At 39.2% G+C, this 43,066-nt stretch carries 30 protein-coding genes and 2 pseudogenes; 14 read left to right on the top strand and 18 right to left on the bottom strand.

Annotated features, from left to right (window positions below):
- Window positions 1–92 precede the first annotated feature (92 nt).
- Complete coding sequence (locus tag VB797_RS22655) at window positions 93–560, top strand: DUF1772 domain-containing protein (RefSeq protein WP_323240000.1); 468 nt, start codon at window positions 93–95, stop codon at window positions 558–560.
- Here the strand turns inward: VB797_RS22655 and VB797_RS22650 are convergent.
- From VB797_RS22650 to tnpA, 4 genes are all read right to left on the bottom strand, one after another.
- Entirely contained in the window at window positions 557–706 is a 150-nt protein-coding gene (locus VB797_RS22650) for a hypothetical protein (protein ID WP_323240001.1), read from the bottom strand. The two genes, VB797_RS22655 and VB797_RS22650, sit on opposite strands and share 4 nt — an antisense overlap.
- 118 nt (window positions 707–824) lie before the next feature.
- A complete protein-coding gene (locus VB797_RS22645; RefSeq protein ID WP_323239999.1) occupies window positions 825–1,220 on the bottom strand; it encodes a transposase family protein in 396 nt (131 codons plus the stop codon).
- Between the two features lie 276 nt (window positions 1,221–1,496).
- Window positions 1,497–1,937 (bottom strand): class I SAM-dependent methyltransferase, encoded by a 441-nt coding sequence (locus VB797_RS22640; RefSeq protein WP_323239998.1) that lies wholly within the window; start codon window positions 1,935–1,937, stop codon window positions 1,497–1,499.
- 243 nt (window positions 1,938–2,180) lie between these two features.
- Window positions 2,181–2,582, bottom strand: coding sequence for an IS200/IS605 family transposase (gene tnpA / locus VB797_RS22635; protein WP_323239997.1), 402 nt, complete (start codon window positions 2,580–2,582; stop codon window positions 2,181–2,183).
- A 61-nt stretch (window positions 2,583–2,643) separates the two neighbouring features.
- Here tnpA and VB797_RS22630 point away from each other — a divergent pair, with 61 nt between their 5' ends.
- The 3 genes from VB797_RS22630 to VB797_RS22620 all read left to right on the top strand — a co-directional run bounded on the left by VB797_RS22630 (window position 2,644) and on the right by VB797_RS22620 (window position 6,303).
- On the top strand, window positions 2,644–3,789 hold the full coding sequence (locus tag VB797_RS22630; RefSeq protein WP_323239996.1) for a transposase: 1,146 nt from the start codon (window positions 2,644–2,646) through the stop codon (window positions 3,787–3,789).
- 800 nt (window positions 3,790–4,589) lie between these two features.
- A complete protein-coding gene (locus tag VB797_RS22625) occupies window positions 4,590–5,561 on the top strand; it encodes a reverse transcriptase domain-containing protein (protein ID WP_323239995.1) in 972 nt (323 codons plus the stop codon).
- 22 nt (window positions 5,562–5,583) lie between these two features.
- Window positions 5,584–6,303 carry a group II intron maturase-specific domain-containing protein gene (locus VB797_RS22620; RefSeq protein WP_323239994.1) on the top strand — a complete coding sequence of 240 codons (720 nt, stop codon included), beginning with the start codon at window positions 5,584–5,586 and terminating at the stop codon, window positions 6,301–6,303.
- A 273-nt stretch (window positions 6,304–6,576) separates the two neighbouring features.
- Here VB797_RS22620 and VB797_RS22615 read toward each other — a convergent pair whose 3' ends face one another.
- On the bottom strand, window positions 6,577–6,984 hold the full coding sequence (locus VB797_RS22615; RefSeq protein WP_323239993.1) for a hypothetical protein: 408 nt from the start codon (window positions 6,982–6,984) through the stop codon (window positions 6,577–6,579).
- A 58-nt stretch (window positions 6,985–7,042) separates the two neighbouring features.
- Window positions 7,043–8,104, bottom strand: a complete 1,062-nt coding sequence (gene rsgA / locus VB797_RS22610) for a ribosome small subunit-dependent GTPase A (protein ID WP_323239992.1) — start codon at window positions 8,102–8,104, stop codon at window positions 7,043–7,045.
- Between the two features lie 28 nt (window positions 8,105–8,132).
- Between rsgA and VB797_RS22605 the strand changes: the two genes are divergently transcribed.
- Window positions 8,133–8,300, top strand: a complete 168-nt coding sequence (locus VB797_RS22605; RefSeq protein ID WP_323239991.1) for a hypothetical protein — start codon at window positions 8,133–8,135, stop codon at window positions 8,298–8,300.
- 211 nt (window positions 8,301–8,511) lie between these two features.
- Here VB797_RS22605 and VB797_RS22600 read toward each other — a convergent pair whose 3' ends face one another.
- From VB797_RS22600 to VB797_RS22580, 5 genes are all read right to left on the bottom strand, one after another.
- Window positions 8,512–9,282, bottom strand: coding sequence for a hypothetical protein (locus tag VB797_RS22600; protein WP_323239990.1), 771 nt, complete (start codon window positions 9,280–9,282; stop codon window positions 8,512–8,514).
- A gap of 84 nt (window positions 9,283–9,366) precedes the next feature.
- Window positions 9,367–10,143 carry a GNAT family N-acetyltransferase gene (locus VB797_RS22595; RefSeq protein ID WP_323239989.1) on the bottom strand — a complete coding sequence of 259 codons (777 nt, stop codon included), beginning with the start codon at window positions 10,141–10,143 and terminating at the stop codon, window positions 9,367–9,369.
- Window positions 10,144–10,155: 12 nt separating this feature from the next.
- Window positions 10,156–10,722 carry an isoprenylcysteine carboxylmethyltransferase family protein gene (locus VB797_RS22590; RefSeq protein WP_323239988.1) on the bottom strand — a complete coding sequence of 189 codons (567 nt, stop codon included), beginning with the start codon at window positions 10,720–10,722 and terminating at the stop codon, window positions 10,156–10,158.
- A gap of 58 nt (window positions 10,723–10,780) precedes the next feature.
- Window positions 10,781–11,998: an RNA polymerase sigma factor gene (locus tag VB797_RS22585; protein ID WP_323239987.1), complete on the bottom strand. Its 1,218-nt coding sequence runs from the start codon at window positions 11,996–11,998 to the stop codon at window positions 10,781–10,783.
- Between the two features lie 154 nt (window positions 11,999–12,152).
- Window positions 12,153–12,512, bottom strand: coding sequence for a YciI family protein (locus VB797_RS22580; RefSeq protein ID WP_323239986.1), 360 nt, complete (start codon window positions 12,510–12,512; stop codon window positions 12,153–12,155).
- Window positions 12,513–12,867: 355 nt separating this feature from the next.
- Between VB797_RS22580 and VB797_RS22575 the strand changes: the two genes are divergently transcribed.
- Window positions 12,868–13,347 (top strand): universal stress protein, encoded by a 480-nt coding sequence (locus VB797_RS22575; RefSeq protein ID WP_323239985.1) that lies wholly within the window; start codon window positions 12,868–12,870, stop codon window positions 13,345–13,347.
- Window positions 13,348–13,701: 354 nt separating this feature from the next.
- Here the strand turns inward: VB797_RS22575 and VB797_RS22570 are convergent, their stop codons facing one another.
- Window positions 13,702–13,887, bottom strand: a complete 186-nt coding sequence (locus tag VB797_RS22570; protein ID WP_323239984.1) for a cation transporting ATPase C-terminal domain-containing protein — start codon at window positions 13,885–13,887, stop codon at window positions 13,702–13,704.
- Window positions 13,884–14,615 carry an HAD-IC family P-type ATPase gene (locus VB797_RS22565; RefSeq protein WP_323239983.1) on the bottom strand — a complete coding sequence of 244 codons (732 nt, stop codon included), beginning with the start codon at window positions 14,613–14,615 and terminating at the stop codon, window positions 13,884–13,886. The genes VB797_RS22570 and VB797_RS22565 overlap by 4 nt, the downstream gene beginning before the upstream one ends.
- A gap of 1,145 nt (window positions 14,616–15,760) precedes the next feature.
- Here VB797_RS22565 and VB797_RS22560 point away from each other — a divergent pair.
- Window positions 15,761–15,937: a hypothetical protein gene (locus VB797_RS22560; protein ID WP_323239982.1), complete on the top strand. Its 177-nt coding sequence runs from the start codon at window positions 15,761–15,763 to the stop codon at window positions 15,935–15,937.
- Window positions 15,938–15,986: 49 nt separating this feature from the next.
- Window positions 15,987–16,346, top strand: a complete 360-nt coding sequence (locus VB797_RS22555) for a hypothetical protein (protein WP_323239981.1) — start codon at window positions 15,987–15,989, stop codon at window positions 16,344–16,346.
- A 214-nt stretch (window positions 16,347–16,560) separates the two neighbouring features.
- Here VB797_RS22555 and VB797_RS22550 read toward each other — a convergent pair.
- Window positions 16,561–18,088: pseudogene (locus VB797_RS22550) on the bottom strand (ISAs1 family transposase).
- A 126-nt stretch (window positions 18,089–18,214) separates the two neighbouring features.
- On the bottom strand, window positions 18,215–19,909 hold the full coding sequence (locus tag VB797_RS22545; protein ID WP_323239980.1) for a protein kinase domain-containing protein: 1,695 nt from the start codon (window positions 19,907–19,909) through the stop codon (window positions 18,215–18,217).
- Window positions 19,910–21,039: 1,130 nt separating this feature from the next.
- Here VB797_RS22545 and VB797_RS22540 point away from each other — a divergent pair.
- From VB797_RS22540 to VB797_RS22530, 3 genes are all read left to right on the top strand, one after another.
- Complete coding sequence (locus VB797_RS22540) at window positions 21,040–21,711, top strand: DUF4255 domain-containing protein (RefSeq protein WP_323239979.1); 672 nt, start codon at window positions 21,040–21,042, stop codon at window positions 21,709–21,711.
- A 176-nt stretch (window positions 21,712–21,887) separates the two neighbouring features.
- Window positions 21,888–23,888: an ATP-binding protein gene (locus VB797_RS22535; protein ID WP_323239978.1), complete on the top strand. Its 2,001-nt coding sequence runs from the start codon at window positions 21,888–21,890 to the stop codon at window positions 23,886–23,888.
- Between the two features lie 394 nt (window positions 23,889–24,282).
- Window positions 24,283–25,521: a hypothetical protein gene (locus tag VB797_RS22530; protein WP_323239977.1), complete on the top strand. Its 1,239-nt coding sequence runs from the start codon at window positions 24,283–24,285 to the stop codon at window positions 25,519–25,521.
- Between the two features lie 166 nt (window positions 25,522–25,687).
- Here VB797_RS22530 and VB797_RS22525 read toward each other — a convergent pair whose 3' ends face one another.
- Together VB797_RS22525 and VB797_RS22520 are read right to left on the bottom strand one after the other, a co-directional pair.
- Window positions 25,688–27,478 (bottom strand): iron uptake porin, encoded by a 1,791-nt coding sequence (locus tag VB797_RS22525; protein WP_323239976.1) that lies wholly within the window; start codon window positions 27,476–27,478, stop codon window positions 25,688–25,690.
- A gap of 198 nt (window positions 27,479–27,676) precedes the next feature.
- Window positions 27,677–31,993, bottom strand: a complete 4,317-nt coding sequence (locus VB797_RS22520; RefSeq protein WP_323239975.1) for a S8 family serine peptidase — start codon at window positions 31,991–31,993, stop codon at window positions 27,677–27,679.
- Between the two features lie 829 nt (window positions 31,994–32,822).
- On the opposite strand from VB797_RS22520, the gene VB797_RS22515 reads away from it, so the two are divergent.
- The 3 genes from VB797_RS22515 (at window position 32,823) to VB797_RS22505 (ending at window position 42,413) form a co-directional block, all read left to right on the top strand.
- On the top strand, window positions 32,823–38,885 hold the full coding sequence (locus tag VB797_RS22515) for an eCIS core domain-containing protein (RefSeq protein ID WP_323239974.1): 6,063 nt from the start codon (window positions 32,823–32,825) through the stop codon (window positions 38,883–38,885).
- 191 nt (window positions 38,886–39,076) lie between these two features.
- Window positions 39,077–41,146: a hypothetical protein gene (locus tag VB797_RS22510; RefSeq protein ID WP_323239973.1), complete on the top strand. Its 2,070-nt coding sequence runs from the start codon at window positions 39,077–39,079 to the stop codon at window positions 41,144–41,146.
- Between the two features lie 139 nt (window positions 41,147–41,285).
- Complete coding sequence (locus tag VB797_RS22505) at window positions 41,286–42,413, top strand: YbjN domain-containing protein (protein ID WP_323239972.1); 1,128 nt, start codon at window positions 41,286–41,288, stop codon at window positions 42,411–42,413.
- 118 nt (window positions 42,414–42,531) lie between these two features.
- Here the strand turns inward: VB797_RS22505 and VB797_RS22500 are convergent.
- A pseudogene (locus VB797_RS22500) lies at window positions 42,532–43,066 on the bottom strand (hypothetical protein); the annotation flags it as partial.

Raw genomic sequence — 43,066 nt, 5'->3', positions numbered from 1 at the left:
TGCACAGTGCATTAAAAAGAAGGTAGAGGGCAAAATGTACAAAAACATATTATTTTCTCTCTGCTTTTTTTCAGTAATCTCTAGGAGTTTTCATGTTTGCGTTGAAACTTTTCGCTGTACTAGGTTGCGGGTTGATAGCTGGGGTGTTTTTCGCTTTCTCGACTTTTGTAATGAGTGCTTTGGCTCGACTTCAACCAAATGAAGGTATTACTGCGATGCAAGCAATTAATATTACAGTAATTAATCCGCTGTTCATGGGGGTGTTTTTGGGAACAGCTGTAGCTTGCATCTTTCTTTTAATTTCTTTAATTTCAAAATGGCATCAGCCCGGTACGGTATATTTGCTTGTGGGTAGTTTATTGTATTTAATCGGTACATTAGGAGTAACAATTGCCTTCAATGTACCGATGAACGAAGCACTGGCAAAAGTTGAGCCAGGTAGTACTGACCGTGCTTCTTTATGGGCTAATTACCTTGTTAACTGGACGTTTTGGAACCATGTCCGCACGATCGCAGCACTTGCAGCAACAGCATCATTAACAATGGCGATCGCGATTTAACTAAGAGATTGACAGGACACTACCAATATCTTATTTTGTTTTGGTTCAAAATTTTTCTTACTTTCATTGAATATACTTATGTCGCTTTTCGGTCCAGGTTTATTAGAAACCACATCAACAATATCTTTACCGTTTGGTAAGACGATTAATTGATTTTTTCGAGTATGATTTACTTTTTTACCTGAATAATATTTTTTTGCTCTTTGTAGTCGCTAGGTCTTTCTATAGGCTGTTCGTAGCTATCCACGATTAACTCGAATTCGGTTAAAATATCCTTAACAATTTCGCAGTCACTGGAGTTTTTTTTACCTCCTCAAGTAAACTTGGCGGTAGTAATTCTTTTAATAATGGAAACCAATAATTAAACGTATCGTTTGCAGTACTTTCGCTAACTCCAAATTGAACACCAAGAAGTTGAAATGTTGTCAAATGTCTTAAATATGTTAAAGTCAATATAACCTGTTCGCGTGGTGATAATTTTGGTTTTCGACCACCTCCACCTCGAATAATCCTTACTTTTTTAGACTCAGCTAATTTAACTTTATCATTATGTAGTTCTATCACTTTGTCTAAAAGCTGTTTTAACTGCTCATACTTTAAACCAAGTAAACGCTGTGCTTCTTTCGGATTCGTTTCAATATACTCTAATATGCTACTCATAAGACTCTGATAAAACACCCTTTTACATTATTTTACCAGACTTTAATTATTTGTCGGAGATGTCTAATTACTTTATGGAAAAGTTTTGTTAAATGAGATTTTATTCAATGTGAAAACACCAAGATTTGCGGAAGCGATTGAAATAATTGCTTGAGATGTTTACGCTATAGTGGCTTTCGTGCAGCAAGGATGAGGAAGAGCGGGATTCGTTTGCGTCGTTCATAAGTTTCTGTGTCGTGAAAGTGCTTAGATTGTGGATGCGCTTCACGTAAAACTTCAATCCGAAAAGACAAACTTTCCTCCAGGGGTAAGTGTTCGGAAGACGTTGGCAAAAACTGGCAAAAGGTCGGCAATATAGTGAAGCGAAAGCCTTGCCAAAACGAGATCGAACGCTGTGGATGGATAAGCCCAATCTTCAATCGTCTGTAAAATAACTTGACCTGATGTACCATTAAGTGTCTGGATAGCAGTCGCAGCCATCTTGTGCGAACCTTCGACACCAACATAGCTAGCTGCTCCGTGGTTAAGGAATTCTCTTCCAATCGCGGCATCACCACAGCCAAGATCGAGAATACGTTTATTAGCAATGGGGTAAACAAGCTCTAATATTACTGGCTTTTCGAGGGTTTCATTGGGCGTGTCTGTACCTTGGCGATGGCGCATATAAGTAGCAAATACCGTCTCATTATCATAGAAATTTGGACCCGTTTCTTCCATCGTGGGTTTCCTTTTTCACGCTTTGTTGCTTTACCTAATTTAATCAAAAAAGGAGTAAACAGACAATTTTCTTAGTACAAACAAGTAAAGTTGCTGTTGTCGAAGCACTTTCACAAGAAACACGCGGAAAGCGGGAAGCCCAACGTCTTCAGACTTGGGAGGGAAGCGACACGGGTGGCGAAGTCTGCCACCGGGGAGTATCCCCGTGGCGAGCTTCGCGTTTTAACCACCGTGGTCTTCTAATTATCCGTGATGCGGATCTTCAATGTATTTCTTAATTACTTCGCTGCAAACATTACCCGCAGTGCTAATAAAATAGCTATTTGTCCATAACGATGGGAGTTTCTTTAAACCCGGAAACTCCTTTCTTAGTATGTAACTAGAACGACCTTTAAAGGCTTTAACCACTAAATGAGGTGCATCAGTTGGTTTAACACTGACAAATAAATGTATGTGGTCTGGGGCTACTTCTAAAGCTAGAATGTCCCATTCTTTCTCTATAGCTAATTCTGCAAAAACCTGCCTCAACCTTGTTACTATCTCCCCAATTAAAACACGTTTTCTTCTTTTGGGTATCCAAACAAAATGGTAATTAACTAAGAATTTAACGTGGTTGTGAGTCTTGTATTCGTTAACAGCTAACATAATAATTTGTTTTTTGCTTGGTACCTATTGACAAACAAAAGTTTAGTAGATTAATATACAGATGTCAACAGAACACGGCTTTGTCGAACCAGTGTCTAAAGTCAAGAGTAAAATGGGAATACAGCAAGTTTTATTGCATTTGGATAAAGAAACTGAAGCGTTGTTGGAGTATCTCTGTCAACAGTCTGGCAAGCTTTATAATTGCGGTATTTATTTTGCTCGTCAAATTTTCTTTAAAACCGGAAAGTTACTAACAGGAAAGTTTGATTTAGACTTTGAACCAACAGTTTCAAAAACATTGTTAGCTCAGTCAATGCCATCAACGCCTATGCAACAAACTTTAAGGTCAGTGTCCGAAGCTTTCAAGTCTTATAAAAGTTTAAGAGACTTATTCTTTAAAGGTCAGTTACATTTCAAACCTAAACCGCCAAACTATTTAAAAGGTTCAAAGCTTTTTAAGGTTGCGTATCCTAATTCTGGTGGTCAAAAACCTAAATTAATTGATGGAAAACTTAGATTTTCTTTAGGATTGACCGTAAAACGATGGTTTGGGGTTAAAGAATTTTTCTTGCCAATGCCGACAAACATTAATTTTTGCAAGGTTAAAGAATTTACTATTCTTCCTAAAAACGGTGCTTTTTACTTAGAGTTGTCTTACGAAGTTGAAGCGGTTATTGCAGAACTAGATTTTAGCCAAGCTTTATCAATTGACCTCGGAACAGCGGATAACTTAGCGGCTTGTGTTGATACTAATGGTAATTCTCTATTAGTTGATGCTCGTGCAATGAAGGCAATGAATCAACTTTGGAATAAAAAAGTAGCAACTAGAAAAGCTAATAAGTCAGAGAATTATTGGGATAAATGGTTAGATAAAGTAACTCGTAAGCGCAACCATCAAATGAGAGATGGTATCAACAAAGCTGCCAAAATAATTATTAACCACTGCTTAAAATACGGCATTGGTAATTTAGTTATTGGATGGAATGAAGGCTTTAAATCAAATGCCAATATGGGTAGATTGAACAATCAAAAGTTTGTTCAAATGCCGTTAGGGAAGTTAAAAGATAGATTAAAGCAGCTTTGCGAGTTACACGGAATTAAGTTTCAAGAGACGGAAGAAGCTTATACTTCAAAAGCCAGTTACTTAGATGGAGACTCCCTACCTGAGTTCGGCAAGAAGCCGGACGGGTGGAAAGCCGTACCGTAGACGTATAAAACGTGGTTTGTATAAATCTTCCAATGGCTCAATCATGAACGCCGACTTGAACGGTTCAGCAAATATTTTAAGAAAAGTAGCCAGCAATTTAGGCATAGACCTAAGCTTACTGGGTAGACGGACATTGACATCCGTAGCGAGAGTTAGACTTTGGGTACTGCCTAAGTTAGCTCTGTCCGCAGAATCTCAGCGGCTTCAGCCCTGAGAGTGTGTGCGATTCGTTCATCCTAAATGAGTAAAACTCAGGGACGGGTGGCAAGGAAAGGATAAAAACCGAACCTTGACAACTTGATAATCGTGAAGGTGTAAGTCCTTCTCCCCAGGTGCTGGGGTAACAGCATCACCCCTACGGTAGCGACTAGTCATCAATCCGTAAAGCGGGGTGAAAAGGTGGTAAAGCTGGAAGCTTAATCTGGTTCCCATCGAGCATGAATCTATGGATAGTAAAAGCAAAGATGTGTCCGAATTGTCGTCACAGGCTAATAGCCAAATAAAGCTGATAGGCTATAACCAAAAGGTAAAGGATAACGGGATTGGCGGCTACGCTACCGACCAATAAGCACTCCCAACAAACCCGGCAAAGAGCATCATCCTAACGATTCAATCAACGATTATCAGGAACGAAGTAACCCCTTGTTCGCTCTCATGTGTAGGTCGAAACCATGAGTAGGTACTAACCGGATGCATCAAGGCGGAAAGATTGTCTAAGAAGCCAATGCCCAAAATAACTATTGGGATAAGCAGACGTAGACACGATGTCTTGGATTGAATAGGTATAAGTAGCAGTAGATATGTCTAAAGCACGGATTGAAAACCCGATGATGGAATGGAAAAACATCCCCTGGCGTAAGCTAGAAAGGAGAGTTTTTAAGCTGCAAAAACGCATATTCAAAGCCTCAGAACGTGGCGATGTCAAAACAGTTAGGCGACTCCAAAGAACTTTGATAAGGTCTTGGTCATCAAAATGTTTAGCGGTACGTCGGGTAACACAAGATAATACTGGTAAGAAAACGGCAGGAGTGGATGGAATTAAATTACTGTCCCCAGAAGCACGCTTAAAACTAGTTAGGCAATTAAAGTTAACCGGAAAATCCAAACCTACACGTAGAATTTGGATTCCTAAACCGGGAACAGACGAAAAACGCCCTTTAGGAATACCCACAATACAAGACCGCTCATTACAAGCTTTAGTGAAAATGGCCCTGGAACCCGAATGGGAAGCCAAATTTGAGCCAAATTCATTCGGTTTTAGACCAGGACGTTCACCCCATGATGCAATCGGCGCGATATTTTCTGCAATTAAAGCTAAAGCTAAATATGTGCTTGACGCGGATATTGCGAAATGTTTTGACCGAATTGACCATTTAAAATTATTGACAAAACTGAATACCTCCCCTACTATACGCCGTCAAATTAAAGCATGGCTAAAGTCAGGGGTGATAGACAGTAGAAGGCTGTTCCCAACAGATGAAGGTACACCGCAAGGAGGCATTTGTTCGCCTCTTCTTGCGAATATTGCCCTTCATGGGATGGAAGAACGAATTAAACAAGCTTTCCCGGAAAAGGTTTTTTGGGAAAAAAGTAAAGTGGTAGCCCGTCGTAATGCCGCCCACCTAATTCGTTTTGCCGATGACTTTGTAATCTTACACGAAGATTTAGAGGTAATACAGCAATGTCAAATAATAATCTCTGAATGGTTAAAAGAATTGGGATTAGAACTTAAACCGAAGTATTACAAGAATTTCTCATACTTTAGAGTATGAAGGAAATGCGGGTTTCAATTTTTTGGGACATACCATCAAGCAGTACCCGGTTGGAAAATACCAATCAGGAAAAAACACCGTTGGAAAGCCACTAGGGTTTAAAACACTTATCAAACCTAGCAACGAAAGTCTTAAGAAACACCGCCAGAAAATTAAGAAAATCATCAAGGTTCATAAAGCATCAACACAGTTGAAACTTATCAATGAACTTAACCCGGTAATAACGGGATGGTCTAATTATTTTTCATCGGTGGTAAGTAGTGAGGCATATTCGTCACTAAATAAGTGGATGTACCAGCAATTAAAAAACTGGGCAGTTCATCGTCACCCAACAAAAAGCCAATATTGGATATCTAACAAGTACTGGCTGATTGATAAAGGTGGCGGTTGGAGATTCGCTCTTACTGAAAAAGACTCCTTTAAAAAGATTTCCCGGCATACGGAAACTTCTATTCAAAGGCATATAAAAGTGCAATCAAAAAGAAGTCCCTTTGACGGAGATTGGGTCTATTGGAGTTCCAGAATGGGGAAACACCCGGAAGCTAATAAGAGGATTTCATTACTTCTCAAAAAGCAGAAAGGTAAATGCTCACATTGCGGACTCTACTTTAAAGAAGATGACTTAATGGAAATCGACCATATCATTCCCCGCTCACAAGGTGGTAAGGATGAATACAAAAATTTCCAATTATTGCATCGACATTGCCACGATGAAAAAACTGCCATAGATTTATCGGTATGAGGTGTGTGTGACAAGCACCGAGATATTGAGGAGCCGTCCTGTTGTGAAAGTTTCATGTCCGGTTTTGAAGACCAACGGGGTTGGTGACAACCTCGTTGAGTTTAATCAAAGCTTTCTGTTGATTTTCAAAATGTACGGGAATTCAAGGTTGAATATGAAGAATATTTAATGAATCAAAGACCTGCCAAGAGATTGTAAATCCTGCTCTCATAACAGAGATTGCATGAGTAGCGATCGCGTTGAAACAAATGTCCGATTGCGAGTATAAACTAACTATAATACCAAAGATTGATATTGGATAGCGCCATTGAAATTGCCTCCGATTTTTGCTGTTTTATATATTTGTTCTAATTCTCGACCTAATTGATTGCAAATACTTAGCGATCGCTCACTTAAGTTACTACAGATAATCCCACAACTAATGATGCCAGTATTTACTTTAAATGATGAATCTCTGATGATTCCAATTTGAATGTTGCCACACCAAAACTGAGTTTGCTCGGAGATTAGAAGCGATCGCCTTTCACACAACCACATCAATAAATATCGAAGATTTAATCCACACCAAGGAGTAGAAACAGCCAGTCGAGGTATGGGCGATCGTGCATTGTGGGAATATATGGGAAGAGCGATCGCGAATACAAAGTAGTTACAATGTACTCTAATTTTCTTCCTTTTCATCAAAAGCAGAAGGGAAAAATTTTTACTTCTGCTTTCAAAGTACCTAAAACATCATAAATTAACCCTTTTTGTAATTCCGCATCGTTTTAGTCAGCTTTTTCCATTTTTGTTTCTCGGCTATATACTCCTTTTGGTCTTGTAATATTTCCATATGTTTAATTTCCTTGTGTAACTTCTGATAGTTCAAAAACCGAGACACATCTAATTTCCCCGTTTGTAATGCTTCCTGTACCGCACAACAGGGTTCGTGCTGGTGCTGACAATCCCGAAAACGGCACTGTTGCGCCAAATCTTCTATGTCTCCAAAGGTTTCAGATAAACCTTCATCGCTCGTCCATATCTGTATTTCACGCATCCCCGGAGTGTCTATAATCAAGCCACCACTAGGAAGTACCATCAATTCTCGCTGGCTGGTTGTATGCTTACCTCGGTCATCTCCCTGACGTACAGCTTGCACTGTTTGGACTGTTTCACCCATGAGTTGATTCGTAATAGTTGATTTACCAACCCCAGAGGAACCCAATAAAGCTACGGTCTGTCCCGGTTGCAAGTATGGTTTGAGTTGCTCCAATCCTTGACTGTTAGCAGCACTGATAGTAACAATTGGCACACTCAAGGCAACTGCTGCTATTTCTGCCAAACATTCTTCGAGGTTTTGACATAAATCTGCCTTGTTTAAAACAATTACGGGGTTTGCACCGCTTTCCCATGCCAAAATTAGATAGCGTTCGATTCTTCTAGAGTTAAAGTCCCCATCTAATCCTGTGACTAAAAATACAGTATCAACGTTAGTAGCAACAATTTGTTCTGCGGTTTTTGCTCCGGCGGTTTTGCGAGAAAATTTGCTCTTTCGCGGCAAAATATCGTGGATAGTTGCAGTAACTCCCGTTTCTCTCGAACGGATAACAACCCAATCACCAACCGCTGGTAAATCTTGACGTTCGGCTGCGCGATATCGCAATTTACCCGTAATTTCTGCCGATAATTCGACACTTTCGCTTTGCAGAATGTAATTATTTCTGCATTCAATTACCACCCTAGCCACCGTAAATCCTTGGTGACGATAAGGTTCAAAGCTCGAAGCAAAAAAATCGTTCCAGCCCAATAAATCCAAATTCATTGATATTTCCTCAATACGTATTTCTTGTATGACACAAGGTACGCAGAAGAATTTATTAGTTCATTTCTCCAAACCAAGAATAGCGCAAACTATAGGTTTCTCACCGTTTCAATTAGTTCTATCTAATCTTAAATCCGGCAGCAACGATGGTAAGGAGATTAAACCAGAAATTCTGTACCTTGTGTCGGTTTTGTAGCGATGCTTCTACCGGGACAGCGATAAATACAGTCATAGTTCAACCTCCTGTAAATTATTTTTTTAAATTAGTATTTTATTAGCAACAATTCGATATTAACCAATTTCGGATAAGTTGGGTTAATGAAATGCGATCGCATGAGGTTTAAAATTAGTAATGCTAAAATTGAGCCGTGGTAAGAAAACTCTGCACTTATGTTCCAATATGCTTGTTATTGAGAATTTCGTGCTTTGATTGCTTTTAGTGTCTCCTCTTCGACAGAAGCAGCTTTATCGGCACGCTCAAGAATTTGTTGAAACGAAAAGTGACGGTCTTCGATCAAATAACTCACCATCTGACGGAAAACAAAGTAGCGAAATGACCCCGATGGATGTTGTTTACCAGCAGTCAGCAAGCGAAGTCCTTCGGTTTCAGGAAAGCTGCTCTCGTGAGCGACATAATCGCAATAGCCCTCGATAATCCAAGTCGGTAAATTATTTAAAAGTCCGACTCGACGACGAATCAAGCCGTGAGTAATTTCATGGGCAGCAACGGCAGAGAAGGAACGAGTGTTAAAATTAGGAGCTGCACTATGAGCCACATTGTTAGTTAAGTCAGCATTGGCAACAAATACATTATCAGTGACTGGCAACGAATAGGCAAATGCTCCTCCACTAATTGGTGATAACAGACGAAATAGCCAAGGGTGGTTACAGATAAAAATTCGCTCGCTACGTCCTGGTACTGCTAACTCGGAACGCTGGATCAATTGCATCATCTCCGCAATGCGTTGCGGGGCTTCAGGTGAAAGTGGGGAACGGGAATAGAGAGTTACACCCTGTACGCTAAGACTGTAGGGAAATAGCACCTGTGGAAAAGTATAGAGAGCAGCGTAGAGTACAGCAAACAAAAATAGTATTTGCTTAAAACGGCGCAACCATCTGGCGATGGCAGTTTCAGATTTATTGTGGGTGAAACCAAAGCAGCGAACAAAACGAGTCATGACTATCTTTAAAATAGATAGAGCAGATCGAGTTACGGGTCGTTTGATTGGCTTTTTGTTCATGTGTGTAGGTACCCCTAAGCTTTACTTTGATAAACTTGGTATCGGTGGTTTGAAATGCGAGATATGTAGTATCTCACCGACTACAGCAAAGCCTGCACGAGCGTAAATCCTTTGTTCTGCTTCATGTGCAGCCATCAAAAAAGGTAGAGAGATGCCTTTTGAGAAAGCTACTTGTACCAATCGACTGGTAAGCGCTCCTGCTATACCCCGACGACGAAAAGCCGAACGAACCCCGATACCTGCAATCTCTGTTGTTTGGTGACTGGGTACGGTACATACTCCGGCACCTACAGGCTCACCCGTTGCCGTAATTCGGGCTAAAACAGCGATTCCACCTGCTTCAAGGCTATTTCGGAGTCCGGCGATCGCGCTATAATCTGGCGGTGGAGCGCCATAAGCTTCATTCTGAACTGCGACTGTAGCAAGCAGATCGGCATCAGAAACGGGCAAGACCAACTCAATTCCTGAAGGAACCGGAATTTGCTCCGCTCCTGGAACGCAGGTCATAAGTGGGAGATGTCCTTCAATGCTAAAGCCCCCATTAATTAGTGCCTCTTCAACCGCAGGTGCGAGCTGTGGGACATATTCTAAACGCGGTTTGCGCGATCGCTTTTCATAGGCAACGATTAGAGCAGCTACATCTGCGGGTGATGGTGTAGCGTTATCATCGGGGATGGCATAGTTGAGAAAAGGATTATCGTTAGAACGGGAAAAAGTGGCAATAAATGGACCAATTCGCTCTGTATCGCGTTGATGACTCGCTGCAATACGTAAATATGACTGAATGCCTGATTCCATGATACTACTGCTTTATAAATACCTTCTGACTTGATCGCAATACTCCAGATATTCGTTACCGTAATACTTATTTAAATAGTCTTCCTCACGTAATACTTGACGATGAAACGGCCAAATAGCTGCACCAATATAAACCAAAAGTATCCAACTCGAGAATATGAGGAATTGACCAAACAATATCGACGCAAATGCTACATAAATGGGATTGCGGCTAAAAGCGAAAACGCCAGTAGTTATTAGTTTATCAGGGTGTTCTGTGTCAATACCAATACGAAAACTCTGCCCAAAAGAAATAAGACTCCACAACAATAATAATAACCCCGCTAGGCAAAAAAACACTCCCACCCAGGAGATGACCTTAGAATCAAAGAATTCTTGCGTGCTGATAGTAGGGAAATTGAATGTAGCAGCAAATACGGTATAGAAATAGAAAAGGGCAAATGGCACAATCAAGAAATCCGTCTTATCTATTTTGCCAAAATTTATCGCTTCTATTCCTTGTTTTTGCATCAGCAAGGCTCTGGTTAATACCATTCCTAACATTACTACAATTGTTAGTACTGCGAAATATTTTGACATAGAATCCTCCGCAAATTATTTCAACATTTTGATGATTTCACAAATTATACCTACATAATTAAAGCGACTTATGGAGCAGAAACTCACGAATTGCATCGTCTTCGGTTAAACCGATCGCTCGTAAATAAGCTTGTTGAGCTTCCGATTTATACCCTAACTGCTTCAGTAAGTGAGCCTTTAATGCCCAATAAGGTTGGTAATTTTTCACTGCTTCGAGTGAAAGCGCATTCAGGTGTGCTAAACCCTGATTTAATCCTTTGGCTTGGGCGATCGCAGCGGCTTGACTTACCAATGCACCCAAAGTTGGTGAAAGTTGAATTAATCCCTCATATAATAATGCTAGCGTTTCCCAATCAACCTGCCCAGTGACGGCACGTTGGACATGGATCGATTGAATGGCAGCTTCAAGTTGAAATCGTCCTAATTGTTTAAATGTAGCTCCCTGTGTCAGTTGTTGTTCTGCTTGAGCGATCGCAGGCTGTGACCAAAGCCTAGTGTCCTGCTGCAACAGGGGTATGTAGGAACCGTTGGCGGTGCGACGAGCATCGCGTCGGGATTCGCAGTAAAGCATGAGGGCAAGCAAACCGCGTGCTTCTGGCTCTTGAGGCATTAACTGAACGCACAGACGTGCCAGCCAAATGGCTTCTTCTGCCAGTCCTCGATGCCGAGGATCGCCCCCATCCACTGTTTCCCAAGCATTGGTGTAAGCTGCGTAGATTGCTTCTAGCACGACTGCTAATCGAGCGGGTAAATCCTTCGCTGCTGGTAACTCAAATGCGATACCCGCATCCCGAATCTTTGCCTTTGCTCGAACCAGACGCTGGCTCATCGTAGCGGGCGCAACCAAAAATGCGGAGGCAATCTGAACCGCATTTAAACCCAGTACTGTCTGCAACATTAGAGGTGTATGAATTGCTGGATTTATCGCTGGGTGGGCGCAAATAAACAGCAGTTTTAGGCGATCGTCTGGAAACACCGAATCAAAGACTGGCTCAGTTTGTGATTCCAATTCATTTAATTTAAAGGTATTGAGGACTCGATCGTGAACTTGCGATCGCCGCGCTACATCAATTAGTCGATGTCGAGCGGCGACTAGGAGCCATGCTTCAGGGTTTTTGGGAACTCCGTTTTCCGACCAATTTTTTAGGGCTGCCAAAAAGGCATCGCCGAGGGCATCTTCAACTGCCGCCACATCTCTTGTTTGTGCTGCTAAATAAGCGACCAAACGTCCATAAGAATTACGTGCCGCTAATTCTGCCGCTCGACGTGCATCCATTTTTAGCTCTCTTTTATTCCTCTACTAAAGAATCGGCACATTTTTTACCAGTAAGCTTAGTGAAAATACTACCAACACTTTCCATGACTTGCAGATCGGGATTACCCAGAAAGAAAATATAAGGTATTCATCCAAGTTTCTCGAATAATTATGGTTATTTAGCAGGTGTGGCAGGACGGACTTCGATACCTGTAATCGGGCGCACTTCAACACCACCTAGACTCGCCGCAGGATTCCGCGCCGCCCATTCTAAGGCAGTATCTAGATCGGGTACATCGATGACATAAAAACCGCCCAATTGTTCTTTGGTATCGGCAAAAGGACCATCTTGCACGTTCCGGTGTCCGTTTTGGATGCGGACGGTAGTGGCAGTACGACTGGGTTGGAGTCCTGTAGCAGCAATCATTACTCCTGCTTCAGTTAGTGCTTGGGCATAAGCGGCGAATGCAGGAATATCAATTTTACCGCTAGCGTAATCTTGCTCGTTTGCGTAATTGAGAATGCTGTATTTCATATATTTTTGTTTGTTTTAGGTTTCATCAAAAGCAGTTTTCGATGCTTTCTATAACTATGACGAATGAAACACTGGCATTTCGACAGGAACTAAGATTTATTTTTGAGCAATTTTAAAAATAGCCTTTACCCATAGCACGCAAGAGATTGAAGCTTTGTACTTACTTCAATTTGAGTTATACCGGCAATAACTTGAGGAACTTGTGAGGAAGGTTTGAATTTGCATCCTCACATTTTCTTCAAATTATATCTATAAAGTAAAAGTATTGAATTTTTAAGTAGCAAGACAAAATTAATGTCCAGAACTGAAGATGTAAATATTTTGTCCGATTACTTATCTACTGTAAGGGAAAACCATGATTCATCGCAAGATTTTAGTTGCACTAGATAAATCTAAGCAATCAGAAAAAGTTCTGCAAACAGCGTTAGATGTAGCCACAGAAAACGTTAACGAAATTAAGTTGTTCCATTGTATAAATAGCAACCTTCTTGTTCGAGAAGTATCATCTATCGGTGGTATTGGTACTATTGGCGATATTAATATATATGGAAATTTACACAAAAACTATCAACAGGAATTAAAGCAAGAAATCCAAAAAGTCAGCGAATGGTCGGAATATTATTGCGAGCAAGTACGAATGCGGAAAATTCCCGTAACGTTTACCTATGAGATTGGGGACCCAGGCAAGAAAATTTGCGATTTTGCTCAATCTTGGGATGCGGATTTAATTGTATTAGGTAGTAGAGGACATAATGCGATCGCAGAAATTGTCCTCGGTAGCGTCAGCAGTTATGTTATTCACCACGCTTGCTGTTCGGTGTTAGTTGCTAGATAAAAATTAATTAATTTTATACCCAAAACAGATTATGACAGTTGAGGGTGCGGAAATCAGGTTTTTTTCGGTAATTTTCTGACGGAAAGGAGGTAATTTTGCTTTTTAGCTATTGTATTTGATTCCGAAGCGGGTTCTAAAAATTGCTCAAATATGTTGTTAAAGAATACAGCAGTTTGCAAATAAATGAGGTACATTCCCCTTACTTCCTTCCCGGTAGAAGATTACCGATTAAAAAAAACCGCAGAGACGCAGAGAACGCAAAGGAAAGGTTTAAAGAGAGATAGGTAATTATAGAGCAGGAAGGGAGTAAGCAAAAATCCAACTCCGTTTTTTTGGTAATACTTATTTCAAATTTCAAACATTTTTACCAGCGATTAATTTTTTTCTAGTTTCATTAAATATCAATGGTAAAAATGCACTACCACTAACTAAAACACTATCCGTAATACTAATGGTCGTAAGACTTAATAGCGATCGCAGTTGGGGAACCCCAAGTGATAGTAGTTGTAATCCAATGGAACCAATAAGAGCAATATTCAAATATTGATTTTGCGGCAGTTTACCAATATCAAATATGGTGTATTTTTGGGAACGACAAATGTACCTTTATATACCATGTTGATTCGGTCGGCAAGAGATATATTTTCACCGTAAAGGGGTTGAGTTTTCTTAATAACTGGTATACTTTCACCAGTTAATGCCGACTCATCAACGCTTAAATTTTCTGTTTCAATTAACCTGGCATCCGCTGCAATATAGCTACCGGGTTTAAGAACTAAAATGTCTCCGGGAACTATATTTTCAGTGTTTATCTGAGTTATACTACCATTTCTAAGAACCAAAGTAGATGGGCGGTCATGTTTTTTCAGGGAGTGAATAATTTTTTCCGATTGGCTTTCTGTAAAGTAACCAATAACTGCATTAATACCTACAACACCCATAATTACCAAAGCATCAACCCAGCAACCCGTTGCAGTGGAAACCACCGCAGCGCAAGTTAGTAAAGCTACTGATAGTGACTTAAACTGCTCAGTAAAAATACTGACCTTCGAACGCGATGCTGGCTCGGGTAAAAGATTTTGCCCATATTTTAAAAGTTTTTCCAAAGCTGATTCGCTAGATAATCCCGAAGTTTTTGAGGTATTCAGCGACTCGATAATAGAATCGGCTTCAATAATATGCCAATCTTCTATTTTTTGATTTTCAATTTTTGCTACATTTTTTTTGGAAAAGTTTTTTTCGCCGATATTTATTTTGTTGTTGTACATAGTCCATTCCTATACTCTCAATGAATAACTGGATTTAAAAATGATAAGTATATATACTTTCAAAATACTCAAAAACATTGAGAATTTTGTGAGTATTTTTTTATTATAAAAAAATAATTGAATTATTTTTATTTGCTAATCTGTGGGATTAAAGATAATTCGGCATACAAATATTGAATTGTATATATGAATAATTTGATTATTACTATTATCTCTACATAAGAATATAGATATTTTTTTATCATTCTTATACGAATAAACAATATTTAAATCTCTTTATATTAAAAGAACCTGTATGCATATAATATTTATTGGTCGCAAAAATTAAGCGAATATTAAATTATTAGCGTAAAATCATAAAAGTATTGTATTACAAGCAATCTAGCGAATTAAGGAGCGATTAACTAAATCAATAGTTTAGCCGAAACCAGCAGATTACAAGTATTGCCAAGCTTGTAAGATTCAATGAATTAAGCATGAATGTAGATTTATTATGTCCAAAAAAAACAGGATTGTAAAAAAAACAATATTAGCTTGCTCACAACTTACTCACAATCTTGGTTTAGATTAAAAGTATAGAGAACATTCGTTCGAGGGTTTCAATGTTTTATCTAGGATGAGTTAATTAATGTGTTTAAATTTAATCTTTGGATAGACAACAAGCAATAGGATTTTAGTTTATTTTATTTTTTACAATAGTTTGATTTTATTGTGTCAATTTACTTGCATTCTGTTGATTAACTCCCAAACTCCATAAAATTCCTGATTATTACCCTAAATTCCAACTAAAGCATAAAAAATCAAATATTTCTTATATCTTTATAGGTAGATATTTTAAAAATTATCTATTCCTTTTGAATGTTTTGTTTATGCACAGAATATAAATATAGGAATTCTAGTTGAATCTTGCTAGGCATACTGAGAATAAAACCTTTGTACAGTAAGCTTTGAGCAAAATGATTTTTGAAAAAATCAAATAGGTGTACTATATATAAAATATTGAATCAAACAAGATATTAGCTATAAAACTTTATATTTTTTATTAACAAAATCAGGGAAGATAAATGGTACCCGCTCAATAAATAGGGGGTGAGAAGAAAAATAAGAGGATACAAAGGTAGACACCGTATCGTAGAATATAGTGCATGACGCAGAAACCATTTTCAAGCCAACAAGTATCGACATTACTGCAAACAATCGACCCAAAAGGGATTGCAGACAATGCTGTGCGTCAAACTGTAGAACTTTTATTGAACCTAATAGAGCAACTGAACTCAAAAGTCAAAGATTTAGAAGAAGAGAACCACTCATTTACGGGATGAAAACAACCGCCTTAAGGGAGAGCAAGGTAAACCAGACATCAAACCCAACTTGAAAGGGTTTAAGAAAGACCATTCATCAGAAAAGGAACGCAAAACCCCCACTCAGCACAGCAAGAGTAGTAAAAAAGCAAATATCAAAATAGATCGGTCAGAGATTTTAGAATACCCTCAATTCGAATTACCACAAGACGCACAATTCAAGGGTTATGAAGAAGTAGTCGTTCAGGATATCTCCTTAAAAACTGATAACGTACTTTTCCGTAAGCAGAAATATTATTCACCTCAAACAGGAAAAACCTATTTAGCAGAACTACCGCTCGGATATGACGGAGAGTTTGGTCCAGGGGTAAAAGCTTTAGTGATGAGTCTTTACTATGGGGGCAATACAGGGCAAACGCATCTAATTTAATCTATTTAAGTAAAAATATTATGTAAAGGTAGTATTTTACATTATTTATATTTGTGAGTACGTAAAATAATAAGCAAGCAATAAGGCTATGTAATTGTATACAAAAAAACAAGTACTTAGACATCATAAAGTAATGACAATCAATCCGATTAGTGAAATATGCGCGTATTTAGGGTTTGCTGAAAAAGTAATAAAAAGCGAGACGGAGATTTATTTAGTTATTCAAGTAAGGGTAAAATATAAGTTTTTGTTTACCAGGAATAAGTAAGCTATAATGCCTGCTAATGTCAGACTCGAAAAAAAGTGTATCTTTGAAAAATAGATATAAAAAAGCCCTCAACAAACGTGATAGATGCGTAGACAGATTCATCACTAAAAAAGTAATTGCGATTGCAGTTTTAGAAGTATGAGAAAGTTTAGTCATCACTCGATTGAGACTAAATCTTCTTTTACCTTGCCCAAATTTTCCTTCAATGGAACTACGAATCCTCTCATCATAAGCGGCTTGTTTTTTCGTTTCTTTACTAACATTTACTGGAGGTCTGCCTAAAGGAAGTCCACTGATTCTAATACCTCTTTCTTTACACTAAGCTCGGTTTTCCCTTGTCCGATAAATTTTATCAACATGAACAGATTCTGGATAGTAACCAGTGTAGTTTTTAAACGATTCAATTTGTGTTTTTAAGTCTCCCGATTCATTAAAATTATCCCAACTTATATGGTCTAAAAACACATATCCTTCAAAGTAGCTAGCTGATAATTTCGCTAAACTCTACAGGTTTCCCCGCTTTACCTGGAATAATTGGACGGATATGTGGTTGATTTAAACTAACAATACGGTCTTCGATACTCTTCTTTCTATTTTCATACAACCACAATTGTTGACGATAAACTTCATTTACTACTAGCAATATGGTATATTGCCTGTCACTTAAATTATAGAGAGTAGCTCCTAGTATGATTAACTCTTCAATATGAGATAAGTTCCTTTTAATATATTGGAGTTGTTTTTTTATCGCTTTTCTTCTTTCTTTTTGGTATACGCGACGTGTTTTTGCAACTTTTAAGTAGTTTTTTCGAGCAATTTTGCGATAAGTTCTTGGTTTTTTATTTAGTTTCCCCTTCACTTGCTCATACAGCGAATCTATAATTTTTTCTGTGTGTTTTCTGGCTTGATTCAGTAGCCCTAAATCTGTTGGGTAACCATCGGATAGCATCAAATAGTTACGTATTTCTTCACGTCCATGACCATATTCACGAGTACTATAATTACTTGCTTTTAAACCTACACATCTTGTTTTGATTGCTTTTTTGAATAGCTGAACAACGCTTTGATATAAGCTTTCCTGGTTTTCTTTAAGCGCAATAACATAATCTCCATTTTTTTGGGAAATTGTTTTGACTATCTCTCTTTGACAACCCATTGCATCAATTGTAATGATATAGCCAGTTATATCTAAAACTTTAATTAGTTCTGGTATCGCCGTAATTTCATTTGACTTTTTATCAACCTGCCTTTGACCTAAAACTAAACGATTACTTGTTGCCCAAGCGCTAACAATACTAATTGCAGCCTGACCATCTTTTTTATCAAATGAATGTCTTAACTGTTTTACATCAATAGCAATTACCTCACCTTCCGTAATTGTCGCAACTGATTTTATCCAACTCAGAAAACATTGTTGAAATTGTTGTGGGTTTAGAGCTGCAAATACTCGTGCAAAGGTATCATGAGATGGGATACCGTTTGGTAAGTAACTCTAGAAACTTTTTGCAGCAGCGCTGAGTCCCAAGGGGACACGCTTACGCGAACGCTATCGCAGTTTAAAAGCTAGTTATAGTAAGACTTTGGTTATTTTCGGAGATGTCTAATGCGAATTATAAGTAACTAAGGAATTTTGATTTTCTTTTGTTTGTGGATCTTGCTTTTCATTTGTTCTATTTACACGAAAAATCAAGTGATAAGCAACAATAACGAGTAAGGCTATTGCTAAATTAATCGCAAGAATTTGCCAAGTACTAAGATTCTTTTTTTTAGATTTTGAATTCTTACTTTTTCTCGGTTGCTCCCCATTCTTATTAGGTGTTACTGGTTGAGCAGCAGGAGGATTGCTTGATGGTTTAACTTGATTCGGTCTCGGTTGATAGGTAGTCCCATCTGGCTGTACTGGTTGAGCAGCAGCAGGATTGCTTGATGGTGTAACTTGATTCGGTCTCGGTTGATAAGTAGTCCCATCCGAGATTGGTTGAGCAGTGGGGGGATTGCTTGATGGTGTAACTTGATTCGGTCTAGATTGATAAGTAGTCCCATCCGAGATTGGTTGTTGTGAATTAGATGCTGGATGTCTGGGTGTTGTATCGTCAGATGTCTTTGCTGGGAATTGATTTAATGCCGGTGGTTGTTGATATGACCGATTTTCAGCTATATTTGGTTGCTGATTATGATATGGTTGATTTAAGTTTGGATTTTGCCACGATCGATCTTGAGAATTATCTATTCTAGATTGGTTTGCCAATTTTGGTTCTAGGGGCTTGGAAACAGTTTCGTCATTTGAACTTATTTGATTTTGTTGGGATTGGGGCTGAACTATAATTTGCCTGCGCTGTGGGTAGTTTGTATTTGTTGTAGCTTGAAGCGTCTCTTGCAAAGCTTGACGCAGTTCTCCCACTGAAGCAAAACGGTCTCTAGGTTTTTTTTGCAAACATTTTAGAACTACAGCTTCTAATTGAGGAGATAAATGCTCGCAACCAGGCTGAGACCTCAATGGTATGGGTGGTCGATAGCCATGAGCGTGTAACCAAGAACTTTCACTAACTTTACTTCTGTCAATACTTAAACCAAAAGGGTCTAAAGCACTTAACATTTCATAGAGAATTATTCCCAAACTGTAAATGTCAGACCTTCCATCTATGTTTTTATCATTTTGGATTTGCTCCGGTGACGAATAGCGAAATGTACCAATAAATCTTTGAGTTAGATTTGTCTGCTCGGAGGACTCTTTATGAATTTTAGCAATACCAAAATCTAAAATCTTTACCCATTCTCCAAACTCTCTGGGTAATAAAAATATATTATCTGGCTTTAAGTCACGATGGATAACCTTAATCAGTTCGCCACTGTTTCTATCATCACCATAAATAACAGCTCCTTGATGAGCAACCTGTAAACCCTCACATACTTGTACCATTATGTTCGCAGTTTGAAGGGGCGTTAACTGCTTTTCCCTTTGCATTAACTGCCGTAACGTTTGTCCCCGGAGGTATTCCATCGCATAAAATGGAAAACCTTCGCTAGTAACTCCACAGTCGCTAATTTCAATAATATGTTCGCTTTGCAGAGCAGCACAAACTGCAATTTCTCGCTCAAAGCGTTTTCGCATTTCACCCGATGCTAGCCATTTATCTTTGAGCAATTTTAATGCGACTTCTTTGCCGACCCGAGTATCGGTAGCTAGAAAGACTTCTCCCATGCCACCTCCACCTAAACTTCTATCCAAGCGGTATCTATGATTGTCTCCTATAAACCTACCTATCCAAGAATTTGATGAAAGTGACGAGTTCATTACACAAAAGCCATCCTGTTTACTAAATTACTTGTGTTTTTAATCAAAATATTAATAAATACATACAATTATCTTATTTGTCTCGTACTTGTTTGAAACCGTAATTCATCTTAAGTTGTTTAAACTGTCAAATATATTTGATTAACGTATTTAGTTGATAGGACTTAGCAAAAAGGCATATTTTGTTGTAGGGTGCTGTGACGGTTTGACTAATTTTTAACGTAATAATTAGGTTGTAGTGTCACGCACCAACCTTCTGCTTGTGACAATTGCCTAAGTCCTGAGTTGATTTAAGAGTTAATTTAAGCACTACTTTTAGGTTAAAATCATAAATTAAAATGGTTATTCAGTACAGAGTATGCTTATTAACCGCAAAAAGACTAATTTAGCAAACATCTAACTCTATAATTTCAAAGTTTCTAAATACATATGCCGAAAGTTTAATAAGTTTTAATTTAAAGCAATTATTTTAAACTTTTAGTAATTCTCAGGTAGGCTTATTTATATTTTAATCCGGTTCAGTAAGAAAATTTCAGGTTGAGAAGTCGGGTTTTTGAATGGGAGTATCTGTAACACGTTTACAAATTTATAAAAACCCGACTTCTGACGATTAGATTAGTTCCTCGACTCAACCTCCGCTATTTCTAATTTTCAGGCTTAACTTAACGGTATTGATTTATTTTTAAGCAAAATATTGAACTATTCTTCGTTAGCCAAGCGTGCCATATTGCGGGGGCATATAGCGCAGTGGCTCTTGTAACAGGCTCTTACTATTTAAGATTCTAACAAATTATTTTTCTAGCCTGTCTCTACGCAATATAGGATTGCATATCGGTAATTCAATTAGTCGCAACCATAAGTCAATTCGCGCTATTTGTTCTTAAATTGACTTACTTAACTATATTTGTCACATAATAAGTACTAAGGAACCATAATAATGAACTTGAGAGTATATCAATACTTATTCATACTATTTCTATATGTTAGTAACTTAATATGTTTACAGATATTTTACAATATACTTTAGTATAAAATTTTGAAACATAAAATTGCCAATTAAAAATAGATGAAAAACAATACGTATGTATTAACAATAAGGAGTATTTATTATAAAGCCATGAGGAAGCAGGATGAGTAATGCGCTTTCTATTGCTGCTGTTACGGCAGTGATTAAAAATTTATTGGAAAATGGTTTTGTTAATGATGCAATTGTAGGTAGCATCGGAGATGTGCTGGTGAGTGCCCTTCCACCAGATAAAATTGAAGTTGGAAAAGACGAACGGGCACAAATCAACCTTTTTCTGTATCAAGTCACCCAAAACCGCAATGTTGATTGGATTTCTCGGGAATTTCGCGATCGCCATTCGCGCATTGGGGATAAAGATAAAGATAAAGATTTAGATAAAGCTAAAAACCAGCAGCAATTTAACAATCCACCCCTAGCCCTTGACTTGCATTACCTATTAACAGCTTATGGACCAAAAGATTTTCAATCGGAAATTTTACTTGGATACGCAATGCAATTGTTACATATATCACCTGTAGTCAAAACTGAAGTAATTGAAGCTGCGTTGAGAAATGCATCCGCAACGGCTACATCCAGCGTATTTTCACAGGCTTTAAGAGGGATATCTGTATCTGATTTAGCACAAGGAATTGGACAGATAAAAATTAGCTCGGAATTTTTGAACATGGAAGATAGTTCTAAAATTTGGTCTGCTTTACAAACACATTATCGACCTTCAGTTACTTATTATGCATCAATGGTATTAATTGATAGCCCTGCTTCAATTAAAGGTTGAAGGTTAAAGGTTTCAATCTGGGAACCAGAATAGATAGTAGAAGGTAATTTTAAAAACATGATCCCGCTGTTTTTACGGTTAATTGAAATAGCTTCTACTTTTGGGGAATATGTTTCCAACTGGCTATGGGAATATGATATTAGAAGCGGAACATAATTCCCCCACCGCACGAACAGATGAATGCTACAACCACTAATCGCAATTGGTATGACGCAAATGGGTCTTACCTTTCGGCATCCTTAGCTTTGGTACGCTATGCCATAGAAATACACATTGCAAGATCGGATGATGAATTTGTTGTCAAAGAGGAAGAAAAAGAAACTCTAAACCAAGCTTTAGAATCAGCTGCCATTGCAATGCCACAACCATCGGCATTAGATAAAGTATGCAGAATTTTTGGTCTGTCAAACTTTGAATCTAATATACTTTTAATGTGTGCCAGCATGGAATTTAGTAGCGATTTTAGTGGTTTGTGTGCCGCAGCGCAAGGTGATGCACAGCAGGCTTACCCAACTTTTAGTTTAGCTTTAGCAGCATTTCCTGATGCTCATTGGGATGCGATCACACCTCATGCACCTTTACGTAGTTGGGGTTTGATTGAAATCGGAGAGGGGAAGGCTCTAACTCTTTGTCCTTTAAGAATCAACGAACGGATCTTACACTATCTTGTCGGAACCGAATATATTGACGAACAACTCAATGGTATTATTGAGCCGCTTTCCGAAGTTGGATATTTAGTTTCATCGCACCGGGAACTATCCGAACAAGTAGCACTTGTGTGGACTCAAGCACGTAATTCCGGAATGTTAACAGCGGTTCAATTATGCGGACCCCAACCCACAACAAAATGGGCAATTGCAGCAGATGTGTGTAAAAAGCTAGGTCTGAATTTGAATATAATGTCCGCTCAGCTAGTACCTGCAATACCTAGCGAGATGGAAAATTTAATTAGACTGTGGGAACGCGAAGCGATATTAGGTCAAAATGCTTTGCTAATAGAATATAACAATTTAGATACAAGTGATAAACTTCGCGGGTCTGCTATTGAACGTTTCATCGAGCGAGTAAATAGTTATTTATTTATCAGTAGCAGAGAAAGGATGTATTTAAAGCAACGTCCAATGGTTAGCTTTGATATTGATAAACCCACTGTGGAAGAGCAAACTGAACTTTGGGAAGGTAATTTGTCCGATCTAGCACCTCAATTAAACGGACAAGTCAACAGGTTAGTTGCTCAGTTTAATCTCAGCCCATCGACTATTCGCGCTGCTTATACAGAGGCTATAGGTAAATATAGTCAGACAAAAGGAAAAGATTTGGGCAGGATATTGTGGGATGCGTGTCGAATCCAAGCCCGTCCGCGATTGGATGCGCTAGCCCAACGCATTACTCCCAACGTAGACTGGCATGATTTGGTATTACCAAGCGCACAAAAACAAATGCTGCATGAAATTGCCGCACACGTGCGTCAACGCGCCACCGTGTATCAATCCTGGGGATTTGCCAAGAAGAATGCTCGCGGACTTGGAATTAGTGCTTTATTTGCGGGTTCGAGCGGAACGGGTAAAACATTAGCAGCAGAAGTGTTAGCTTCAGAGTTGCATCTTGATGTCTACCGCATTGATTTGTCGTCGGTTGTCAGTAAATATATTGGAGAGACTGAAAAAAATCTGCGACAAGTATTTGATGCAGCAGAAGAAGGGGGAGTAATTTTACTATTTGACGAAGCAGATGCTTTGTTTGGTAAACGTAGTGATGTTAAAGACAGTCACGATCGCCATGCCAATATTGAGGTTAGCTACCTGTTACAACGTATGGAATGCTACCCAGGCTTAGCAATTTTAACGACCAACCTTAAGAGTTCCCTGGATAATGCTTTTCTACGACGGATTCGTTTTGTAGTTCAGTTTCCCTTCCCAGATACTGCTCAACGAGGAGAGATTTGGCAAAGTGTTTTTCCACCCAATACACCTACAGAAGGTTTAAATGTGAAAAAGTTGGCACAGCTAAGTGTTTCTGGTGGTAATATCCGCAATATAGCTTTAAATGCCGCATTTATGGCTGCCGAGGATTCAGAAGCAGTGCAGATGAAACATGTGCTACATGCTGCACGTACAGAATACACCAAGCTAGAAAAATCATTAACTGATTCAGAAATTGACGGTTGGATAAGCTGATAATTTGTAATGGGGATAGGGCATAGGGAATAGGGTTGGGGGGAATAAGGAACGATTATATAACTGAGTAGTAATTAGACATCTGCGGGAAAACATTTTCTTTATAAAGATCCGCTTAATTCAGCCCACGCAGGTGGGCTTTGTTTCATTAACCCCACTCATAAGCGGGTGAGGGCGATTCAGCGCAACCTCATACAGAGTCGGGAGCATCCTAAACTAATATCGTCTTTTTCTTCAGTTCCCTATTCCCCATTTCCTATTCCCTATTCCCTATTCCCTCTTTCACGGCTATAGCCATAATTTGTAATTAATAAATTCGACTAAAGTCCAAGAGACATAAGATAGTTATAGATGAGAAAATATTGTAATTTATTATTATTGAGTTTCAAGAGCGATGAAAAAAAAGCAGCGAGTACCTCAGAAAGTTAAGCCACTTGCTTCTAAATCAGAATCAGAGCAAAACATTTCGCTTTTGAGTAGTTCTTCTAAAAAAGCTCAAAGTAACGCCCGTAAATCCGGTGTTTCTGATAATAAAAATCAAGAATTAAAAAAGTATCAAATGGAGGCTACGAAATTAAAGATTCAGCAGAAGCATGGTAGCCTCAATTCACAAGGAGAGAAGCAACTTGCTTTACTACAAGCGAAAATTAATGCGTTGCAAGGTAAAGCGAATGGTGATTCTAAATCTGAAGAAAAAGCTTTTACCGATCAAAACACTGAAGTTGAATCAAAAAAATCAGTTAATTCAGATGAAAATCTTCAAAGAAAAAAATTAGAAGATAAGGATAAAACTGCTATTGAGAAAAAAGAAGAAGGAGAACAAAAAGTAGTTTCACCAGAAGAAAAAGCCGCAGAAATAAAAAAACAAAAATTCTTAGAAAAATATCCGGTTGCTGAAAAACTAATTTCTGGAATAGACCAAAAATCCAAAGGTCAAGAAGTACTAAAAAAGCTATTAGAAAATTTTAAAAATATCGGCTTTAAGTACAATACGAAGAATAAAAGCAACACAACGAATGATAACAGCTATGAGAAACTTTTACAGGGTAATTTAGAAGGGGATTGTCGGACATTAGCAAGTGCTTTTAAAGCAGTAGCAGAAGGATATTTTGGCATTAAAGGGATAAAAGTTGATGATAATGAAACTAGCATCAAAAAACCATTTTTAACGGAAGCGGATGAAACAATAGATTCTACAGTTAAATCAAATTGCGATAACGGTAAAAAGTGGTTTTTTCAAAATCATTACTGGGCTGTTTGGAACGGTCAAGTTTTTGATGTTTTATTTTTCAGGGAACGAAAACCTGAAGCTGATATGGTAAAGCAAGATCAACCGCTTAAATCATCTCTGATGCCAGAAGACAATTATTATGAAACCGAAAAAGGAAAAGTTGTCTATCCAAATCAAGGTAAATATTTTACTGCTGAACTACAGACATTTGAAAAACTAACAAAATTTATCGAAAAAATAAGTAAAACATCATCTCACGAACTTGATAATATTGTTGGTCAAATCAAGTTATTATACGCTAAAGGTGGAGATAGAAATAGCGATTTAGAAGCGTTGATGCAAGATTTTGAAAAACAGCGAGTTAATAAAGCTTCACTTAAGAAAAATAATTCTACATTGTGAACTCAAAGATTTTAGGACTTACGCAGCAATCACAGGAAATATAGTGTTCCAGACATTCCCGATCCCCCCAACCCCCCTCAAAAAGGGGGGCTTGCGTAAGTCCTGAATTTAACTGTCTTTTCTAAAAAATCCCCGATAAATCGGGGTAACTTCTTATGATTGAAATTTAAAAAGAAAATACCGTCCGCAAAGTCCCGGTGAAAATAGTATCTGACTGGGTATTTCCGGGGTCGGTTATAAGCTGTACGATGGGTGAGACTGATATATTATCATTTACTTTTAATCTGTAGAATGCTTCAAAATTGGTTTGAGTGCTATCAAATGAGCCAATAAGGCTATCATTGCTCTGAAAAATTAAAGGTTGTCCTACAGAAATTCCAAATAAATCGCTTTGTGCAAACAATTCTCTGAGTACAATACCTGTTGACCAGGAACTGGGTTTAATATCACCAGGGAAGTTAAATGCGTAACCAAAACGACCAAAGATTCCTAATTTTTTACCAAGAGCAACCTCTAGGTTGGCACCGATAACATCATACTCTTCGCTACTTTGGGTTCCCCCACTATATTGAAAACGAATTGCAGAAGTTTTAGAAGGTGAAAATTCTAGTTCAACTACACCAAGATTTGGATCTTCAAATATACCTTGGTTGTTTTCGTTATCGACGATAGTTGAATTCACAATGTCTTCTTGTTGCGATCGATAAGCTGCTCTCAGGGTGAATGGGCTTTTACCAGGATTCCAACTTACTGCTGCTCCAGCACCTGGTAAATCATTAGCTAGTAATAGTTGATTGTTAACTAAACCGTAAGTTGAGAAGTTTGTTGCATCATTATTAGCGTAGCTGTTTCTATCTACGTAGTCGGAAATATAGCCTTGAGGAAATACTGATACTCTTAGGTCATCAGATACTGGAAAGCTATAGCTGAGTCGGTTTAATTCTAATCCAGAACCCCTACTAATTGCATAGTCTAAAGTACTGTTGGTTTGTAAAAAGGAACTGATCTCTCTGCTAGTATTTACTGCATCAACTAAGCTTTGACGTATATTTTCACGAATTTGCAAAGCTTCTTCTTCTGTAGCACCTGCTTGTAAGTTCTGGGAAGCGATATTTGCTGCTAAAGTATCTCTAATTTCATCTACGCTTTCTATTTGAGACAATCCCAAACCCAAATCGTCTAAATCGACTTCCAAATCGTCGAGAGGAAAAGCAAGTAGTTCCAAATTTTCTCGCGTTAAGTTCTCCCCAAATTCAATTAAGCCATCTCTAAAACTACCTTCTTCTCTTTGTAAAAATCCTGCTGCGTCGTTATTACCGTTTCCGGTTCCTGCTTGGAGTTGAGTTAGCAAGTAATCCTTACCTGTAAAACTGGTTTCTAAATTCAAGCGGGTGCGACTAAAGAAGGTAGTATTAGGATTATTTGCATCAGATTGAGTCCCTCCATTTAAAGAAAGAATTGCTTGTCCAGTAAGTTTGGTGGTAGTAGAAAATTGATTGCTTTCTAATTCGGCTGCTCTCGCTTCTAAATTATCTACCCGGTTTCGCAGTACAGTTAATTCTGGCAAAAATTCTGTTTCTAAACGTCTTAAAGTGTTTAAATCTTCATCCGATAATTTACCTCTAAGTTCATCTTTTATTGACTGATTAATTTTCTCTAAAGCTTGATTCATACCCGCAGCAAATTCATAGCGGGACATCTTTTCAGTTCCCCTAAAGGTTCCATCTGGGTAGCCAATTAGTACACCATACTTTTCTATCAGGCTTTTAAATGCTTTGAAAGCCCAATGATTTCGGTCTATATCTGAGAAATCATCTACTGAATTAATTTGAGATTCATTTAGTTCATTAGGATTATTAAACTCAATTTCTGGACTTTGTGCATTAACTAAACTGCTCGGAGTAATTAAAGCAAAAACAATTAAACTGCGGGTTAAGTAAGATTTTACGTGATTCATTTTTATTTGATTCCTAAATACAAGAAGAGGATTTAAAATTCAAGGTGTTGCGTTGATTGGGGAGCATCCCAAATTTGGATTTTTTTGTAGGGTGTGTGACGCTACGATTGAATTTGAAGGTAATAATAAGACTTGTAGCGTCACGCACCAATTGGGTATTGTGACAATATCCTAAGTTCTGAATATATTTTTCAAAAATTAGAACTCGAAATTATTTGAGTTATTTAATGCTGCGGCCGAAACGTTATCAAGGAAAATAGACGGTACGGGTCGAAATACGTCACTAGCCGAACCATCTGCGTCCATTTGAATTACTGCAAGATTATCATTGGCTTGGAGAAAACTTAACGTACCGTCTGCAATCGGGTTGGAGCCAGTATAATTCATGCTTTGAAGTAATTCTGTCAAAACAATTCTGTCTTCACCAATTGTAAAGTCGGTAATTAAGTCGCCAGTATCGGCAATATTGGTGTAAACAAATGCATCATTGCCGCTACCCCCGGTGAGTATATCGCTACCTGCTACACCGTTGATTTGCCCCATACCGTCAGCAGATGGCGATTCATTTCCTAAGCCTCCAAAAAGGGAATCATCTCCATCTCCACCAAAAAGAATATCGTTGCCAATTAAACCACTTAAAATATCATTTCCTGCTTCTCCATTCAGAGTATTGTTGCCAGTATGACCAGTAACGATATTGTTGAATTCGTTACCCGTACCGTTGAGTGCAGCAGTACCTTCAAGTAAATTCAAATGTTCTAAGTTTGCACCCAATGTATAATCGAAAGCTACATCGATAATATCTATACCTTCGTCGGGATTTTCGACAACTATGTCATTGACATTTTCAACATTGTATGTATCGTTGCCAATACCACCGGACATGGAATCATCACCAGCACCACCATCAAGTACATCATCACCTCCAGCACCTTGGAGTGTATCGTTGCCTTCCAAGCCGCTGATTACGTTGTTATTGTCATTACCGATAATAATGTTGTCTAGACTATTACCTGTACCATCAATCGCATCGTTACCAATTAAACGTAGATTTCTCTCGTTTTCTTTCAGGGTATAGCTGACAGCAGATTCAATAAAATCATCAGGTGTAGGTGCAGGTGGAGGTGTAGGAGGGACATCAGCTTGATTAAAAGCGCTACTTGTAATTAAGGAAAAATCCTGACCTTGTGGGGTGTTACCTTGCTGTACGTTGAAACCTGTTACCCTAGCTTTCCATACACCTTGCTGTACATCCTGTGGGTCTACTAGTACCTGTTCTACGTTGTTCAGACGGTCTTTACCTTTTCTTGCTACCCAAGCTCCGTCCCCAGTTAAAGCATTGGCTGGGATATTGTCAATACCATTTTGTGATTCATCTGTATTGGGTCTAATAGGTACATTAACCTTTCCTGATTCATCAACAGTATGACCAAGCTGCCAAGGTAAGAAGACTCTACCATCAGGAGCAATTAATTCTAAATCCAAATCATTAATTAGCAAAGGCTCAGTTACTTTTTGTTGAATTGCTCCTTCAACATCATCCCAAGCTAATGTCACCTTGAGTGGATTGCCAGCATTATTTCCATCCACTAAAATATCGTATTCTTTTACTTCGCTGTTATTAACTGTATCTTTCTCCTTAATCTGGTTGGGAGTAGGTACGTTATTTTCCTGACGAGCATTCAGCATCAGGTCAACAGCAGCTTTTGCATTTACCATACCCCAACCTGTAGCGAAGTCGGGACCAGGTGTTGCAGTGACTCTTCCATCTCCCTGTATTTCTTGTAATGCTGCTCCTCGGACATCAGGATTAACAATATCGTCTGCTGTGTGGATTAATAATCCTCGAAGTGTGGATGGAAGGGGTGGTTGCTCGTCAATTGTGGTTCCCTGGGGAGTGCTGTAGGTCTTTTGCCAACCTTCTAACAGTAATGCATGAATTCCCGCTACAGCAGGTGCAGCCATTGAGGTTCCGGAAAGTTCTGTGTAACCCAAAATGCTACTTCCGTTATCTTCATTAACGGAAATATCACCACCATCTATACTGATATTTGTCGCCGTCATCTGAGGGAGATTTCTGTTGGCTAAATTACTAATAAATTCAACTGTGAAATTTCCATTTGGGAAAGTATTTACTTCTTGATTGCTATTAGTAACTTCTATATTTCCAGGGTTGATATTAGGAAGCGCCTCCAATGCTTCTTTTATATTTGCTATATTTGCAGCAGCATTGAAATTAATCGGTGCTGTAGTTGCTTCCGTTGTGCCGTCAGAAAAGGTCAGCGTAAAAGTTCCTGTTGTAGGAGGATTTACACCTTCAGGAAAGTTAAATGTTACAAATTGTTGTTCGTTTTTGTTTATTGCGGCGGTAGAAGTAATATTCGTTCCAGGTGCAACAACATCAGGTTTAAGCCGACCATCGTGAGTTGGTCCGAGACTACTGCTTGTACTTAATTTGTCATTACTAATGTTCCCATCTCCATCGGAAGCATCCCAATCTCCAACGAAGACAGCATTTTTCTGTTGATTGAGAAGAGAGAAATACCCCTGAAGTTTCCCACCGTTTGAAGGAAATGCACCACTATTTCCAGCTGCGAAAATTTGAGGTCTGCGAGACGGTATTCCACCACTTTCATTGCTCCCTCGAGCTATTGCATCATAAATTTTCTCTTGATTGTATTCTCCTACTCGTCCAAGAATATGGGAATGATTGGAAAGGTCTAAAGAATTGGTCTCAATAGCTGAGAATACTTCAAGTAATTTCTTGATTGCTATTTGATCTTCTTGACTGTTAATGTCTCCAGAGGCAATTAACTTCGCATCAGGAGCCATTCCACGAAATTGAAAAGGTGTACCTCCATTCGGACTTCCATTACTATCGTTTTTATCACTTTGCAAACCAGTTCCTGTAATAGTACCTGCAACGTGAGTTCCATGTCTGTTGCTGTCGGGGACAGGGGTACCTACAAGTTTATCCTTGAAATCTGGATGAGAAGCATCAATTCCAGTATCGTGGACAACAACAGTAATACCCTCACCTGTTAAGCCATTGTAATTGGGAGAACCGTTCTGGGATAAAATCAAATTTCCATTATCATCAACTTGAGCAGCTTGAACATCATCTACCTTAACAACTGGACGGGTATTGCCGTTAAGCGGTAAAGTTGGTGTAAAAGCTGGATTTATCCATTCAACCTGGTCTTTCCCTGCAAGATTAAGAAGATTTTCTCTTTGCTGTCCTGGTTGAATATTAACTGACCAAATATTGCCGAAAATCGGAGAGAAAGAAGTAGCTTGGGCTTGTCCTAAAATGGAATTAATTTGTTCTACGGGAGTATTTTCTGCAAATACCACTGAAAGACTCAAACTACCGTCATCATTGAGGACATAGTTATCATTAATTTCTGGAATAAAGTATTCCTGATAATTCCCCACCAAGATATCAGGGGCAATTTTCTGTTCGGCTTCTAAAGGAGTTACGGACTCAATTAAGCCATTAAATCTAGGGTCTTGGGGATTAAAATCTTTTCTGACAAATCCGTAAGCGTTGTTATTGCTCAGAATGCTTTTACGGACTATTCCAGCTTCTTGAAGCTGTTGCAGTTCTGAAGCTGAAGGTGTCCGGGTGAATGAAATAACCCCATGTAAACCTTCTTGGGATTCTTCAAGTTGATTGAGTTCTTCCAAAAATCTGCTCTGCAAAGTTTGACTTGGAAGAATATCCCCACTTTGTAAACTAATCCGATCCTGCTCAAATTGTTGAATTTGCTCGTCAGATGCTGTAGGTAGGCTAATTTCAATATTTCCTTGAAATCCTACATTGTCTCCACTGTCAACTTCTACCCGCCAACTCACACCTCTAGCAATATCTTCTGCTGTTACTTCATAAGTTAGAGTTGGGGGTGGAGAACCACTGACGCTAGGGGGAACTACTTCTGGACTAAGTGGACCATCTAAAGTAACTGTTAATTCTTGTGAACTCCCACTATCAGGAACAACATTGATTTCAACTGTTCCTGGGGTTAGTACGTTAAAAATCTCATAGGGTACTGTATTAGGACTATCAATGTTGTAGGGTGATGTAATATCCGGTGTGTCTGGTGTGTCCGGTGTATCCGGTGTGTCTGGTGTGTCCGGTGTATCCGGTGTGTCTGGTGTGTCTGGTGTATCCGGTGTGTCTGGTGTGTCTGGTGTGTCTGGCGTATCCGGTGTGTCTGGTGTGTCCGGTGTGTCCGGTGTATCCGGTGTGTCCGGTGTGTCTGGTGTATCCGGTGTATCCGGTGTATCCGGTGTATCCGGCGTATCCGGTGTATCTGGCGTATCTGGCGTGTCTGGCGTGTCCGGTGTATCCGGCGTGTCCGGTGTATCCGGCGTGTCTGGCGTGTCTGGCGTATCCGGCGTGTCCGGTGTATCCGGCGTGTCTGGTGTATCCGGCGTGTCTGGTGGTTGCGGCTCCACAGGTTCCACAATCTCTACAGTTTCTTCCGTCTCTACAATCTCTAAAGTTTCGTCCATTTTTTTACTCCATGTTAAACACTACAGCGATGCTATTTTAGAAGATGTTTGTAAAGTCTAATTTAGTACCTTGACAGGCGTTGATTTACTTGTTCCCAGTCTCTGAGTGAGAATATATTACATGAGGCTCTGCCTGGCTATTTTGGAGGCAGAGCTTGGAACAACTGTATTCCTTGCCAGAGTCAAGAGAGAAGTAATAATGGTCAAAGTTTTTGTATAAATTTTTATCTTCAAAAAAGATATAGAGTCAACAGCCTAGCCACACAACCTATAAGAGAAGATGTGCCATTTGCAGCCATTTCGATACCTTTTCCCTTCCGGGATGGGATAAAAATCTCTTATTGCCAAATACTTTTAAAACATCTTCTTAAGTAGATTCGCACAAATAAATAATAGTGCGTAATTCCTAAAAGATATGGTCGGAATATGTCAAAACAACCAAATACCTAAATAACATTCATTGTAGTTTTTTTTACCTACTTAATTAAAGTTTTGAGCCAATCAATAATTAAACACAATATTATGTATGACTGAATTACACAATGCAACTTAAGCAAGTTAAGGTGCAACTTAAGGAATATGGATATTTTAAAAGCAAATCATCAATTTAAGTAGACGTGAGTTTGAAGAGCAATAAAGCTTAGAAGGCATAGAGAAAGCAAATTCTTTCAAATTCAATTTTCTATAGCTTAGTCACACAACCCGTAAGAAAAATTATACTTTTATTTAGACTTTTGGCTAATTGTTTTGCGAACACAGTTTAACTATTATAGAGTTTCGTATTCTAAAAAAATCATTTAACCTACTGCTTGGGCATGAGGAGAGAAACATGAGAAAACAGGTAGCTCCGAACAAGCAAACTACCACTTCAATATTTACTAAAAGACAACCTGCGCGAGGTTTTGGTCTGGAATCTTCTCATGTGATGCCTAAAGCTGCCCCCGAGCAGCAAGCAGTTAAAAATAAAAAATCTTCGGGTTTCGATATTAATCGCATCTCAATGCGTCCCCAAGCAAAACTTACTGTTAACAAGCCCGGAGATGCTTACGAGCAGGAAGCTGATAATGTAGCACAGCAAGTTGTGCAGAAAATGAATGAGTCGGAAGATAAGCAGCAAGCTCAAGAGCTTAAGCAAGGTTCACAACAAGAAGAAAAGATACAAACTAAATCTCTCGCTGACTCCATCACTCGGGTAGTTCAACGTCAGGAAGAACCAAAGCAAGCTCAAGAAGAGGAAGAAGAGAAAGTCCAAGCTAAATCCGATTCAACTGTTCAACGTCAAGAAAAGCCAAAACAAGAAGAAGAAGAAAAAGAAGAAAAAGTCCAAGCTAAATCAATTAATTCAGCAGTTCAACGTCAAGAAAAACCCAAGCAAGAAGAAGAGGAAGAAGAACAAGTTCAGGCTAAATCAATCAATTCAACTGTTCAGCGTCAAGAAAAGCCGAAGCAAGAAGAAGAGGAAGAAGAACAAGTTCAGGCTAAATCAATCAATTCAACTGTTCAGCGTCAGGAGAAACCTAAGCAAGAAGAAGAGGAAGAAGAAAAAGTACAGGCTAAATCAATTAATTCAGCAGTTCAGCGTCAGGAGAAACCAAAACAAGAAGAAGAAGAAGAGGAAGAAGAACAAGTTCAAGCTAAATCCGATTCAACTGTTCAGCGTCAAGAAAAGCCGAAGCAAGAAGAAGAGGAAGAAGAACAAGTTCAAGCGAAATCCCTGATACAGCGAAAGTCTGAAGGGGATGGAGTGGCTGCCGGTGCTGACGTAGAAAGTTCTATAGGAGAAGCACGGGGAGGCGGACAGCCGATGGCGGATAATGTTCGTCAACCTATGGAAGAAGCGATTGGGGCTGATTTTAGTGGCGTAAAAATTCATACAGATTCTCGCTCTGATAATCTCAATAAGTCGGTTCAAGCTAAAGCTTTCACTACAGGACAAGATGTTTTCTTCCGTCAAGGGGAATACTCTCCTGAAAGTGATGGAGGAAAGGAATTACTGGCTCATGAATTGACTCATGTTGTCCAACAAAGTGGTGGTGGTGGTGTTCAGCAAAAATCAGCTTCTAGTGAGGCTGGAGAAATAAGCAATTTGCAGACTAAAGCTTCGCCAAGCTCTTCTTCTAAGAAAAAGGAGAAGGAAAAAGATCAAAATATTGGTCAAGATAAAAATAAAGATAAAGATAATTCTCCACAACAAGCCGAGCAAGACAAGCAGGGAGAATCCGAACAAAAAGCAGAAGCGAAAACTGAAACAAAAGGTAAAGAAGAACAATCAAAGGGTGCGTCGGAGCAAAACTCCGTTGCAGGGAAGACGAATGGAGATGAAAATGGTGCAGGAAATACACCGAATACACAAGGGGGTGGAGCAGGAAATACTTCTCCTGTAGAAGGTGGAGCTGGTAGTGGCGCTACTGGCGGCGAACAAGCTGGTGCTATTGGTGGTGGGGCTGGGGGCGAACAAGCTGCTGCCGGGGCTGGTGGTGGGGCTGGGGGCGAACAAGCTGCTGCCGGGGCTGGTGGTGGTGCTGCTGGCGGCGAACAAGCTGCTGCTGGGGCTGGCGGTGGTGCTGCTGGCGGCGAACAAGCTGCTGGTGGTGGTGTTGCTGGGGGCGAACAAGCTGCTGCCGGGGCTGCTGGGGGCGAACAAGCTGCTGCTGGGGCTGGCGGTGGTGCTGCTGGCGGCGAACAAGCTGCTGCTGGTGGTGGCGCTGCTGATACGGCTCCGACTTCGGCAGAACAAGATCCAGCATTCGGGGAAGTAACCCAGGCTGCACAAGAAGTCGCCGAGCAGCAACAAGAACATCAACCAGGAAAAGAAAAAGCTGATGAAGCTCAAGCAGCAGCCGAACCTCCGAGTAATGAAGTTGAGAGTAAGGCTGAAGCCGAGCAAGTAAAGAAGATGGAGCAGGCTGACACTCCAGAATTTGATGCTGGTGCTTTAAAAGAACAACTCAAGCAGCGCATTGCTGACATTGCTCCCAAAAATATGGAGGAGACTGAGCAATTTAAAGATAGTAATAAAGTTGATGAGATTAAAGGTGAAGTAACCAATAAAGTCGATGAGGAGAAGAAAGCTTCCCAAAGTGATCTAAAAGAGAAAAAAGACGAAACCCCCGACACTAGCGGTATCGAGCCGAAAAAAGTAGAAGCTATCCCAGAAACCGATAAAAATAAAAAAGCCAAAGATACCGAAGCCAAAAAAGCTGCACCCAAGCCCAAAGGAAACAGCGAAGTAGAAGCTCCCATCCAAGAAGAAAGTAAAAGTCTTGACAAGAAGTTAGCCGATAATAAAGTTACCGAAGACCAGTTAAAGAAATCCAACGAACCAGAATTCCAAAAAGCACTCGACTCCAAGCAAGAAGCCCAAACCCACGCCCAAGAAGCTCCTAGCAATTATCGTCAGTCCGAGCAAGACATAATTTCTAGCGCTCAAGAGACTGCTGTGGCTACAGCCAACGAAAAAACCCAAGAAATGCAAGATGCTCGCGCTAAGGAGTTTTCTGCTGTAGAAAAACAACAGGAAGGAACCAAGGGTAAAGATGAAAAAGCGCGCTCTAAAGTCGCCACTGACATTAATAAAATTTACGAAAAAACCAAAACCCAGGTTGATAAAACCCTCGAAGAATTAGATTCCAAAGTTCAGAAGGAATTTGATGCTGGTGCTGAGAAGGCGAAAAAAGCCTTTGAAGAGCATGTTGACAAGAAGATGAAGGAATATAAGGACGATCGCTACGGTGGCGCGTTTGGCTGGCTGAATTGGATCGGCGATAAATTGTTCGGTATGCCCGATGAGGTAAACGCCTTTTATGAAGAAGGTCGAGACATTTTCATCGAGAAGATGGATGGTGTCATCGATAAAGTTGTCAAAATAATGAGCAAAGGGCTGAGCAAAGCCAAGAAGCAAATCAAAGACGGTAAGCAAAAAGTCCAGAATTATGTCGAACAACTCCCCGAGGACTTAAAAGAAGTAGGTAACGAAGCAGCACAAGATATAGAACAAAAGTTTGGGGAATTAGAGCAAAATGTCAACAGTAAGAAAGATGAGCTAATTGATACTTTAGCGAGTAAATATCAGGAAAATCTGGAAGCTGTTGATGCTCGCATCGAAGAAATGAAGGAGGCAAACAAAGGGCTGATTCAAAAGGCGATAGAATTCATTGGAGATGTAATTAATACCATTGTCGAAATGACCAAGCTATTCATGCAAATTTTGGCAAGAATAGCAGAGGTAATTGGAGACATTCTCGCAGACCCAGTTGGTTTCTTCAAAAACTTCATACAGGGAATCAAGCAGGGGTTTGAAAACTTTATCAACAATATCGGCGAGCATCTCCAACAAGGATTAATTGGCTGGCTGACAGGCACAATGGGAGCAGCAGGTATTGAGATGCCAGAAAGCTTAGATGATAAAGGTATCTTTAGCTTAGCGGCACAGGTGTTGGGCTTTACTCCCGAAGCAATTGAAGAACGAGCCGCCGAAAGATTGGGAGGAAATGAATCATCCGAGCAAGAAACCGATAGCAAGTCTAGCGCTAAAAATGGAACTAAAATTCAGAAGAAACAGCAAACCGGACAAGATTCTGGCAATGATTCTGCATCGTCTCAATCAACGGGTGATGAAAGCAGCATGGGTGCTAGTACCGCAGAAGCAGGTATAGATATATTCAAAGTCTTATCCACAGAAGGTGTTGGTGGTTTGTGGCCTTATGCTCAAGAGAAAATTGGCGATATCAAATCAATGGTGCTTGACCAGATTCAAAGTTACTTAATTGAATCTGTAGTCAAGGCTGGGGCAGAGCTAATTTTCTCGATGTTAACTCCAGCAACCGCATTTGTTAAAGCATGTAAGGCATTTTATGAAATTGTCAAATTCTTGATAGATAATGCCCAGGAAATTGCAGACTTGATCAACTCAATTCTTGATGGCATCAAAGCTATTGCTAGCGGAGCCATTGGTGAAGCTGCTAAGCTGATTGAACAATCTTTAGCAAAAGCTATACCCTTGGCAATTGACTTCTTTGCTAGACTCTTAGGCTTGGGAGGTCTTTCCGATAAAGTCCAAGAAGTGATTGAGAAAGCACGGGCACCAATTGACAAAGGAATTAACGCTGTAATTGATAAAGCTGCTGGAGGTGCCCAGAAAGCTGGTAACAAGGTTAAGGATAGCAAGCTCGGTCAAAAAGCTGGTGGTGCTGTAGAGTCAGCCAAGCAGATGGGAGATATTGCTGGCGGGGCTGAGAGTAGTAGCGGAGCCGGTAGCAATAAGGTAAGTAGTGATAAGGGAACCGGCAAAGGTACATCTGGTAGCGGTACATCTGGTAGTAGAGGAATGCCGACAGGAAACCCAGGAACTAGTGACAATAATAAAGCTGGTAGCGATACATCTAGTAGTAAAGGAGCAGCGACAGGAACCCGAGGAATTGGTGACAGTAATAAATCAAGGAGTACGGGTAAGCAGGGAAGTCAGAATAGTAAGTTTAGTAATAGTACAGAAGCGAAGAAGAGTAATCAGAAAGATAAAACTGATGAGAGGACTAGGGGTGAAAAAGGTAAGGAAAACAAGCAAAAAGACGAAGATCGGCATAAGTTATTAGCTCAACAAGCAGTATCGGAACTAGAAAAGACTGATGGAAAAGCTAAGGACTATAAGACATTAAGAAAAGAAAAAGAAGCACAAGCTCAGAAGATTGAAAAATCTTACACAAAAGAGCTGCAAATGAATGAGAATGATAGGAAGAAAAAAGTTAAACTTACAGTCAATTTTGAGAAGGATCTTGCAAAGGATGAGGAAGATAAAGACCTAGATTTTAAGGTAGTAATTGCACCGAATACCTCAGAAAAGAAAGGTAGTATTGATGTATCGCCAGCAGGTTTCGATGTAGAGATATTAAAGACCAAACTCGAAAATCGATGGAAAGACGGATCGAAAAAAGAACAGATACTAGGGGCGATAGAAGATGCTTATGGCAAAGATCGCATGGTAGAAGCGACAAAGGACAAAGAGGTTGTGGAAACCGTGCGAGATTTCGTAAATGGAAAGCAGAAAGAAGATTGGCAAAAAAATACGAAAATTGAAAAGCCTAATGATAAACACAAGAAGCTCACTGGAAAACTGAATTTAGAAAATTGGACTCTGCGACACTATACCGACAAATACGAATGGGACTCCAAGGAAAAAAAAGTTAAACCGCCTTCCCACATGGAAATATTATCTGCTTTGACACTAGCGGCAAAAGCGAAGGTCGATGGCGAGAAGGGAGCGAAGAAGGGACACACAAACGAGATTGATTGGAGTGTGCTAGGAAACGTCGGAGATACATTTTATGCTTTGTACAACGACGGCAAAATCGCTGGTCAACAGCAGACATTCCTTAATAATGCCCAATGGTACGCAGAGTGGAAGCTCACGGATATAGACGAGATCTGGGCATCGTCGGATTGGCTCTCAGCGGCCAAGCAAAAACCAGAGAAAGGTAAGCCAAAGGGCATAGCATACCAGGGTCGGCCCGAAGACGTGCTTAAGGCTATATTAGGACAGATGGGTGTTCGAGGGGAAGAAGAAAACCAGAGGAAAAAGTTTAAGGATGATTACGAAAATTTTGAGGTGAAGGTGGATGGCCCCTTGAAGTTGTCGGATAGTACAAAGAGTCAAAAATGGCAGCGAAATCCTGATGCTCCCAAAACAGAGGAAGAGAAGAATGCGGAGAAGACTAAAAAGCAGAATGAGGAGCAGAAGACCAACGAGCAGAATAAGGAGAAGAACACCAACAAGCAGAATAACAAGAACGTTCCGCCAGCAATCCCACCTAAACCAAAGGGTTTGAAGACCCCGAAACCAGCAATCCCAAACAAACCAAAGAAGTTGAAGACCTCGAAATCTGGCAGTAGCGGTTGATTTCTCTCAAGAGATACGACGCGATAACTGGTTCACTGTCTCTGACTCGTAACTGTATTCCCAGGTGGAACCTGGGAACAAGAAATATAGACTTTTAGCTAATTGTTTCACTAACCGGGGCGCGATTACCATAAACTTTTGTACTCAAAAGATATTTATCCAACCTGCTGCTTGGGGCATGAGAAGAAAAAATGGGAACAGTATTAGTTTCACGTAAACCATCCACCGCTAGTTCCTTGTCAATATTTACCAAGAGAAAACCAACACGGGGTTTTGGTTTTAATTCATCTCATGTCATGGCTAAAACTGCTAATAGACAGCAAGCAGTTAAGAATAACAAGGTTCCCAGCTACGATTTGAGTCAAATCTCAATGCGTCCCCAAGCCAAACTGACTGTTAATAAACCTGGAGATGCTTACGAGCAAGAAGCCGATAAGGTAGCGCAGCAGGTTGTACAACGTCAAAAGAAATCTCAGCAAGGTGAAGAAGAAGAAAAATTACAAACCAAATCCCTTGCGAATGGAATCACTCCTATAATTCAAAGAGCTAAGTCTTCTAAAAAGGCTAAGGCTCCTAAAGCTTCGGGCAGTAAAAACGATAGCAACAAGGTAGAATCTCCGAAACAGAAAGAAAAAGCTCCAGAAGCTGGAACTAGTGAGAAACCCGAAGCTGACAACAGCAAAGCAGAAGATAAGAAAGACGCTGCAAATAAAGAAAAAGCTTCAGAAGCTGGAACTAGTAAGAAACCCGAAGCTGACAACAGCAAAGCAGAAGATAAGAAAGACGCTCCAGAGAAGAAGAAAGATAAAAAGAAGAAAACTGAAAATGACAACAAAAATTACAAAGAGATGGTTAACAAAGCAGGTAGTTGGGACAAAGTAAAAAAGAACTACCTTAAAGATACAAAAACCATGCAAGGGTTAATTAAATTCCGTAAAGAAGAGGTTGGAAGCATTATTAATGAAGTTAGAAAATCATTAGAAACAGATGCTCAGAATTTAAAAGACATTGCACCTGGAAGTACAGATTTGACTTCTGATTACGACGTTACTTTTGATGGTGGGGAAAATAAATCCCTAGAAAGTAAAGCAGTCAAAGAATTTAATAAACTGTTTCGCGAAAGGTGGGGTAAGGAGTCAGGTACAATTTTCGACACAAACGTTTATACAACCGGACATATGCCTACTGGAAAAGACAAAGAAGAAAAAGAAAAAGATAAGGGCAGAACACAATGGCAGATGACAAAAGAAGGAGAGAAAAAATCTGACAAACTTCTTGATGAAATGGCTTTGCTTAAAATACGACGAAATATGTCGCAATCCCAGTGGGAGAAATACCAAAAAAATATGCTCAATGGTATCAAAGACAAAAATACCAAAAAAGAAACAGAAGCTCGTTTAAAGAAAGCCGAACAACTACATCAAGAAAGTCAGAAAGAGTTTAAAAATAAAATTTCAAAGTTGAGTAAAGAACATAAAAGCCTACTAAATAAACTTAAGAGTAAGCTCAAAAATAAAAAAAATCAAGACACTGAGATGGCGGCTAACAACCAACTTTATGAGTCTTACTTGACAAAAGGAGAAGAGAATTTGACTGAACTAGAAGCACTTAGAACTGAAGTTGAGAAACAACAGATACGGACTAAAGAACAGGCGAAAAAATTAGATGATCTTACTTTAAAATTGCAGGAAATGCGTAGTAAAGCTCTTGTATTTGCGAATGAAGCTTATCACACAGGGGGAGCAGTCGAACATGTGGTGCTTAACCAGCAAATGAAACAGGGAATATCTATTAATAATAATCAATATTTACAATCCATCAACGAACAAACAGGCTTTGCTGTAGAGCAAATTAATGATCATAAAAATATGGGTATGGCTCTGTGGAAAAGTTCTAAGTATGTCGATCGCCTTTGTGATGCAATTAATAATATCCATAAAAACCATAAAGAAGAGGGTTTCAAGCAGCCAGAGAAACAAAAAGAAATGTCAAATTTAGCAAAAGAACTACTAGACATTAAGAAGTCAAAAGAGGAGAAATTAGCTACAGATAAACAGAAATCTAACGCTGCTAAGAAATTAGCTAAAGATTATAAAATTAACAGTAAAGACCAATACTTAAAAGATATATTGACCATGAATACAGAAGTAAATCAGCAAATACGCGAAAAAACTGATGGTGAAAAAAAGCCAAAACAAGGAGGTAAACAATCCCCACAACAGCAGGCATCCTCAAGCAATGTTGCAAGTAAAAGTCGCTAATTTTGTTCTATTTTGCAACATTCTAGAATAACTAAATTTTATTTTATAAATAGGTATTTTATTTCTATCCCGCTGTAAAAAAAAACAGATAAAAATTAAATTAATCACATTAAATTAATCACATCAAACATAATTTATCATGATCTCAACAACAGAAAACCAACTCAAAACCGAACTAACTCTACACGATTCCTCCCAATCACCTTTAAAAATTCCCGCAATCACCTTAAATCTGACCAAAAAAGATGACGAAATCATCGAATGTCGTCTCACCTTCGCAGTATCTCCCAAACTGTACAAACAAGTTGACAAAGAAGCATTATTTAATCTCAAACCAGAAGCACGCAACTCCCCTACGAAAAAATTCCTTACCAAACCCGACATCCAAATTGAAACTACTCTCAAACCCGATTTAATTCCTCAACTGCAAAAACACGCTACCAACAATGATGAAGCTACAACTTATCTGTTGAACTTAAACCAAGAAGAACCTGAAAACCCATTACTATCTACTGAGAGTTGGTTAGCTTTATCTGTCACACAACAACAACAATCCGAGGAAATCGGCTATCGTACCTTATGGAGTTATGTTAGCCCCACAGCTATTGCTCAAGCTTCCTCTTCCAAAGAAGATATATCGAAAGCAATAGTCAACTTTTTTACCGACTGGGCCGAAATTAACTTATCTGCAAGAACTCAAAAAGCCGCTTCTGAAATGCTAGAAGGAGTCAATCGTCTTGTTAGTGAATTATCCGAACTCGATACCAGCGCGATCGCACAAGAAATAGAAACCCGTTCTCAAGCAATCCCCAAACGCGGACAAATTTATCAGGAGATGGTTACATTCTTCAAAAAAGATGACTGGTTTTTCGTCCCCATTGAAGAACAACCCGTTTTACAAATGTCTTTCCAAGGCAATAACGGTAAATGGGCTTGCTACGCTAGAGCCAGAGAAGAACAGCGGCAATTTTTATTTTATTCAGTTTTGCCCACCCAAGCTCCAGAGAATAAACTTGCTAATGTCGCTGAATTTATTGCCAGAGCTAATTATGGGATGGCAGTTGGAAACTTTGAACTAGATTTTACCGATGGAGAAATTCGCTACAAAACCAGCATTGACGTTGAGGGTAATCAACTAAACTTTGATTTAATTCGTAACTTAGTTTACACCAATGTGATGATGATGGATGAATATTTACTGGGAATTATGGCAGTTATTCAAGGTGAAATAGAAGTAGAAGAAGCTATATTGCGAATTGAGGGATAAGATTGTGTGTTCTAGCTAAATGAAAACTACCATATAAGCTATTATCAAAAAATTTTGTAGAGACATTGTAATGCAACGTCTCTAAACATTTATGGTAAAACAAAGCGGTGAACAACTGTTAAAAGTTGTAACTAACTCCTAATCGTATTCCTACATCAGTTTCATCGGAAAAGCCAATATTCAATCCAGCATTAGCGTTAAATTTATCTGATAATGGCACATCTACACCACCTGTGAGCATAAATTCAACGGAGCTATCATCACCTGTAGAAACTGCTGCTCCTCCTCCAATATAAGGAACCGCAATTGTAGAAGATTTTCTAAAAACTGAGGATGATTGAATTGGAAAATCAAATGTTATAGGTATAAGAAATACTGCATCGTCATTTATCGTAACAGCGGGACGAAAAGATAAGTTATTTGTTAAACCAATTTTGCTGAACACAGTAAAGCCATTGTCACCCAAAGCTGTATCTCCATCTTCACTCAAACCAAAATTTCCACCGACTCCAATATAGTTGCGAGCAGGTATTGTTTGGGGTTGTTCTGTTTGTGTTTGACTATCTCGATCTCTTATACGTAATGGAATTAATGGAGTTCCTGGTGCTGGAATTACAGGTGCTGGAGTAATTGGAGTTACAGGTGCTGGAGTA

It is taken from the genome of Rivularia sp. UHCC 0363 (assembly GCF_034931125.1).
Classification (GTDB): domain Bacteria; phylum Cyanobacteriota; class Cyanobacteriia; order Cyanobacteriales; family Nostocaceae; genus Rivularia.
This window is presented reverse-complemented; position numbering and strand designations above follow the sequence as displayed.

What these genes read in the sequence shown, in the direction of transcription:
- VB797_RS22545 (WP_323239980.1), bottom strand. Translation starts at nt 19,909, where the DNA reads ATGAACTCGTCACTTTCATCAAATTCTTGGATAGGTAGGTTTATAGGA.
- VB797_RS22535 (WP_323239978.1), top strand. Translation starts at nt 21,888, where the DNA reads ATGAATGCTACAACCACTAATCGCAATTGGTATGACGCAAATGGGTCT.
- VB797_RS22645 (WP_323239999.1), bottom strand. Translation starts at nt 1,220, where the DNA reads ATGAGTAGCATATTAGAGTATATTGAAACGAATCCGAAAGAAGCACAG.
- VB797_RS22510 (WP_323239973.1), top strand. Translation starts at nt 39,077, where the DNA reads ATGGGAACAGTATTAGTTTCACGTAAACCATCCACCGCTAGTTCCTTG.
- VB797_RS22560 (WP_323239982.1), top strand. Translation starts at nt 15,761, where the DNA reads ATGACGCAGAAACCATTTTCAAGCCAACAAGTATCGACATTACTGCAA.
- VB797_RS22520 (WP_323239975.1), bottom strand. Translation starts at nt 31,993, where the DNA reads ATGGACGAAACTTTAGAGATTGTAGAGACGGAAGAAACTGTAGAGATT.
- VB797_RS22575 (WP_323239985.1), top strand. Translation starts at nt 12,868, where the DNA reads ATGATTCATCGCAAGATTTTAGTTGCACTAGATAAATCTAAGCAATCA.
- VB797_RS22630 (WP_323239996.1), top strand. Translation starts at nt 2,644, where the DNA reads ATGTCAACAGAACACGGCTTTGTCGAACCAGTGTCTAAAGTCAAGAGT.
- VB797_RS22530 (WP_323239977.1), top strand. Translation starts at nt 24,283, where the DNA reads ATGAAAAAAAAGCAGCGAGTACCTCAGAAAGTTAAGCCACTTGCTTCT.
- VB797_RS22640 (WP_323239998.1), bottom strand. Translation starts at nt 1,937, where the DNA reads ATGGAAGAAACGGGTCCAAATTTCTATGATAATGAGACGGTATTTGCT.
- VB797_RS22625 (WP_323239995.1), top strand. Translation starts at nt 4,590, where the DNA reads ATGTCTAAAGCACGGATTGAAAACCCGATGATGGAATGGAAAAACATC.
- VB797_RS22595 (WP_323239989.1), bottom strand. Translation starts at nt 10,143, where the DNA reads ATGGAATCAGGCATTCAGTCATATTTACGTATTGCAGCGAGTCATCAA.
- VB797_RS22605 (WP_323239991.1), top strand. Translation starts at nt 8,133, where the DNA reads ATGACACAAGGTACGCAGAAGAATTTATTAGTTCATTTCTCCAAACCA.
- VB797_RS22580 (WP_323239986.1), bottom strand. Translation starts at nt 12,512, where the DNA reads ATGAAATACAGCATTCTCAATTACGCAAACGAGCAAGATTACGCTAGC.
- rsgA (WP_323239992.1), bottom strand. Translation starts at nt 8,104, where the DNA reads ATGAATTTGGATTTATTGGGCTGGAACGATTTTTTTGCTTCGAGCTTT.
- VB797_RS22615 (WP_323239993.1), bottom strand. Translation starts at nt 6,984, where the DNA reads ATGAAAAGGAAGAAAATTAGAGTACATTGTAACTACTTTGTATTCGCG.
- tnpA (WP_323239997.1), bottom strand. Translation starts at nt 2,582, where the DNA reads ATGTTAGCTGTTAACGAATACAAGACTCACAACCACGTTAAATTCTTA.
- VB797_RS22505 (WP_323239972.1), top strand. Translation starts at nt 41,286, where the DNA reads ATGATCTCAACAACAGAAAACCAACTCAAAACCGAACTAACTCTACAC.
- VB797_RS22525 (WP_323239976.1), bottom strand. Translation starts at nt 27,478, where the DNA reads ATGAATCACGTAAAATCTTACTTAACCCGCAGTTTAATTGTTTTTGCT.
- VB797_RS22565 (WP_323239983.1), bottom strand. Translation starts at nt 14,615, where the DNA reads ATGTACAACAACAAAATAAATATCGGCGAAAAAAACTTTTCCAAAAAA.
- VB797_RS22515 (WP_323239974.1), top strand. Translation starts at nt 32,823, where the DNA reads ATGAGAAAACAGGTAGCTCCGAACAAGCAAACTACCACTTCAATATTT.
- VB797_RS22590 (WP_323239988.1), bottom strand. Translation starts at nt 10,722, where the DNA reads ATGTCAAAATATTTCGCAGTACTAACAATTGTAGTAATGTTAGGAATG.
- VB797_RS22585 (WP_323239987.1), bottom strand. Translation starts at nt 11,998, where the DNA reads ATGGATGCACGTCGAGCGGCAGAATTAGCGGCACGTAATTCTTATGGA.
- VB797_RS22655 (WP_323240000.1), top strand. Translation starts at nt 93, where the DNA reads ATGTTTGCGTTGAAACTTTTCGCTGTACTAGGTTGCGGGTTGATAGCT.
- VB797_RS22540 (WP_323239979.1), top strand. Translation starts at nt 21,040, where the DNA reads ATGAGTAATGCGCTTTCTATTGCTGCTGTTACGGCAGTGATTAAAAAT.
- VB797_RS22600 (WP_323239990.1), bottom strand. Translation starts at nt 9,282, where the DNA reads ATGACTCGTTTTGTTCGCTGCTTTGGTTTCACCCACAATAAATCTGAA.